At 31.3% G+C, this 57671-nt stretch carries 50 protein-coding genes and 1 pseudogene (1 of these 51 running past the window's edge); 17 read left to right on the top strand and 34 right to left on the bottom strand.

Annotated features, from left to right (window positions below):
• Positions 1 to 515, top strand: a pseudogene (locus BMX09_RS01715) (heavy metal translocating P-type ATPase) (its annotated part extends 1738 nt beyond the left edge of the window); the annotation flags it as partial.
• Between the two features lie 123 nt (positions 516 to 638).
• Entirely contained in the window at positions 639 to 1073 is a 435-nt protein-coding gene (locus BMX09_RS10235) for a heavy-metal-associated domain-containing protein (protein WP_245711103.1), read from the top strand.
• Between the two features lie 48 nt (positions 1074 to 1121).
• On the opposite strand, the gene BMX09_RS01710 is transcribed toward BMX09_RS10235, so the two are convergent.
• The 6 genes from BMX09_RS01710 to BMX09_RS01685 all read right to left on the bottom strand — a co-directional run bounded on the left by BMX09_RS01710 (position 1122) and on the right by BMX09_RS01685 (position 6930).
• The gene (locus tag BMX09_RS01710) at positions 1122 to 1847 is read right to left on the bottom strand and encodes a sugar phosphate nucleotidyltransferase (protein WP_089745975.1); all 726 of its coding nucleotides are present in this window, start codon (positions 1845 to 1847) and stop codon (positions 1122 to 1124) included.
• A 16-nt stretch (positions 1848 to 1863) separates the two neighbouring features.
• On the bottom strand, positions 1864 to 3645 hold the full coding sequence (locus tag BMX09_RS01705; protein ID WP_089745974.1) for an NTP transferase domain-containing protein: 1782 nt from the start codon (positions 3643 to 3645) through the stop codon (positions 1864 to 1866).
• A 195-nt stretch (positions 3646 to 3840) separates the two neighbouring features.
• Positions 3841 to 5190, bottom strand: coding sequence for a glutathione-disulfide reductase (gorA, locus tag BMX09_RS01700; protein WP_089745973.1), 1350 nt, complete (start codon positions 5188 to 5190; stop codon positions 3841 to 3843).
• A gap of 10 nt (positions 5191 to 5200) precedes the next feature.
• Positions 5201 to 5773: a hypothetical protein gene (locus BMX09_RS01695; RefSeq protein ID WP_089745972.1), complete on the bottom strand. Its 573-nt coding sequence runs from the start codon at positions 5771 to 5773 to the stop codon at positions 5201 to 5203.
• 12 nt (positions 5774 to 5785) lie between these two features.
• On the bottom strand, positions 5786 to 6343 hold the full coding sequence (locus tag BMX09_RS01690) for a chromate transporter (protein ID WP_177159492.1): 558 nt from the start codon (positions 6341 to 6343) through the stop codon (positions 5786 to 5788).
• The gene (locus BMX09_RS01685; protein WP_089745971.1) at positions 6340 to 6930 is read right to left on the bottom strand and encodes a chromate transporter; all 591 of its coding nucleotides are present in this window, start codon (positions 6928 to 6930) and stop codon (positions 6340 to 6342) included. Before BMX09_RS01685 ends, BMX09_RS01690 begins: the two co-directional genes overlap by 4 nt.
• 201 nt (positions 6931 to 7131) lie before the next feature.
• On the opposite strand from BMX09_RS01685, the gene BMX09_RS01680 reads away from it, so the two are divergent.
• Complete coding sequence (locus tag BMX09_RS01680; protein ID WP_089745970.1) at positions 7132 to 8340, top strand: O-antigen ligase family protein; 1209 nt, start codon at positions 7132 to 7134, stop codon at positions 8338 to 8340.
• A gap of 46 nt (positions 8341 to 8386) precedes the next feature.
• Here BMX09_RS01680 and BMX09_RS01675 read toward each other — a convergent pair whose 3' ends face one another.
• On the bottom strand, positions 8387 to 8566 hold the full coding sequence (locus tag BMX09_RS01675) for a 2-hydroxymuconate tautomerase (RefSeq protein WP_089745969.1): 180 nt from the start codon (positions 8564 to 8566) through the stop codon (positions 8387 to 8389).
• Between the two features lie 251 nt (positions 8567 to 8817).
• Here BMX09_RS01675 and BMX09_RS01670 point away from each other — a divergent pair, with 251 nt between their 5' ends.
• Positions 8818 to 9402 carry a GNAT family N-acetyltransferase gene (locus BMX09_RS01670; RefSeq protein ID WP_089745968.1) on the top strand — a complete coding sequence of 195 codons (585 nt, stop codon included), beginning with the start codon at positions 8818 to 8820 and terminating at the stop codon, positions 9400 to 9402.
• An 81-nt stretch (positions 9403 to 9483) separates the two neighbouring features.
• On the opposite strand, the gene BMX09_RS01665 is transcribed toward BMX09_RS01670, so the two are convergent.
• The 10 genes from BMX09_RS01665 to BMX09_RS01620 form a co-directional block, all read right to left on the bottom strand.
• The gene (locus tag BMX09_RS01665; RefSeq protein WP_089745967.1) at positions 9484 to 11103 is read right to left on the bottom strand and encodes a peptide ABC transporter substrate-binding protein; all 1620 of its coding nucleotides are present in this window, start codon (positions 11101 to 11103) and stop codon (positions 9484 to 9486) included.
• A gap of 126 nt (positions 11104 to 11229) precedes the next feature.
• Complete coding sequence (hemW, locus tag BMX09_RS01660; RefSeq protein WP_089745966.1) at positions 11230 to 12402, bottom strand: radical SAM family heme chaperone HemW; 1173 nt, start codon at positions 12400 to 12402, stop codon at positions 11230 to 11232.
• Positions 12403 to 12418: 16 nt separating this feature from the next.
• Complete coding sequence (ribF, locus tag BMX09_RS01655) at positions 12419 to 13366, bottom strand: riboflavin biosynthesis protein RibF (RefSeq protein ID WP_089745965.1); 948 nt, start codon at positions 13364 to 13366, stop codon at positions 12419 to 12421.
• A 14-nt stretch (positions 13367 to 13380) separates the two neighbouring features.
• The gene (gene truB, locus BMX09_RS01650; RefSeq protein WP_089745964.1) at positions 13381 to 14289 is read right to left on the bottom strand and encodes a tRNA pseudouridine(55) synthase TruB; all 909 of its coding nucleotides are present in this window, start codon (positions 14287 to 14289) and stop codon (positions 13381 to 13383) included.
• Positions 14290 to 14386: 97 nt separating this feature from the next.
• Positions 14387 to 15118, bottom strand: a complete 732-nt coding sequence (locus BMX09_RS01645; protein WP_089745963.1) for an ion channel — start codon at positions 15116 to 15118, stop codon at positions 14387 to 14389.
• Positions 15119 to 15224: 106 nt separating this feature from the next.
• Positions 15225 to 16070: a YihY/virulence factor BrkB family protein gene (locus BMX09_RS01640; RefSeq protein ID WP_089745962.1), complete on the bottom strand. Its 846-nt coding sequence runs from the start codon at positions 16068 to 16070 to the stop codon at positions 15225 to 15227.
• Between the two features lie 114 nt (positions 16071 to 16184).
• Complete coding sequence (locus tag BMX09_RS01635; protein ID WP_177159491.1) at positions 16185 to 23204, bottom strand: SpaA isopeptide-forming pilin-related protein; 7020 nt, start codon at positions 23202 to 23204, stop codon at positions 16185 to 16187.
• A gap of 382 nt (positions 23205 to 23586) precedes the next feature.
• On the bottom strand, positions 23587 to 27435 hold the full coding sequence (locus BMX09_RS01630; RefSeq protein WP_089745960.1) for a SpaA isopeptide-forming pilin-related protein: 3849 nt from the start codon (positions 27433 to 27435) through the stop codon (positions 23587 to 23589).
• 211 nt (positions 27436 to 27646) lie between these two features.
• Positions 27647 to 29017, bottom strand: coding sequence for an MATE family efflux transporter (locus tag BMX09_RS01625; protein ID WP_089745959.1), 1371 nt, complete (start codon positions 29015 to 29017; stop codon positions 27647 to 27649).
• 333 nt (positions 29018 to 29350) lie between these two features.
• Complete coding sequence (locus tag BMX09_RS01620) at positions 29351 to 30679, bottom strand: ISLre2 family transposase (protein ID WP_089745958.1); 1329 nt, start codon at positions 30677 to 30679, stop codon at positions 29351 to 29353.
• 388 nt (positions 30680 to 31067) lie between these two features.
• On the opposite strand from BMX09_RS01620, the gene BMX09_RS01615 reads away from it, so the two are divergent.
• The 12 genes from BMX09_RS01615 (at position 31068) to BMX09_RS01555 (ending at position 38117) form a co-directional block, all read left to right on the top strand.
• Complete coding sequence (locus BMX09_RS01615) at positions 31068 to 31475, top strand: Cas9 inhibitor AcrIIA9 family protein (RefSeq protein ID WP_089745957.1); 408 nt, start codon at positions 31068 to 31070, stop codon at positions 31473 to 31475.
• A 77-nt stretch (positions 31476 to 31552) separates the two neighbouring features.
• On the top strand, positions 31553 to 32824 hold the full coding sequence (locus tag BMX09_RS01610; protein WP_177159490.1) for a PcfJ domain-containing protein: 1272 nt from the start codon (positions 31553 to 31555) through the stop codon (positions 32822 to 32824).
• Between the two features lie 341 nt (positions 32825 to 33165).
• The gene (locus tag BMX09_RS01605) at positions 33166 to 33972 is read left to right on the top strand and encodes a hypothetical protein (protein ID WP_089745955.1); all 807 of its coding nucleotides are present in this window, start codon (positions 33166 to 33168) and stop codon (positions 33970 to 33972) included.
• 84 nt (positions 33973 to 34056) lie between these two features.
• Positions 34057 to 34482 (top strand): hypothetical protein, encoded by a 426-nt coding sequence (locus tag BMX09_RS01600; RefSeq protein ID WP_089745954.1) that lies wholly within the window; start codon positions 34057 to 34059, stop codon positions 34480 to 34482.
• Positions 34482 to 34814, top strand: coding sequence for an LPD28 domain-containing protein (locus BMX09_RS01595; protein WP_089745953.1), 333 nt, complete (start codon positions 34482 to 34484; stop codon positions 34812 to 34814). Before BMX09_RS01600 ends, BMX09_RS01595 begins: the two co-directional genes overlap by 1 nt.
• A 338-nt stretch (positions 34815 to 35152) precedes the next feature.
• Positions 35153 to 35677, top strand: a complete 525-nt coding sequence (locus BMX09_RS01585; RefSeq protein WP_089745951.1) for a hypothetical protein — start codon at positions 35153 to 35155, stop codon at positions 35675 to 35677.
• Between the two features lie 21 nt (positions 35678 to 35698).
• Positions 35699 to 35902, top strand: a complete 204-nt coding sequence (locus tag BMX09_RS01580) for a hypothetical protein (RefSeq protein WP_089745950.1) — start codon at positions 35699 to 35701, stop codon at positions 35900 to 35902.
• 55 nt (positions 35903 to 35957) lie between these two features.
• The gene (locus tag BMX09_RS01575) at positions 35958 to 36467 is read left to right on the top strand and encodes a hypothetical protein (protein ID WP_089745949.1); all 510 of its coding nucleotides are present in this window, start codon (positions 35958 to 35960) and stop codon (positions 36465 to 36467) included.
• Positions 36468 to 36816: 349 nt separating this feature from the next.
• Complete coding sequence (locus BMX09_RS01570) at positions 36817 to 37065, top strand: hypothetical protein (protein WP_143054362.1); 249 nt, start codon at positions 36817 to 36819, stop codon at positions 37063 to 37065.
• Between the two features lie 38 nt (positions 37066 to 37103).
• The gene (locus BMX09_RS01565) at positions 37104 to 37439 is read left to right on the top strand and encodes a hypothetical protein (RefSeq protein ID WP_089745947.1); all 336 of its coding nucleotides are present in this window, start codon (positions 37104 to 37106) and stop codon (positions 37437 to 37439) included.
• A 23-nt stretch (positions 37440 to 37462) separates the two neighbouring features.
• Positions 37463 to 37717, top strand: coding sequence for a hypothetical protein (locus BMX09_RS01560; protein ID WP_089745946.1), 255 nt, complete (start codon positions 37463 to 37465; stop codon positions 37715 to 37717).
• A gap of 19 nt (positions 37718 to 37736) precedes the next feature.
• Positions 37737 to 38117 (top strand): hypothetical protein, encoded by a 381-nt coding sequence (locus BMX09_RS01555; RefSeq protein ID WP_089745945.1) that lies wholly within the window; start codon positions 37737 to 37739, stop codon positions 38115 to 38117.
• Between the two features lie 121 nt (positions 38118 to 38238).
• Here BMX09_RS01555 and BMX09_RS10420 read toward each other — a convergent pair whose 3' ends face one another.
• Entirely contained in the window at positions 38239 to 38346 is a 108-nt protein-coding gene (locus BMX09_RS10420) for a putative holin-like toxin (RefSeq protein ID WP_407645242.1), read from the bottom strand.
• A 462-nt stretch (positions 38347 to 38808) separates the two neighbouring features.
• On the opposite strand from BMX09_RS10420, the gene BMX09_RS01545 reads away from it, so the two are divergent.
• Entirely contained in the window at positions 38809 to 39030 is a 222-nt protein-coding gene (locus BMX09_RS01545) for a hypothetical protein (protein ID WP_177159489.1), read from the top strand.
• Positions 39031 to 39055: 25 nt separating this feature from the next.
• On the opposite strand, the gene BMX09_RS01540 is transcribed toward BMX09_RS01545, so the two are convergent.
• The 16 genes from BMX09_RS01540 to BMX09_RS10010 all read right to left on the bottom strand — a co-directional run.
• Positions 39056 to 41155 carry a DUF3991 domain-containing protein gene (locus BMX09_RS01540; protein ID WP_089745942.1) on the bottom strand — a complete coding sequence of 700 codons (2100 nt, stop codon included), beginning with the start codon at positions 41153 to 41155 and terminating at the stop codon, positions 39056 to 39058.
• Between the two features lie 45 nt (positions 41156 to 41200).
• On the bottom strand, positions 41201 to 42415 hold the full coding sequence (gene mobP2, locus BMX09_RS01535) for a MobP2 family relaxase (protein ID WP_089745941.1): 1215 nt from the start codon (positions 42413 to 42415) through the stop codon (positions 41201 to 41203).
• A complete protein-coding gene (locus tag BMX09_RS01530; protein ID WP_089745940.1) occupies positions 42412 to 42837 on the bottom strand; it encodes a hypothetical protein in 426 nt (141 codons plus the stop codon). Before BMX09_RS01530 ends, mobP2 begins: the two co-directional genes overlap by 4 nt.
• Positions 42830 to 43087, bottom strand: coding sequence for a hypothetical protein (locus BMX09_RS01525; protein ID WP_089745939.1), 258 nt, complete (start codon positions 43085 to 43087; stop codon positions 42830 to 42832). Before BMX09_RS01525 ends, BMX09_RS01530 begins: the two co-directional genes overlap by 8 nt.
• Before the next feature lie 363 nt (positions 43088 to 43450).
• Entirely contained in the window at positions 43451 to 44302 is an 852-nt protein-coding gene (locus tag BMX09_RS01520; protein WP_089745938.1) for a hypothetical protein, read from the bottom strand.
• Between the two features lie 14 nt (positions 44303 to 44316).
• Entirely contained in the window at positions 44317 to 44832 is a 516-nt protein-coding gene (locus tag BMX09_RS01515; protein WP_089745937.1) for a hypothetical protein, read from the bottom strand.
• Between the two features lie 14 nt (positions 44833 to 44846).
• Positions 44847 to 45869: a bifunctional lytic transglycosylase/C40 family peptidase gene (locus BMX09_RS01510; protein WP_177159488.1), complete on the bottom strand. Its 1023-nt coding sequence runs from the start codon at positions 45867 to 45869 to the stop codon at positions 44847 to 44849.
• Positions 45870 to 45939: 70 nt separating this feature from the next.
• Positions 45940 to 46458 carry a hypothetical protein gene (locus BMX09_RS01505; RefSeq protein ID WP_089745935.1) on the bottom strand — a complete coding sequence of 173 codons (519 nt, stop codon included), beginning with the start codon at positions 46456 to 46458 and terminating at the stop codon, positions 45940 to 45942.
• On the bottom strand, positions 46445 to 49000 hold the full coding sequence (locus BMX09_RS01500) for a VirB4 family type IV secretion system protein (protein WP_089745934.1): 2556 nt from the start codon (positions 48998 to 49000) through the stop codon (positions 46445 to 46447). The genes BMX09_RS01505 and BMX09_RS01500 overlap by 14 nt, the downstream gene beginning before the upstream one ends.
• Positions 49001 to 49009: 9 nt before the next feature.
• Positions 49010 to 49309, bottom strand: a complete 300-nt coding sequence (locus tag BMX09_RS01495) for a DUF5592 family protein (protein WP_089745933.1) — start codon at positions 49307 to 49309, stop codon at positions 49010 to 49012.
• The gene (locus BMX09_RS01490; protein ID WP_089745932.1) at positions 49309 to 51687 is read right to left on the bottom strand and encodes a pLS20_p028 family conjugation system transmembrane protein; all 2379 of its coding nucleotides are present in this window, start codon (positions 51685 to 51687) and stop codon (positions 49309 to 49311) included. The genes BMX09_RS01495 and BMX09_RS01490 overlap by 1 nt, the downstream gene beginning before the upstream one ends.
• Positions 51662 to 53905, bottom strand: a complete 2244-nt coding sequence (locus BMX09_RS01485) for a VirD4-like conjugal transfer protein, CD1115 family (protein ID WP_089745931.1) — start codon at positions 53903 to 53905, stop codon at positions 51662 to 51664. Before BMX09_RS01485 ends, BMX09_RS01490 begins: the two co-directional genes overlap by 26 nt.
• Positions 53902 to 54303: a hypothetical protein gene (locus BMX09_RS01480; protein ID WP_089745930.1), complete on the bottom strand. Its 402-nt coding sequence runs from the start codon at positions 54301 to 54303 to the stop codon at positions 53902 to 53904. The genes BMX09_RS01485 and BMX09_RS01480 overlap by 4 nt, the downstream gene beginning before the upstream one ends.
• Positions 54304 to 54319: 16 nt before the next feature.
• The gene (locus BMX09_RS01475; protein ID WP_177159487.1) at positions 54320 to 56860 is read right to left on the bottom strand and encodes a JAB domain-containing protein; all 2541 of its coding nucleotides are present in this window, start codon (positions 56858 to 56860) and stop codon (positions 54320 to 54322) included.
• Between the two features lie 90 nt (positions 56861 to 56950).
• Positions 56951 to 57445: a hypothetical protein gene (locus BMX09_RS01470; protein ID WP_089745926.1), complete on the bottom strand. Its 495-nt coding sequence runs from the start codon at positions 57443 to 57445 to the stop codon at positions 56951 to 56953.
• 45 nt (positions 57446 to 57490) lie between these two features.
• Positions 57491 to 57671 (bottom strand): hypothetical protein (locus BMX09_RS10010; protein WP_177159486.1); only part of this gene is annotated, 181 nt, incomplete at its 5' end.

Raw genomic sequence — 57671 nt, 5'->3', positions numbered from 1 at the left:
TACAAGCAATGGGCTTAAATGTCGTAATGGTAACTGGTGACCAAGCCTTAACAGCCAAAGCCATCGCCCAACAAGCACATATCACAGAAGTTGTCAGCAATGTCTTACCAAAAGATAAAGCCCGAATTGTGAAACAATACCAAAAAGAAGGTCGCACTGTCGCTATGGTTGGTGATGGAATCAATGACGCTCCAGCTTTAACACAAGCTGACCTTGGAATCGCAATTGGCTCAGGAACTGATGTCGCCATTGAATCAGCCGACTTTGTATTAATGAATGATGATTTACAAAATGTCGTAACCGCTATTCAATTAAGTAGTGCAACCATTAAAAACATCAAACAAAACTTATTCTGGGCCTTCGCCTATAATACAATCGGTATCCCAATCGCAATGGGCTTATTGTACTTATTTGGTGGACCGTTACTAAACCCAATGATCGGTGGCTTAGCAATGAGCTTCAGTTCAGTATCCGTTGTCTTAAATGCTTTACGCTTAAGAAAATTCCAACCAAAAACCGTTGCTTTAACGAATGTCCATACTGAAGATAATGAGATTAAAGTCATCGCCCAACAAGAAAGCGAACTTAAAGATGGCACTGTAACAACTACTGAATCTACAGAACATGCAACACCAATCATGACACAAGTATTAACAATCGAAACTATCCACTGCCAAAACTGTGCTAATACTATTACCGAACACTTCTCTACTTTAACAAGTGTTGAAAACGTCGCAGTTGATATCGAAAATAATGAAGTAACTGTTACAACGTCAAAAGCTCTAACAAAAGACGATTACCAACAAGCACTACAGGATACTAATTTCGTCATAACAAATCTAAAAACATCGGAGGAAACAACCATGACACAAACTTTAACTATCGAAACTATCCACTGCCAAAACTGTGCAAATACCATTACCGAACGCTTCTCTACTTTAGCAAATATTGAAAATATCGCAGTCAATATCGAAAATAATGAAGTAACCATCACTACTTCAAAAGCTCTAACAAAAGACGATTACCAAAACGCCTTAAAAGGTACCAACTTCACCGTCACTGAAATCAACTAAAAACATAAAAAAGGATTGGGGAAATTCCTCAATCCTTTTTTATTACTATTATTTAATTGGTCTTTCTAATCCTTTGTAACTTGAGTCTAGCTCTTGTAACTCAGATAAATTATCAACTTCTACTAAATCTCCCAGTTCCATTTGATAAATACCTAATTGATAGTCTTCTGGATGACAGAACAAAGCTACATCATCCCAGTAAATTTGGCGATTTTTCAAAACGTCAAATTGATATTCTAAATGAACTTTCAACTTCTCACCATCTTCTTTATTCCAACGTGAGACACTATATAATTGCCAACCTTTTTCTCCGCCATCACGACGACATGAAGTAACTACACCCTCTTGATTAACACTTAATAACCACTCATCAGTCTCTTCTTCAGCCCAAGTACAACTATACCCAGAGCGATCAAAATCTTTATGTAAAATCTCTTGATTATAAATAATTTGATCACCATCCATAATAATCGTATCGCCTAAATGTTCTCTTGCGACATATAATGATGAGATATTATTACAAGTATCTGCATATGGATTATCAATTAAGGTCACCATCGGGAAATCTTTCACCAATTCTTGGAATGCTTCTTTTAAATAGCCAACCACTACATAAATCTCTCTAATATCATTAGCTAATAAAGCTTCAATAACCGTATCAATCATTCGTTTACCATTAACTTTTACCATTGGTTTAGGTGTTGTAAATGTGACAGGTTGAAGACGCGAACCTGTTCCAGCTGCCATAATAATCGCTTTTTTTACTGTGTTCATAAAAGACTCCCCTAGTTTATAATTCTTCTAACTTCTTCAATTCTTCTAATTTCTTCAATTCTTCTTTCACAATCGCATAGTACTCTTTAGCATAACGATATTGACGCAATGAATATTCACCAAATTCCACTCCTAATTGTGCTTTATATTCACACCAGTTACTCCATAAAAGACCTGCAATTGCCATATATGCATAAATTTTAATACGTACAAGTGGGTCGCAACCTTCAGTAAAGTATTGATCAATTAACATATCTGTTTGTTGACGATTATATAAAGCATAAATCGCAAACATCGCAATATCAACATGCGGATCTTGCATGCTTGCATATTCCCAGTCAATTAAACGAACTTCTTCATGTCCATCCGCAGTTGGTACAAATAAGAAGTTATCTGGGACTGCATCTAAGTGAACCAAAATCTCTTTTGGACAATTAGCTTCCACAAATTTTTGTAAGCTTAAAACATGTTTTTTCGTTTTTTGATAATCTTTATACATTGATGGTGTACCATTCCATAATGATTCATAAAATTCAATTTGCCCAAATAAATCAAAACGGTGATCAACTATTAATTCCATTTCGTGGAAACTACGCAAACGTTGCATACAAGCTTTCACATCATCAATATGATCAATATTACATACACGTGCACCTTCTAAAAATTCAGTGATTTTATAACCAGTATCAGGATCGATATAATTGATTGTATCACAAATATCTTTATCAGCAATCTTATGATAAACATTGGCTTCTTCACAACGATTAATCATTTGGTCAGTACCTTCACCAGGAATGCGCATAATATATTTGGTACCTTTAGCTGTAAATAAGAACGAACGATTCGTCATCCCTTTTTTCAAGACCGTAATCTCAACAATCTCTTCTTCCTCAACCCCTAAAGCTTCTTTAATAATCGTAATGGCATCTGATTTTAAGTGATTTGATTGGCTATCTAATTCACGCAATTGCTCATAAGTATTAATCTCAAATACTTTTGTACTATCAACTACTTTTGCTTCTAAAACCATACGGCCGCGACGATATAAAGCTGCTTCCCAAAATGCATCATAATACGCAGCTTTTTTATCTAAGGAACTAATTTTTTTACAAATTACTGGGGCATCTTCTTGGGTAATATAACTAATACCAATCATTTTATTGCCATTGTCTTCCACTTTAACTAATTTTTGTTTGCGATTCACCATTACTTCACTTTCAAAATCTAATTGATCGCTAACCATATACCATGAATATAATTCCTGATTCGAAAATGGGTTTTCCTGACACCAAATATCACATGGCATAATATACGTATTAGAAATCTTATCAACAACTAAATTCATTGAATGTAAGTTATTCTTTTCAGCATAATCTGAATTAACGACCAATTCTACTTGATATAAATCAATTAAATATTCATATTGCTCCTTCATAAAACCAACCACAATACTAATATCCTTCACACCAACTTCATGCAATTGTTTAATCAAACGTTCAATTAACGGCTCACCATTAATTTCTAGTAAACCTTTTGGTGTTTGCGTATTAATTGGTACCATACGCATCCCAAATCCAGCCGCTAAAATAATAGCTTTTTCTGGTGCTAAACTAGTTGCTAATTCTTTAGCTTGTTGATTAATACTTAAGTCTTCATTTATATAATTTTCTTCTTGTAAAATTTTCACCGAACGATTCACACTTCCTAATGAATAGCCTGTTTTTTCGACTAATTCTCGTTGTGTGTTGACTGTATGATGTAACAGTGTGTTCAAAACATCTTTAGTAATCTTGTTCATGTACATACGCTCCTTTTGATTTCGTGAACTTATTCTCATTATATCACTAATCCTTAGAAGGTCAATCAACTATATACATTCTTAACAAATTCCTTTACTTCTATACTATAAAATGAGTTATGCACTATTTTCTCACTAAAAAACCTTATAAAATCACTCTACTAGCAATCTTATAAGGTATACTTTCTTATAAATTTATCTCATTGTCACAAATTCTTCTGAACCTGTTGGATGAATTGCCACTGTTGCATCAAAATCAGCTTTTGTCGCACCCATCTTCATTGCAACTGCAAATCCTTGAATCATTTCATCAACGCCATAACCAATTCCATGCAACCCAACTACTAATTCTTCTTCACCCATAGTTACTAGTTTAAAGCGACATACTTGACGATGGTCGGCTAACGCAGTATACATTGAGGTAAATCCTGAAGTATAGCATTTTACTTTTTGGGATCCATATTTTTCAATGGCTTCTTTTTCTGTTAAACCAACAGTTCCAATCGCAGGATGTGAAAAAATAACAGTTGGAATTAATGAATAATCCATCTTAGCATCAACTTTTCCATTAAATAAGCGCTCTGCTAAAGTACGCCCTGCTTTAATAGCAACTGGTGTTAATTCTTTAGCTTCAGTAACATCACCAATTGCATAAATTCCTGGCACGTTTGTATTTTGATACTCATCGACAATAATATGACCTTTTGGAGTGACGGCAACACCTGCTTTTTCTAAATCTAAATAATCTGTATTTGGTGTACGTCCTACCGCCCAAATAACTTCTTCTGCAGTTAAACTAGTACCATCTTTAAAGCGAACAGTCACTGTACCATCACTATTTTTTTGTAATTCTTCTGGAACTTTAAAGGTATGTAATCGTGGGCCATCTTGTTCCATTATTTCTACTAAAGTATCGGTAATATAGTCTTCAAAGGCACGTAATGGTTTATGCTTTCTAACACATAAATCAGTCTTAACACCAAAACTATCTAATACGCCAGCTAATTCAACGGCAATATATCCTGCTCCTAATACAATAACAGACTGCGGTAATTCTTCCAAAGCAAATACATCATTTGAAGTCTTACCCAATTCACAACCTTTAATTTGTGGAATCACTGCACGTCCACCAGGTGCTACTACAATATGCTTAGCTGTGATTAGTTCACCATTCACTTCAACAGTATGACTGTCAACAAATTTGGCATAGCCTTCAATTACATCAATATGATTATTCTGAAATGTACGTGTATAAGACGAGCGAGAACGTTCAATATACGCTTCACGATTTGCTCGAAAAACTTGATAATCCATCTTCGCTTTTGGAATATCAAAACCATAATCACTACTATATTTATTAATAGCTTCTGTTACTTGTGCACCATACCACATAATCTTTTTAGGAACACAACCAACATTAACACATGTTCCGCCTAATAAATTCCCTTCAATAACAGCCGCTTTAGCACCATACATTGCCGCACGATTCATCGTTGCAATACCACCGCTTCCGCCACCAATTGTAATAATATCGTATTCTCTCATCATTATCCCCCTATCCTTTATCCATACTTGACTTCTCGACATAACAACAACGCAATGTTTGAATTGCTGGTATAATCGCTTTATAATGTCCATGATTATCATAAATCTTAAACCATAACTTACCACTTGAGTCCTTGGCATATGCATAAGCCACTACCCAATGATTCTGGTAAGGACTTCCTAAAACAGCCACCGTACCAACAATAACAGGTAAAGGATCTTTTTTACTCAATTGTTCAACCACTACTTTTTCACAAAAAATATGCGACTTAATCTGATAACCAAATCCCTTTACCAATACTTCCTTCAAACCACGCGCAATATCCCATAAATAAGTACCAGGATATAATAAGACATCTTCCATCATTAAGCGATATGTCTGCAATAGCTTTTCCATTGAAACTTCTTCCAAATGCTCAATATTTTTTAAAATATAATGTGTCAAAGCAGCGGCAGAGTAACTACCACAATAGCCTGGAGCTTCTCGATTAATATAAGATTGATAACATTTAAAGTAATCTTCATTAATACCAATCCACTCTAATTCCTCGCTAGGTAATGGATGTCTTTTAATTATCTTCATAATACCACCTCACTACACAAAAACGCCATAATAAAGCACTCCTAAAATACCAGAAAATACCATATATTTAATCGGGTCTATTTTATATTTTCTTAATATATAGACACCTATTGCCATCACTACGACCGCAAACATATCCACTCCCCCTTTTAAATCAGCTGGGAAAGTCGCAGCTAATACTAAAGTAACACCTGCTGAGGCAATAAAAGCTACAATAGATGGATGGAGTGAATTTAATACCGATTGGACTTCCGTTAAATTTTTATACTTATAATATAAATAAGCTAGTGTTAATACAATCATCAAAGATGGCGTAATCGAACCTAATGTCGCAATTACTGCTCCTGGAAAACCCGCCACTTTCGCTCCCACAAAGGTAGCTGCATTAATGGCAATTGGACCAGGTGTCATCTGAGAAATCGTTAATAAATCACTGAATTCTTGAATGGTAATCCAGCCACGATTTTGGACGATTTCCTCTTGAATTAATGGTAGTGCTGCATAGCCACCACCAAATGTAAAGATACCTATCTTAAAATAACTAAAAAATAATTCCCATAATGCAATCATTTATTATCCACCTCTTTCTTAGGCCATACCTTTTCTGATGTTAAACCTAATATACTAGAACAGATTAACACCATCGCAATATTCACTTTAAAGACATATACCGCAACAAACGAGGCAAACATAATAATTATCGCTGGTAGCCATTTTTTCTTAAAAATATCCATCGCCATTCGAATCACAACATCGACAATAATTGCTGCTACTCCCGCCTGCATTCCACGCAAAGCAGCGGCAATAATCACATTTTGACTAAAAGCAATGTAAAAATATGACACCAAAGTCATAATTACTAAAGGCGGCAAGACTGTAGCTACAATTGCAGCCACAGTACCTTTCAACCCTTTCAACCGATATCCAATTAAAATCGCTGCATTCACAGCCATTGCCCCTGGAGCCGTTTGCGCAATTGCAAATAAATCCATCATTTCTTCTTCATCTATCCAATGTAATTGCTCTACAAAACGATTACGCATCAATGGTAACATCACATAGCCACCACCAAATGTAAAGGCGCTTATATAAAAACTTTCCTTAAAAATTCGTACCAAAGATATCTCTTGGTCTTTATGACTCACTTCTAAACTCATTTACAAACCCCTTACTTCACTAACTATTAGAATAGTTGAACTATCCTTATATTATTTTATCATAAATCTATTTACTGTGAACTATCCACCAACTATTACTACTAAGAATATGCTAACTCTTTTCAATTGCGCTTTGATACTGTATAATGAATAAAGATTTCCCAGAATTACTGGGATACTATAATGATTTGAGGAGTTCCTATGAAAAAAATAACAATGTTGGATCGCATACGAAGCTTTTCCAACGAAGAATTGGCTATCTATTTTATATCGATTTCGATATTCTTACCATTTTATCTGTTTTTAATGATATTCTTTCTATATTTTTTAGTTTTATTATTAACGGGTAAACTTACGCCAATTATTTACCATTTATACAAAGCCCCCTTCTTATTAGGGTTTATTATTTATAGCGCAATCATATCTATCATAGCTACTAATTGGATTGGTTTAGTTGTAACCATTTTAATGATGCTATTCTTTATATTTTTCCGCTATTACCAAGAGATAATATCACCTGAATTATTTCATACGATATTACAAACATTTGTGATGCTAAGCTTTTTAGCAGTTGGATTTGCCTTTTTAGAACATTATCAAATTGTTCAAAAATTCGACTATAGCTTTATTTCACCAGCTATGCAAAGACTACATGAAAATCGTGCCGAAGTAACATTCTTTAATCCAAATTATTATGGACTATTTTGTTGCTTTATCATTATGCTGTGTTTTTACTTTATCTATGTTACTCATTCAGTACGTTGGAAAATCATCTCAACTGTAGGAATTATTGCCAATGCTGTTGCATTAAATTTAACGCAAAATCGTTCTGCTTTTCCAGCTATTATCTGTGGGGCAATTATCTATTTATTTACAACCATTAAAAACTCACATGCTTTTTGGATTAGCGTAGCCTTCTTTAGTTTTGCTATATGGCTCTTATTCTCATCCAACTTAGGAATGCGCATGGTTCATGTTGAAGATTCTCTTGATGTACGCGTATCTATTTGGCAATCAGCCGTTGAAATGATTCGCCTAAATGGCTTACTTGGTCAAGGTCCATTAACCTATATGCATGAATATCCGATTGTCAATGCGCCCTATCACGAGCATGCTCATAGCTTATATATTGATACTTTATTAAGTTATGGTTATATTGGCGTATCCATCTTACTAGTCTCATGTTATAGCTTATTCCAACAATTCTTAACCTTAAGCCGCACCATGATTAAACGTCCCATCGTCGGGTTAATCTTGTCTTTCTTTGTGGTAGTAGCTGTTCATGGAGTTGTCGACTTAGCCATTTTTTGGATTCAAACAGGATTCATCTTCTTACTAGTTATTACAACTATGCCAATGTGGGTTCAATATAACGAAGAAATACCTTACCGTAAAAAGAAAACAACATAAAAAAAGCTGAAGTACTAATCTTTATGACTAATGCTTCAGCTTTTTATTATCCTCTTAGCTTACCTTTTTGACCTAAATTTTCAGGCTTTAAATCCGTAATAATCACATGGACTGCATCAGTTGGTGCACCAGTATTTTTAGCGACCACTTCAGTAATATCCTTAACTAAATTCTCTTTTTGTTCTCTAGTACGACCTTCTAACATCTCAACATGTACAAATGGCATTCTTCATTCCTCCTAGATTATATGGTAACTTAAGCATACCTTTTTATAAAGCTTTCCGTCAAATAATTCCCCTCTATCTCTACTACCTTAGACTGATTTTTTCCTCATCCATAGCCGAATACTTGCTAAACCAGTATTAAGCTAGTAAAATTATATATAAGCTCATCGAATAAGATAATTATTTATCCTTTAAAATTCGATATAACAACCAATATTTTACAGTATATATTATTAACAAAAGGAGAATCTGCATGATTAGAAAACCAAAACAAGATGAATTAGATCAACTACTTCCTTTAATTATGATTATCTTAAAAGATATGGAATTACCATTCTTAAATGAAGTTGATGACCATACTTTCCAACGCATGATGTTTGAAGCGATGTTGGATGATTCATTCCGTTACAGTCTAAAAAATTGTTTAGTCTGTGAACAAGATGGTAAAATCGCCGGGGCTGTCTATGGTTATCCAGGAAAAGTCGAACCAAAAATTGATTTACCTTTTACCAATCTTTATCAAAAATACAATTTACACACTACTAAGCCATTCTTTGAAGATAGCGAGACTTTCGCCGGTGAATGGTATTTAGATAGTTTAGTGGTCCATCCAGAATTCCGTGGACGTGGGATTGGTAGTCGCTTAATTCACGCCACACAAGAATTAGCCCAACAATCTGGTGAACATATTATTGGGTTAAACTGTGATATTAATAATTCAAAAGCCAATAAGTTATATCAAGCATTAGGCTTTAGACATCATAGTGAACGTAAACTAGCTACTCACCATTATTCTCATATGCAATGGGAATTCCATCGTAAAGAACTAAAAAAATAAATGACGGCTATAAAGAATTGTTTTTAAACATCATTTAGCATTAAAAATACTCACACCGTATCTCAGTGTGAGTATTTTTTATTATTGTACTGTCACTAAACGCAAATCTACAGAACGACCAAATGGAGTTACTAGTAAGCCTTTAACATTTGGAGCTAATAAATAACTTTGTGCTCCTTGATAAATCGGTGCTACAATCGCATCTTCTGCTAATATATGCTCTGCTTCAATCATTTTTTCAAAACGTTTTTCAGCATCAGTTGCTAAGTTTGTTTGAATATCTGTAATCAAAGTATCATAATTCGCATTACTATAATTTGCAAAGTTAATACCGCCTGTTGTGGTATATTGTTCTAAAAAGTTCATTGGATCTTGATAATCAGGTGTCCAAGTACCATAGAAAATATCAAAATCATCTTGTTTTTCTAATTCTAAACGATTTTTTAGTGGAACAGATTTAATATTTAATGTTACACCTGGTAAATTTTGTTGAATTTGCGCTTGTAAGTATTCACCAACTAATTTAGAAGTACCAGTATCAGAAGTTAATAATGTCACTTCCACACTATCCACGTCTAAATCCTTTTTCGCTAGTTCCCATTCTGCTTGAGCTTTTACAACATCATAAGCTAATACATCCCCACTAGCATCACGAAAATCTTCACCACTATCATCATTAAAACCAAAATTAGCAGGAACAATCCCATTTAAGACTGTTGATCCATCCTTCATCACATTTGTTACCAAAGCTTCTTTATCATACGCCATAGCAATAGCACGGCGGAAATGAACATTACCAGTCACCTCACGCAAAACATTAAAGCTCATATAACCCGTCATCGCTTTAGGTTGCGTATGGAACTCTGGACGACTCTTATATTGATCGACAAAATTATCACTAATAGCCGTATATTGTACTTCACCTGCATCGAATAAAGTTGTTGAGGTTGCTACCTCTTTTGAGACATTAACCGTAATTTCATCCATTGACACATTAGCGCTATCCCAATAATCAGGATTCTTAACTAATTGCCATTCTACTTCTGAACCATTCCACCCTTTTAATAAATAAGGACCGTTACTAACAATATCATTAGCGCTTGTACCATAATTTGCCCCTTCTGCACTAGCAAATTCAACTGATTGTGGTAAAAAACGTGTTCCTGTTAATAATTTAGGTAGATAAGGAGCAGGATATTCTAAAGTAATCTCCAAAGTTTGATTATCAATTGCTTTTACACCTAATTCTTCCACTGGTAATTCGCCTTTAGCAATCTTACTAGCATTTTTAAAGACTTCTGCTGATTGAATACCTTTAGCTTCTGCTGGGTCAACTAGTTTACGATAAGTATAGACAAAATCCGGCGCTGTAACCGGTTGGCCATTTGACCATTTAACATTATCTTTTAAAGTAAATGTATAAACTAAACCATCTTCACTAATCACGGGTTCGCTTGCAGCCATCCCTAATTCAATCTTATTATTAGGAGCCACACGATACAAACCCTCAAATACTTGCCCAATCATATCAGATGTCGGCACATCATTATAATCAACACTATCCAAAGTCGTTAATTCACCAAATGTAGTCATCTTAATACTATTACTCGCAGTATTAGTTGGCGTTGTTGTTGAACATGCTGTTAATCCCAAACTCCCTAATACTAACGTCGCCATTGTAAACTTTTTAAAATTCTTCATTTCCATCCTCCTCATAATCTTAAACCCTCTATTTTTATTTCATTTTAACAAATCCCTTTATATTCACCAAAAAATTTGCTTATTAACTAATAAAAGTGGCGAAAACAACTGCTTCCCCCACTGTCATTAAGATAATAAAAATGACTGAAATACATTATTACCCAAAAATTTTCCTTTTTGCGACAAGCGAATCCCTTCATCATCTTTTATAATTAATCCTTGTTCTTCTAAATCCAATATCACATCTTGATAAATACTCATCATTGAACAATTGAAACGATACTTAAATTCCCGATAGCTAACACCAGACATCTTGCGCAACCCTAAGAACATAAACTCCTCAATCTTAGCCTGACGCGTTAAAGGTTGACTCTGTAAAATCGGCAACTTCCCTTGTCTCAACGGCTCCAAATAATGTTGAATTGGTCCTTTATTCTGGTAGCGTTCACCACGAACATAACCATGAGCCCCCGCACCAAAGCCATAATATTCATCGGCATTCCAATAATGCAAATTATGACGCGACTCAAAACCAGGCTTAGCATAATTACTAATCTCATAATGCTTATGATTTGACTGCTCCATTGTATCCATCGCCATCTGAAACATTTCCGCTTCTTCATCTTGCGTTGGCAAAGGTAACTTCCCTTGACGCATCAAATTATAAAAGACCGTCTTATGTTCCAAAATTAATGAATAAATCGAATAATGAGGCAAATCCAATTCCAAAGCATATCGTAAAGTCTCTTCAAAATCAGCAATCGTCTGTTTTGGCAAACGAAAAATCAAATCAATACTAATATTCTCAAATCCAGCCGCCTTTGCAGCATCCACCGTTTTGTAGACCGTCTCCTTACGATGTTTACGTCCAATCGCTTTTAGTAAATCATCATGAAATGTCTGAACACCCATACTAATCCGATTCACACCATAATCCTTCAATAAAGCTAACTTTTCAATCGAACCATCATCTGGATTCAATTCAATCGAGAACTCATTATCCGGACGCAAAGGAATATACTGATGAATCCCTTCTAATAACCGCTCCATCTGCTTTAAGGATAAAGTCGACGGCGTACCACCACCAATATATAACGTCTCTAATAATGGAATTTCTTGCTGTTGACTAGCAATCTTCATCTCCTCTATCAACAAATCAACATATTCATCAACTGGTTGCCCCTCAATAAACACCTTATTAAAATCACAATAATAACAAATATGCGAACAAAAAGGGATATGAATATAAGCTGACGTCTTCACATCAGAATGCACTTCTTTTTTTAAAAATTGACTCATAAAATCTCCCTTTTAATTATTGTTTTTCAGAAAAATACATTCGCGTATCTTCCTCATCAGTTTTAAGTTGACGAATTAACTGATTAATTGTCTCGAACTTCAATTCCGGACGCAAATACTTACGCCACTCAATTGTAATCTTATCTCCATAAATATCTTGATTAAAATCTAAAATATGAACCTCAATGACCGGTTCTCTAACATCATTAAAAGTTGGATTCAATCCAATCGACGTCATCGCTTTGTACCACTCACCACGCACCTTCACACGCGTCACATAGACTCCTTGCTTAGGCACTAAGACATCTGGTTGAACCGCCGTATTAGCAGTCGGATATCCTAATAAGGCACTCCCACGACCAAAACCATGCTCGACAACCCCACTTATTTGATAGTGATAACCTAATAATTCCTCCGCATAAGATACTTCTCCCTCGACTAAAGCCTTGCGCACTGAAGTCGAACCAATCTTACCATGAAGATTACGCTGTTCTGGTACCATCACAATATCAAAACGATTCTTACCATAATAGTCCAAACAATCCATATTCGCAATATCTGGACGACCATATGTATAATCAAATCCAGCCACCACCACACTCGCATGCAAACAAACGATATACTCATCAACAAATTCTTGCGGATTTAAGCTTGCAAAATCATGATTAAACGTTACCACATAAAAATAATCAATATCCATCATTTCTAATAATTCAATCTTACGCTCTAAAGGTGAAATATACGTATACTCACCTTCCGCCTTATTAGAAAACAACACACTTGGATGACGATCAAATGACATCACCGCTAGCTTTTTACCTTGACTTTTAGCAATCCTTTTCGCTGTTTGAATCACCTTTTGATGAGCCTTATGCAAACCATCAAAAAAACCTAATGCCAACACAACATCATCTGATGGAATCTCATTTTTATCATATGGATGTGTTAAATAAATGATTTCCATTTTTTCATCCCCTCTTAAAACATTTTAATCGGCTTCAACATTCCTTTTTTACTTGGATGCTGATCATAAATTGCCACAACACGTTCCTCTTGATATAACGCAATTGGTAACTGTAATTCTCCTAAAGGCAATTCTTTTGCTTCTAATAACGAACCATTCGCCACTTTCTTTTCAACGGCACTAGGTAACTGCATTTTATCAAAATCTACTAAAGCCGTCTCAACAGGCTGGATAAACTCTTCAATCGTACCCGCTTCAACCGCCTCACGAACTTCATCAATCGTCATACAATCTTCCGGCTTATATAGCCCACTCTTAATACGTGTTAACTGAGACATATGAGCCGCATAACCTAAATTACGTCCCAAATCAACTGCCAATGTACGGATATACGTCCCCTTACTACAAGTCACTTCAAAATGCCAAGATAAAATCTGATTCACCTCATCAAAAACAGGTTCACTCGTACGATCGAATGCATAAATTTGCACCGTACGCACTGGACGCTCAACTTCTTCACCCTTACGCGCATACTCATATAAACGACGACCATTCACCTTAACAGCCGAATACATTGGTGGAATCTGCTTTAACTCCCCAACCATCTCTTTCATCGCCTGATCAATCACCTCAGTAGAGATTAATTCCTTAACCGGCGTCTTCTCAATCACATCACCATGCGCATCCTCAGTCTCCGTCGCAAAACCTAATGTAATCTGACCTTTATATTGCTTGGCTGATGCTAATAAATACTCAACTACCTTAGTTCCTTTTCCTAAACAAATTGGTAATACCCCATCTACTTCTGGATCCAGTGTTCCTGAATGTCCAATCTTCTTCATTTTTAATATTTTTCGTAATTTAAATACACAATCGAAAGAAGTCATACCCTTTTCTTTCCAAATTGGTAAAATTCCATCCATTTTTTCGCCTCCCTATTGTCCTTCTTAGTATACCATAGAAAAAGTCCCATAAACATAAAAAAGCTACTGCTCATCCCATGATAAACAGCAACTTCTACTACTCTATTATTTTTGCTAATTCTTTTTCCTTCATTGATTGCTTATATAATTCTAATTCAATCTCCTCTTCAATCCGACGAGTAATTCGTTCCTTGGCTTCAACGTTCAAATCCTCAAAACCTTTCGACTCAATCGGTAGAGCGAACTCTTTTTTAGACTTTAACATTAATACGTTAGCAATATTACCAATTAAAATACCAACAATTCCAATACCAAAAACCATTAAAAAAATACCAATACTCTTACCAAGTAATGTATGTGGTACAATATCTCCATAACCTACCGTGGTCGTAGTCACAACCGTCCACCATAAAGCGTCAAAATAATTAGCCATAGTCGGTTCAATATACGTCATCGGAATACTCACAATAAATAACATCGCTACTAACCAGACTAACATCAAGCCTACATCATTAGTTTGCAGTAAAGTCGTCACACTCGGGAAATGATTGGCAAACCAACTATTCCACCTCAATAACTTCACCACACGCAACAAACGAATAATACGAAAGACACTATTAATTGGCAATACCACAATCAAATCAATTGGATGACTAATAATATAATGGAACTTATTATCTGCCTTCCATACGCAAACTAGATATTCACCCAAAAACAATCCGTAAATCATACGATCAAACCAAATATAATGATTCTCTTTATCAAAAACAAACAATACCGAAATAATCGCTAATAATAAATAACTAATTTCATAAATTTTTCTCTTCATCTAAACGCCCCTTTTACCCTTTAATCATAACATATAAAGTAGCTTCAAAAAGATATTTAACTAATTTTCTACATAAAAAAGTAGTGGATTTAGGACAAAAATCTCACTACTTTATTTCTAACTTATCTTGTTCTTTTAAATCAACATACACCGATGAGACATATGCTCCTAACACCATCACAATACTCGATAAATATAGCCATAATAATAAAACAATAATCCCCCCAAGAGAACCATATGTCGCATCATAACGGCCAAAATTATTCACATAAAATGAAAAAGCATTCGTAATAACAACCCAACTCACCGACGTAAATAATGCACCCGGCAACATATCAATGATGGTTATTTTACGCTTCACATCAGCACTTGGACTAAAACGATACAGCAAAGCAAAAATAATAACCATCACTAAAAATGGCACAATCCCACGTAATAAATGAAAAACTTCCACTAATAATTCTTTTTCACCTACTAAAGACACAACATAATGATAGATAATATCACCAAAGACATTCGCTGATACTAAGACAACCATCATCGCTGACAAGGCTAATGTGAATAAAAGCCCTAAAGCACGCGTCACTAAAAAACTATGTGGCTTTGTCGAGCCAAATGCCCGGCTAACCTCACCCATTAACTTAATAATTCCTTTAGAACCAGCCCATAAAGCTACTAATAAAGATACCGATAATAAAGTTCCTGAACTCGAATGAATCATCGACGTTAAAATCGGATTAATAATCTCTACTACATTCTTAGGTAAAACTTGCAATAATTCTAAAATATCCTGCTGATACTCTGCTGCAATCAAACCTACAATATTCAAAAGAAAAATTAAAAATGGGAAAATACTAAATAATAAATAATAAGCCAACATTGCCCCAATATTGAAGAGGTCATTTTGCTGAACTTTTTCAATCATTGCTTTCAAAAAAATTTTAATTGTCAAATTGGCACCACCTTTAATTCTCTATTAATTTTAAACAAAAAGAAGTCATTTGTAAAATAAAACTCAAAAAAAGAGGAAGCACAAGGCCTCCTCATAAAAATGAATGATTACATTTTATTGTTTTTTAGTAAACATCCAAGCTGAACCAATCATACCAGTTAGACCAATTACGTAGAAAATAATTGAACCGATAGAACCAGTTTTTGGATATTCGACTTTACGGTTTTTAACTTTGATTTCAAAAATAGGTGTGTCATCTACTTTTGTTGGTTGTGTAATCATATCATAAGCAAAATGCTCTGTATCTACTTCATGCCCAACTACCATATCACCTTGTTTAATTTCTTTTGAAGGGATAATAATTGATCCATCTTCTTCAATATAAAACGGAATAACATCAAGTAATTTTGCGTAACCTTTTGGAGCACGCATTTCCCATAAGTAATATTGACCAGGTTCAAATCCTTGTTTATCACTATTCTCAAAGGTAAATGAACTACCTTTATTACCAATTAGGTTAGCAACTTGGCCATTATAAATATCATCTGAATTTTGCCCATTATTAGTTGATACAGGATTTGGTTTTGTAGTAATTGCGAAACGAGCAGAATCAAAATCTCCAAAGCCAATTAATTTATCAGGATTTTTTTCATCGACTTTTGTAACTTTAATTTTAGCTTTGTTAATTGGAGCATTAGCAATATCTAAGACAGGATAATTATCCTTATAATGACCAATAATCGCTAACTCACTTGAACGTACATAAGTATGGTTATTAGTAATAAGATATGTAGGGTTATCTAAATCTTTTTGTTCCCAATATCCATTTTCCCAATACCCATCGTACCAATATCCATCGTACCAATATCCGTTGTGCCAAATATCTTTTTGAGTATACGTTCCTTTTAACTTAGAAGACAAGGCTAAATAGTCACCTTGCGAATCCATTGTTCCAGTAACTTTAACCACATAACTCTTACCATTATATAAAAAATTTTCGAAATCTACTGTATATGTATGCCCATCATTAGGTTTTGAGATTGGTTCTGTACAGTATTCTTTTCCTAAATCTTTTAATGTACCCTTATCTATTAACGGAGTAACTGCAAAACTTTTTGGCAATTCAACATTTGTTGCATCGTATAAACGAATACTTGTAATATTCGCAACACTATCCTTCCCAGGAACATATGGATCATCATTTCGAAAATCATTAATTTCTAAAGTTGTACCTTTATTTCCTGTGCGTTTTAATGGATTAACATAAATATAATATTCAAATGTTTGATTTTTATTATCTTTTTGAGTGATTGTCGACATTAAACTAATCGTATTTGTATATTCAGTACCAAAATCTGGATACTCCACATTAATTGATCCTTTAATATGCTTTTGATCAATCAAGTTAAAGTCATACTGTTTATTCGACGCATCATCAGTTACTACACTTGTATCGATTGATAATTTAAGATTACCTTTTAAAATAATATGTTTCATACTTGCTGCATATTCAGTAAACGTATATTTCATCACACGATTACCATCCATATCAACCATCTTACCAATTGCAATCGGTTCTTTACGACCATTAATGATAATATGTTCATTGACATTTGCAGGATTAATTCCGTGATCATGCATGTATTCTGGAATATCTAATGTAAAGTAGTCGCCAGCAAGTAGTTTTTTAGTATCAGATTTAAAATCTAATTCGAAATCAACATCCATTAACCCTCCGTTATTAGGGTAGATGGTTGATGCATCACGACTCCCATTGCTATCACCATATGGGTAAACAGTAAACGTAAAGTTATCCTTAACAACTGTTAAATCACTATTTCGATTACTTCCTGTTCTTTCTTCTGGTTGTAGTGACCCGTTGCTAGGATTTTCAAATGCTTCAGTGACACCACTTGAATATATAATGATTGTCCACGTTCTATCTGTTTTTTCATATCCTTCTGGTGCCGATTCTTCTTCTAATGTATATATACCTGGTTTTAACTGATTAAAAATAATTTCTCCGGCATTATTTTCAACTCCATAAATAGGCTCTTTCGTAGTATCGATTTCACCAATTTTACCATATGATAATTTAAATTTGGCTCCGGCTACTGGTTTCCCTAATCCCAATTTATTAATAACGACTTTACCTTCGCCTGGTTTTGGTTCTGGTGTTTCTGGGCGTTTATTGATAATTGTTAAAGGAACTTTAATAATTTCTTCTGATTTTAAGTTAGGAATTTTAACATAATTTGTTGTTGAAACTTCTCTAGTCTCCATCGATTTGTCTTCCCAAGCTGGCAACATATATTGGAAGCTATTATTCGTATTAATTTCATTTCCTTCATATTTTGCAGTCACTTCAATAATAGCTGCATTAGCATCATAATAACTATTTTTTGGAGATAATGCTGTATTAAATGCTACTTCTAAATTTGTGTATCCTTCGTATCTATTAATATTTGATACAATAGCACTGTCTGAAGGGAATTCTTCTTTTGTTTTTGTTCCTTCAAATGATTGTAATTCACTTACATTTCCAAAAGGAACTTTATAAATTTTATAAGAAATTGTTTCAGCATTATTAAATTTCGGTAATTCAATATTGGCTACTGGTTTAAAATGATTTTCTCCAAACCATACTACTTTATTAGACTTATAGTTATTTACATAAATATATTGTGTAAATGTTTTATTTTCAGTATCGATTGACATAACTTTGGAAGCCATATTTAATATTCCATTATAACCAGATGAAAAATCAGCTCCAGTATTTATGATCTTTTCACCAGTTTCAGATAACAATATGGTTTCGCCATTGTTAGTAACTTTAATTTCCCAAGTTTCAGAAGTTTTTTCATAACCTTCTGGAGCTTTCGTTTCTGTTAATATATAAGTTCCAGGTAATAAATTATCAAAAGTAAGTAATCCGCTCTTTGGTGTTGTTTTTTGAATTGGTGTAAATGAAGAGTCATCCTTTTTAATTAATTCAAACTCCGCTCCAGTTAATTTTTCTTTCAATGTACTGATTTTTTCGATATCAAATTTACCTAATTTTTGGTTAACGATAGTAATCGTTGACCCATCAATTTTTGCTTCTTGTTTTTTAGCTTCTTTAATGCTAACTTGTTCTTCTTTAAATTCTTTTATAACAGATTTGGGTTTTTGAGACAGTGTTGGTAACAACCCATTTACTAGTTGAGTTATTTTTTGGATATCAGCATTTTTAATGTTTTTCGCTGGGGTTTTAACACGTTTAACTGCTACTTCACTAATTTCAATACTGCCATTAGTTTCAACTTTAACATTCCATTGTTTCTCTGTACCTTCATAGTCAGTTGGTGCTTTTGTCTCTGATAAAATATACCAAACACCTTTACTTAAGTTCTCAAAACGTAATTGACCATCAGTATCTATCGTTAATGTTCGCGTTTGTTGTTCAGTGTCAGGAATATAGCCCCACTTACCTCCATATTTCTTTTGTAATTCTCTTAAGGTAAACTCTGCTCCTGAATTTACTTCACCTTCAATCGCTGGTAATACATCACCATTTTGATCGACTTTTTTAACAATTATTTCAGGTTCTTTTGGTTTTTCAGGTTTATTACTAAAGAACATAGATTTGTTTTCTAACTCTGGCTTCTCTGCATCTTTACCATTTAAAATCTCGCCATTATTTCTAGTAACAACTCCATTATTAACAGTAAATGTAATTACTTCATCAGACAACTGATATCCAACCGGGGCTTTTATTTCTGTGATGGTATAAGTACCATCCGTTAATCCAGTGATATGAATCTCACCAGTATTAACTCCTGTACCTTGTGTCGTATATTGTTTTGGATAACCTTCTTTTGCTCCATTCTCTTTATCAATCCTAAACACCGCTCCGTTTAATCGGTTTGTGTTATCAGCATGTGTTTTATCTGCATCTTCTTTAATTAATTCAATCTTTACTTCAGGGTTGCTAATTTCATATTTATTGTTCCAAATCCCCTCCGATATATTTTGACCATCAAGCGTTGCGTTACCATCTTCACCAACTACTACTGTATATTCTTTTTCAATCAAGATATATCCAGCTGGGGCTTTGGTTTCTTTTAATGTATAGGTACCACTTGGAAGTTTATCAAACGATACTAGTCCTTCTAAATCAGCAACTGCTGTAAATTTTTCTCCAGTTGATTGATTTGTTAATTCAAATTCTGCACCTACAATTGTATATTGCGTACCTGTTTGATACTTAATAAATTCAAACTTACCTTTAAAACAGTTTACTTTTATGCTAGATTGATCTGTATAGGTACGAGGAAAAATTTTAGTAGTAATAACATCTTGCGTTGCTCCCCCTATTGAATGCAATGCATAAAACTTAACTAAATAGTCGTTATCGGTAAGTTCTAAACGAACATCTACAAAATTATGTTCTTTAGATTCATCAAACCCCGATACTGCAGTTGTAATTATTTTACCTGATTCATATCCTGGTTTATAACCTAATTGGACTTCTTTTGTTCCGTCAGGCGTTGTAATAATTAATTTACCCGTTTCACTTGGGTCAATCTTCTTGGATAATTCAATCGTTACATTCTCTTTTTTATCATCTAATAAAATTTTGTTAATCTTAACTTTTTCTATGTTTTTCTCTGTATAGCCTTGATTCACTTTTAGACCAATTTTTTCCCAAGCACTTCTTACTCGTTGATCAGAATTAATGTCTAATGTATATTGATTATTTTTAAATGGAACAGTCATATTCTCTGAATGATAATTATCCCATCTTCCAATTTTAGCCCCTGTATTTGGAATTGCGTATTCAGAATTATTAATATACAGTAAATCCCATATATATTGTTGTGTTGCTGCAATAATATCACTTAATTTAATATCATCTTCAAATCCATAATAATTACGCATAGCTTCTTCACTAACGAAAGGATACGAATGCGCCATGATATTTTTGATTTTTTTAGCCATTTCCGGTTTTTCATTTTGGCTAATATGATTATATACTTCTTTATAGAAAAATGTTTCAAAATCTTCTTGCATATATCGATAATCACCATTACTTGCAGTAACTTTTGGTCTTAATCCATCACCAATCCATCTATACTTAATATCTTCAATACAGTACGCATTAATATAATTTTCAGGTCCGGCATTAGGCACTGATGAGTCATCTGGTTCAGATGGATGACCTTGAGAAGCAGACCAATGTTTTTTTGTTGGATCAACATTACTAGCTACTTTATCCCATCCAGGAGTCCATCTACTTTGAAGACCATATTTCCCATGCCCTTTTTCGATTTTAACTAAGGTATAGATTGAATAATCATAAAATTTTCCATTCAATGACCCATCAGCTTTTCTAGGTTTTGATAAAAATTGTGAAGTTTGATATTGAGGTTTCAATATATTTGCTTCATTAGTTCTTCCAGCATTATTAAATAAAAATTCAGATGGTGGTGAATACAAATCTCCTGCTGGAACTTCCGGATTACCAAGATTTACAACACATAAAGGTAATACAATACTTTTTGGGTTATCTTGTGCAGTTGTCTTCATTTTTAAACTAAAATCACGAGTATTGTTATAATCTTGAATTTGTAATATCTTTTCAATATTAAACGGCACAAATAATTTATAACCGAATGTTACTGTATTACTAATTGATCGAGGAACTTTTGTAATTGTTGTTCTAAGTACTTTATGTCCATTATCATCATTAAAGATTCTTCCAACTGATTCAAAATTTGGAGTATTGTTAATCATTTTTTTGATTTCGTTAATATCAATATCCATCATATCTGGTAATTCAATATCGATATAATCTCCTGCTTTTAATTGTTGAACTCCTGCATTTTCACCCATATCAACATTAATATTCATCCCGTATACTTTATAAGGATTCACTTCTGCATTTTGTGCAACAGTATTGCCATCTTCATCCGTTAAATCAAATGTTAGATTTTTTACTGAAGCTGTTACGTCACGAGATGCTGAAGCTTGGCTAATTGTAATCTTTTGCGAAGCGCTATTTTTAGCTGTTGTAGCAGTTAGCGTCACTTCTCCACCATTTATTGGGATTTCTAGTAAATCAAATGGTGCTGCTACTGTTGTTCCCATTGCTTCTGCCTGACCAGTTCCTTTTGGTACACGAATAACCGTAAATGTTGCTGTTTTATCATTCCCGTTAATTTTTCCGGCTACTTGCATTTCTGGTCTAGCTATATTTACTACCGCTCCATCAACATATTCTAATTCTTTTGGTAATTCGACTGTAAAAGTATCTCCAGGCATTAAGTCATCTGTATTAAAAGTAAAGCTTAATTGTAGTCCTAAGACTGTTGATGGATCGACTGCTGAAGTAATTTCGCTAAAATTTTCTGCATCAGTCATTTCAACTACTTTTAAGGCTACATCAGTTTGATTTGAAATATCCGATTTTTCTCTAGATTGGATTGTAACGGTTTGTTCATTTGATGTTGCACCTTGTGTACTTGCTGTTAAGGTAACCTCTTGATTTGTTGTATCTGCAAATTTTACTGGTAATGTCATTTCTATTTCAAATGCATTAATTGGTAAATTCATAATATCATTAATTTCAACGCGTAATTGTTTTTTGCCATCCTTTTCAATAACTTTGATTGAGTATTTAAAATCATTTGTATCGACTACCATTTGCTGAACAGCTGTATAATCTAATTCTTCTGGTACATTAATATAGAAGAAATCTCCTACCTCAATTCTTCCTGAGCCAATTGTAATATTTGATTGTGTTTTAAGATATAAATTGTATTGACGATAAGGATTCACTTTACTATCATTAATATCACTACCATCAGAATTCACTAATTTCATTTCTAAGCCAGTGATTTCTTTAGAAACATCATCGCCACTTTCTGCTTGAATGGCTGCTAGTGGATTAAAGTGCCCCTCTTGTATTACTGTAATTGCTGCTGGTGTGGCAAAGGTTAAGACTGCTGCTGCCGTTAATAATTTCGTGCGATATTTATCAAAGACTTTTTGTTGTTTAGCTTTGTGTTTATAACTTACTTCTGGAATCACAGTAGCCGTCTCCTTTCTGGTGTTTTGTGTTATTTGGTCCCGTTTATGTTTATTATTACTCAATTTGTTTTCCTCCTGACGAGCGGTCGTCATCATCTCTTTTTAATGTTTTATTTATTTGTTTGTTCACATTCTCTAATTTTAGACACATTTTTTATTTTTCATGATTGTCTTTTGCTCTTTTATTTCTATTATTTTCGATAAGCAAAACTACTATATTCCCATCTTTTTATAAATGTATCCTATTTTTATACATATTTAATTATACTATTTTTTAGACATATTTCAACCTAATTTTGACTTAATTGTGTCTGAATAGTGATTATTTTTTAAAAAATGTTTTTCGCTAAAAGTTTCAGCTATTTTTTTATTGTTAAAAAAGGTTATTTCCCATAAAAAATAGAGCTAGCTAACTTTTACGTCAACTAACTCTATTTCACTTTTATTATTGATTACTTTTACTAAACAATAGTATTGCACTAAGCATACTGATTAACCCAATCACATAAAATAGCATTGAACCAATACCACCAGTTCTTGGGAATAACATTTTATGGTTCTTCACTTTAATTTCAACAGCGGGAGTATCCCCTTCTTCTATTGATTGTTGAATCATATGATAGGCCGGATGAGCTTCATCAACAACATATTCTCCTTGTTCATTTTGTTTGGAAGGAATAATCACACTGCCATCTGCTTTAATATAGAAGGGAATTGTTTCAGTTAATGTTACATAACCTTGCGGTGCACGCATTTCCCATAAGTAATATTGACCAGTTTCAAAGCCTTTTCCTTTATTAGTAAAAGTATAGGTTCCATTATCCAAATAAGCCACCTGTCCATTAAAAATATCATCTGAAGATAAGTCAGCATTGGCTACAGGATTTGGAGTTGTTGTAATACCAAATCGTGCAGTCGTCTTGTGATTATTATCGACAATCAATTCTCCTGTTTTAGCATCGACTTTTGTAATCTTAATAATTGCGGTAGCGTTCACTTTATTGGTAATCACTAATGGATTATCTGGCGTTATCATTGTCGCATTTTCTAATGAATTACTATTTTCTTCTGTGCCATCATTAGCTAAAAGATAAGTTTCTCCATGGTCATTAACATAAATCATCCATGTTTTATGACTCAATTGATATCCTTCTGGAGGTGTTATTTCTTGTAGGCGATAATATCCCGGACTAATATCAGAAAATGTAACATTCCCTTGGTCATCGGTTGCTTCTGAAGTAATAACTTCTTGTGTTTGAAGATCTGTTAAACCAAATATTGCACCTGGTAAAAATATACTTGCATCTTCGCTATCTTGTTTATTAATTACTAAGTTACCATTCTTTTTATTCATCACCGTAATGGTATTATCGGTAGCAACCTCTTGCGGATTTTCGCTTGAAGTAATTTCGATATCACCATTATGATTGATTTTGATATCCCAGATAGTGTCTGTTTTTTGATATCCAGCTGGGGCTTTCAGTTCTCGTAATTGATACCAGATTCCATGGTGTAACTGACCAAATCGTAAAGTGCCATCTTTTCCAATTATTTCCGTATAAACATTATCCGTGGTAACTGGATTCCACTCATCATCTGTGCTAGCTTGTTTTTTATATTCTTTTAATTCGAACTCTGCACCCGGGCGGAGTTTGGTAGCTAGGATGGGATTGCCTTCTGGGTCAACTTTTTGAATAATAATGTCTACATCTTGGGGATTTTCAATTTGGTAGTGATTATCGATAGTTGGGCTATACCCTTCCCATTGATCGGAATTAGCTTTTTTTACTTCAACTTGATTCGTCCCATCCGCATAAATTGTTACCTTGAAAATCATTCCTGTTAGTAAATATCCTTCAGGTGCTTTTATTTCTTCTAAAAGATATTCACCTGGAGATAATTCATCAAAGATAAATTCACCATCTTGATTTGCAGATTCATAATATACTAAATTAGTTTTATTTCCTTCTTCATCTAATTTTGTTAGAGTAAATTCTGCTCCTGCAATTGCATTTTTAGTAGTAGCGTCTACCTTAGTAAAGGTAAACTTTCCACGATTTAATTGCACTTCTGCTTGATCAACATAAGTTCTTGGGTACAATTCACCAGTAATTAAGTCTTGTGTCCATATTCCCGAACCATCCATCACATAAAATTGTACTTCGGCATCACTATCAACAATCTCTAAAGTAACAGTAATCGTCGTTTGAGCATTTGTTAATAGGCTAGCGATATCTTCACTAATAGTTAGTGGTGTATTCATGGTGATTACTTTTTGAATCACTTTTCCATTTGATGAGCGAATTATTACTTTACCAGTCTCACTGCTATCTAAGTGACGACTAATACTAGTTGTTAGAGTTGAACCCTTGATTGTTACGGTTCCTAACGCAATATCTGAAGGGCTATTCACTTGATAATTTTCTGTGTAGCGAGATTTAATGATGTCTATAGCCCTAAACATATTACTAGCATCAGACTGCAATGAGCGTTGTTCATCAGTTAATCCCCATTGTAAGGTTAATTTACCCTTAATGTGTGGTTCTGTCCAAACATCAGCAGTAAGTTTTCGATTATATTTAACTTCTTCTTGAGTATTTGGGTAAATACGTCTAATATCCCATAATACTTGTTGAGTAGCAGCAATCATATCACTTAAACGAATATCATTTGGTAAATGATAATACTGACGCATCTCTTGTTCACTAACAAATGGATAGCAATGGGCCACAACATTTCTTAACTTCACTTTATCTTGCTCATACATATGCCAATTATAATTTTCTAACGGAACTTTTATATAATGTCTTCCAGCATATAAGCCTAATCCCGGTCTTATATGAGAAAAACCTTTTTCTTCAATACAATAACCTAATAGATAATTACTAGGATCCGCATTTGGTAATGAGGTATAACCATTGTCTAATGTTTGTATAGGACCTGCTGACCAGTGTTTTTTCAGTCCATTGACTCCACTGTCTAAAACATATTTTTGTTTTAATTTAACAAGTGTAAAAATCTCGTAAGGTGCAAAATTATCTTGTGTTCCTCTACAATCATAACCAAATTCTGATACTTGATAAATATCATCTAAATAATCATTCATACTTTTAGGAGTATATCCCCAACTTTCTGTAAATAAGTCTTTGAATGGAGGGATATAATAATCAAATTCATTTTCATGCTCAGTATTCAAGGCTTGTAAGATGAAACGATGACTATATGCTTCTTTCTCATCGTTGCTAGTATTAATTTTTAAGCTCATTTTGCGTTTGCCTTCTGCATCACTTTCTAAGGCTTTCACTTTTTCAAGATCGAATCGCATTGCTACATTGAACTCAAATTGAATCCTATTTCCTTCTGCTCGTGGTGCACGTTCGACTACAATATGTAATATTCCTGTAGATTGATTAATTGTTCCGTGAAATTTTAATTGTGGTGAATCATAATCTAAATCTTGCACAAATTTATAATCTAAAACATTGGGTAATTGAATATCGAAGTAATCGCCTTTTTGAACTTGATTACTAAACATTTCTGTCCCCATATCAATTGTCATATTCAAATAATAATGTTCATAGGGGTTAATAAGCTCATCTTGTTGGACAATTTGATCGACTCCTTTTAATAGATCAAGTGTGAGTGTATTGATTTTATTAGATATATCTCTTTGAGCGACTTGATGAACGGTAATTGTTTGCGCTACTTCTTGTGTTCCTACTATTGTTTTTAGGGTTATATCCCCACTTGATTCCTCTGTTTTAAAAGGTGCATGTAATTGAAAGTTAATCGCTTTTACTTGATGGATACCGGTTGGTAAGGCTAATAAGGTACAAATTAACTTATCATCTCGGATTTCTCCTTTAAACCGTACGCCGTCTTTTGCATATTGCAACATGCTAATATTGCTATAATCTAATGGTGTTGGTAGACTAACTTCAAAATAATCTCCCTCACTAAGATTCGTAGCATTAATATCAAATAATAAGTTCATGCCGATACTATCCACTGATTGAACAGTTGCTCCTTCTTCAAGCGTTTGTTTCGTTTCTGGATTAAAAATAACCATTTGTGGAATAATAACATTTGAAATATCGTTTATATTTTTTGGTGTTGCTTCCTTATCTTGATTAATGACTTGTTCAGCAGCTACATTAAATATATTGCCATTCCCATTCTGATTAATTATTTGAATAGTTGGTGTTGTTAATATAAGTGCCATTGTTGCAACTAATAATTTCATACGATAGTTATCGAATAATTTACGTTTTCCTCGTTTATCTTTTGTTATCACTGTGAATACCTCCTTATCATAGATATCTGGCAACATAGATGATATGATAGATTTTACTTTTCGCTTTATTTTATTTAAACAAATCTTGTATCTACTTACTATTATACCGACTATTGTCTTAAAAGTAAACTTCATTAGTCCTTTATGTGTCGTTTGTGTATTTTTCGTTCACAAAAATAACCCCTGCTGTAGCAGAGGTTTATAAAAATTATTATTTACTTTTTACATTAGCTACTTCTATATCCATATTAGTTCCCATCACAAAATTCTTAAGATATAACCAATAAGCTAATAAAGCGGTTAATGTTTCTGTAATGGCAAACGAACACCAAACACCATTCACACCCATGATTTTTGACATCACATAGGCAACTGGAATCATAATTACTACAAAGCGTGCCATAGCAACAATAAATGATTCCATTCCTTTGCCGACTCCTTCTAAACAACCAGATACCGTTACTGATACTGATGATACGATAAAGCCAAAACTAATCAACTGCATCGCTTTAGCACCTTCCATTACTGTAGCTTGGTTCGTTGTGAATTGTGCCATTAAGAATTCTGGGAATAATAAGCTAATCAACATCCCAGCCCCCATCATAGCCATAATCATTAATAATGAAGTATGATAGATTTTTTGCACACGATCAAAACGTTTAGCTCCATAATTAAATCCTACTAATGGACGGATGCCTTGAATAATTCCATTTGCTGGCATATAGATAAAGGTTTGTAATTTATAATAGACTCCTAAAATTAAGACACCTGTTTCAGACATACTTGCTAAGATACCATTTAGTAAAGTTAACATGACAGATGATAGGGAAATATTTAAAGTAGCTGGAATACCAATTGCATATATGCGTTTTACAATCGAAAAATCAAAGGCATCCTTTGTCAAACGCAAAGTTAAGCCTAGTTTACCACGATAATATAAATAAATATAAATTAAGAACCCAACTGTTTGGCCGATACCTGTTGCGATTGCCGCACCTTTAATGCCTAATGCTGGCACAAATCCAAAACCAAAAATAAATATTGGATCTAAAACAATATTCGTCATACACCCAATCATCATACACATCATCGCATAACGCATTTTTCCAACAGCTTGAAATAACTTTTCAATATTAATCGACATCGATACGATGGTGGTAAATAAAAAGACAATCGTTCCATACTCAATCCCTGCTTCAATCACCATTAGATCATTCGTAAATGATTGTAAAAACGATCGCATGGTCCCTAATAAAAGTACCGTTAACACAATTCCATTAAATACCGACAATATCATCGATAAAGCCGCCGTGTTAGTGGCACCTTTTTCATCTTTTTGACCTAGGTGAATCGCAACGACCGCATTTGAACCTACACCGAAACCTACCCCTACTGCAATAATCATATTTTGTAATGGGAAAATTAATGATAAAGCTGAAATGGCCTGTTCACTAATTTGCGCTACAAAATAACTATCGACAATATTATATAGTGAATTAACTAACATTGAAATCACCATTGGCAACGACATCTTCACTACTAAGGGTAATATTTCTTCTTTTTCCATAAATGAATGTTCCATATATTCCTCCAATTTTTACTTTTTCCAAAAAAATAACGCCACACAACCAAACTTAATTGGTCATGTGGCGAAAACATTTCAGGAAAATCCACTCCCATTTTTACAAATGAGTTTCTATTTATATCTCTATTAATTTATACTCTATCTAACTAAAAATGTCAATCCTTCTTTACTGATAGTATGTGTCTGAAATTTAGTTAGTAAAAAAAATATAGAATTAATAAAGTTTTTTACAAGGTTAGAATAGTGCAGAAAAGGTATTTCTCATACCTCTTCTTTACACTATTATAATACCACAAAAACACTGATATATCAATGTTTTTAGCACTTTTTCTAAAAGTTTTTTTTGAATTTTTTTCTAATATATTTAGGGTTTTTTAATTCTTTTGGTAATTCTATCACCTTGATATTTTTGACATAATTTCTTGCAGAAACATTTATTTTTTCGTATTCTCCATATTCATTAATCCATTTTCCAAAAAATAAATCATCTAATTGATCTTCTTGAATATCAATTATCATTTTAGCAATCGTCTCCGCATTAGTAACCGACCAATACATTCCTCTATTTTTCATTCTATTCGTTATCTTTGTATGTTGTGATTCCATAACACCTATAGCTATAGGCATATCAAGGTGTCTTTTTGCAGCGGATGAAATATATTGAAAATTCCTTAATAACCTTTTAGAAAAAGTACTAAAATTTTCTAATAAGATAGGATTTCTGATATTAGATTCTATAGTATGCAATATTAATTTTGTTTCTCTTTTTTTATGTGCATTGATAGCACCATATAGTTTATTAAATAATTGTTCGTCAATACATTCTTTTTTTACTAAAAGTTTTTTAAATGAAAATAAAATAGTTTCTAAATGATATTTATCCCAAAAATGTTCATGTTTGCAATTATAAACTTTAGCAACTTCACGAAAAACATAAGGAGTATATCCGATTCCCATATCTGAATTTGAAACAATAATCGTATTTTTTGTCAATTTATAATTATTTTCTAAATATAATAATATATCTTCTCTAGCTTTTCTATTATTATGAGATATTATTTCATGTTTATTTTTTAATTTTTTACGATTACTATATTCAAAATTAAAACCTTCATGGATAATAAAATGTGAGAAGTCCGTACTATTATTATTATTTGTTTTGACACGTACTCCATCACCTTCTAGAAATAAGATTTTTGGTTCTTTTTTATTAATATTATTTGATTCCATATAGTATTCATAATCCTTTTTCTTTTTATATAATTCCCCTGCTAATTTCACCGCTTTTAAAACTGTATCTTTTGTAATAGTTATATTTTTTAAAATTTTAAAAGTATCCACTACTTGACGATAGGACATCTTGGTAGCTAATTGTGCAACTTCATACAGTAGTTCTTTTGAAAACCTTGTATATTTTTCTAATCCTAATTCTTCATCAAGTGGGTAAATATAAATCCCATTTTTTAAATAACATTTACGACTGATTGTAACTTCTCCAAAAGTAAAAAGTACCGTTCTTGTAGCAGTCTTTACATATTTCCAACCTTGTCCTATTAATTGGATATGTAAATGGTTGGATAACATCTTTATTTTTTGCTCAAACGATCTGATATTTTCTTGTTGTAATTCTTGTTGTAGGCTCTTTTCATTTAATATCATTGTATAGTTTACTCCTTTTATTTTTTCCTATTTTAGTATATTATTTTTCAACTTATTTTCTCAATTTTATTTTTGTTCTATATTTAATTGATAATAAAGCAAAATCTACTAATAAAAAGGTGCAAGTTTTTTTAGTTTTTGGGGTTCCTCCACCTCCACCACCCAAAAACATTAAAAGGATAGCGTTTCTTCATGCTTCAGAAACGCATTGACTTCTCGCCAAATTGGCGAGAAGTTATAACTCACTCCTCCCTCCAGCAAGTATCGTCACGGCATAAATTCCCTCACTTCGTTCGGTCAAACATTTATACGTTCCTCCACTTGCTTCCACTCGTTCGCTTCGTATTCGTAGAAAGTGTAAGGTAAAACAATTAAGGAGGAAATAAAAATGAGTACAGAAGATACAAAAAGACTAGCACTCGATAAATTGTTACTTGAAATCAAAGACAACAAAAATAAATCAATTAATGTCATTCATAATTGGTTATGTGAACAGTCTGATAATGACTTATTCCAAAACATTCTAAAAAAGGATAAAACTATCATTGACGCATTTAAGTATTGCACAGAAAAAGCTAGAAAATTAGCCGTTTCAAATTGTGCAATGGTAGAAGATACAACTGTTTATCAATGGATTGTTGACTACTATGCAGATGATACGATTGTTATAAAACAAAACAAAAAAACTTCCGTTCATTCACATTCACAAATCACACCAACAAAACCTATTACCTTTTCATCTAATAATGAAGAATCGAAAGGAAAAGAGCAATTAAGTTTGCTTGATTTTCTATGATACCGTTAGAAAAAATAATAGACAATCGTTTGAAAGCTCCAAAATCTTTTTTTGAATGGTGTGAATCGTTAATTCCGATGTATGAATGGAGTAACAAAGAACAAACTATTACAAGCAATCGCAAAAATTGTAACATTATTAAAAAGCGTTTGATGAAAACTAGTCGTCTAACATTTAAAGAAAGTCCAAAATTATGTGTTATTTATCTTGTAACAAAAAAACGAATCGAAATTCAAAGCTATTATGTGTACTCTGAATATATTGATGGAATCCAATATATTGATATTCAATTATTGAATTTAGAAAGATTACAGGATAATCAACATATTGCAATTGGTAGAACATGGAGCGGTTGGCAATTAGGTTGTACTCGTCTTCATGATGGTATTAGTGTTTATGCTAATGCTCATATCTATCAAAATGATTATTTTACCAAAATTCAAACTATATCAGAATTAAAATATTTGACATTGCAAAAAAATATTTATATCACTGATTGGAAACGGCTTTACAAATTTAGAGATAAAATTGAATTTTTACAAAAAATCAATTGTTCCCTAGCTAACGATATTATTTATCCTCCAGTTTATGGTGGGATTGATATGAGAATCGTTACAAAAAAATGGTTAAAAGAAAATAAATCGAAATTAAAAAACCAAAAAATAGATTTTAATGCTTTTGAATTACAACACAAATTACAAAAACAAGGAGTAAAAGTTGTTTCTGGAATTGAAAAATTAATGAGTTATACAGATTTAAAAGACGTTCCACCAGAATTAAAATTAGTCCGTTTTCAAAATTGGCTCATTAAAAATAATAAACCTTTTACCTACTATAAAGATTATTTAAAAATGTTAGAGGAATTAGATATCATTAGTAGATATGAAAGAGTATTAATGCCTAAAAATCTTGAATTAGCACATGATGAATTAGTGGAGCAAATCAATAGACGGAATGCAGAACGTAGAAGATTGCATGAGGAATGGTTAGCTAAAGATAAAGCTGAAAAAGAAAAAATCATCTCAAATGGGTTTAAGAAACGGTTGACTAACGATAAAAAATTAGAAAAACAAATTGAAAATTATTTATTCAAACTACCGCAGACCGCAGATGAATTACAAAAAGAAGGTGAAACATTACATCATTGTGTCGCAAACTATGTAGAAAAACACGCTACTGGTAAAACAACCATTATTTTAGTCCGTGATATTAATGAACCAAACAAACCATTATACACATTAGAAATCAATACAAAACGAAAACAAAAAATTCAATTCTATGGAAAATATAATCAAACACCAAGCGACCACGCTAACCAAATACTTGAATCGTATTTACAAGCTATCTAATAAATAATTAAAATAAGTCCTCTTAATCGAGGGCTTTTTTTAGTTTTGGCGGCTCCTCCACCTCCACCGCCCCAAAACATTTTTGAGTTTTTTGGGTTCCTCCACCTCCACCACCCAAAAACATTAAAAGGATAGCGTTTCTTCATACTTCAGAAACGCATTGACTTCTCGCCAAATTGGCGAGAAGTTATAACTCACTCCTCCCTCCAGCAAGTATCGTCACGGCATAAATTCCCTCACTTCGTTCGGTCAGACATTTATACGTTCCTCCACTTGCTTCCACTCGTTCGCTTCGTTTTTGTAGGAAGTGTAAGGTTAATTTATTCAAGGAGGAAATGAAAATGAGTAAAACAGTTAAAACAATTATTATCAAACAAGTAGACGTATGTAAACAAACACGACCTATCGAACTAGAAAAGATTAATACAATTTATCCTTATGTATTAATTGACGATGGCATTAATGGTATCCCTAGTGAATTATCAAATATTGAAATACAATTAGATATGTTATTTGCTGAAATGGAAATATTATTTGTTTCTAATACAAATCATTATGGCGAATTTATCAATTTACTAGCTGATTATTCAGATACTATTGGAAATCTAACCATTGAAAAAATTTCATATCTTTTAGAACTATATGAAAGCTATATCAATCATAAAACATTAGAATGGGAATCTTACTTACCTTTTTTAAATTGGAAATACAACCAAGAGTTTGAATTAATTAAATTATGTGGGTCGCTTAGTGTCGAATATACTTATGCTTGTGTTCCATCAAACATGAGTGATGAGGAAATCAAAAAACTTGAAACAATTATATGGAATACTGGTACACAGTGGCTAGTGATTGATAGCGATACAAATGAAGTATTAGATACTGTTTATTGCTATACCAATAATGAAACAGATGAACTAACACACTATGCGAAAGAAAATAATTATCATAGTTTTTATATTATCAAAGATTCTGAATCTGATATAAAAGAATTTAAAATAAAAGTTACAGAAACACGTACACAATATATAACTGTTTATGCAACAAATAAAGAAGAAGCCAAAGAAATAGCACATACAGAATATGAAGAGTACAGAATTGATTTTGAAGATAATGACGACACCACTTACGACATATTTTTAATATAGAATGAAAATCACCCCTTAGTGCTAATAATAAGCACTAAGGGAATGATTAAATAGCAATTATTATACTTACAAGGAGGAATAAATATGAAAAAATTTAAAGACAATTTTACTTATGATAAAAATCAATTTATACAACTATTAGAAGATTTTAACTGTAATAGTCGATTGTATATAAACTATGAACCGTGGCATGGATATGGTACTCGTCATCTGATTAGTTATCAAAAAGCCGTAAAGGTATATAAAAAATTTACGGAAGGAATAGATAATCGAAACACTACATTTTGTGTTGGAAATAAATATAATAATAGCGTTATTTGTTTTAATAACATATGGCTATTAGAGATTGGTTTATATAGTGATGATAGTGGGATAGTTAGAACTCCTCTATTAAAAATCGAATTTCCTCAATGTACAAACTCAGGAACTCTGAACGGAGAATACAGTTTATTTCTTGAAAAAGCTATACCATTGAATATTGATAACGGTATATATAAGGAGGTTATATAATGAATCAGTATCAAATAGCAACACTATTCAATGAACCTATTCTAGTTTTAGATGGACGTATTTCTAAAAATGAATTAGAACTAGTCAATAAATTAACATTAAATCAGTTTGGTATTAGACATGATGATGAAGGTTGGGGCGAATGGTGTCAAATAAAAAAATCAATATGGGTCAATCATTTAGTAGATATTATTTCTGTAACTAATTTTAATCTTGAATCTGATAATGATTATAAAATTATTGATGATGAAAATGATATTTCATTTCTTGATGAGTGGTTAACAATAGAAAATTTTAAAAATAAGTATACGGATGAAACTCCTTTACTATAACCTTACAAAAAATAAGTCCTCTTAATTGGGGGCTTATTTTTAGTTTTGGCGGCTCCTCCACCTCCACCGCCCCAAAACATTTTTTGAGTTTTTGGGGTTCCTCCACCTCCACCACCCAAAAACCCCTGTGAACTAAAGTGTACTCCTCTCTATATATCTGGACTTGATCCATTTTGTTTCAAATAAATAACTCACTCCTCCTTGCAGCAAGTATCGCCATGGCATAAATTCCCTCACTTCGTTCGGTCAGACATTTATACATGGCTCCACTTGCTTCCACTCGTTCGCTTCGTATTCGTAGAAAGTGTAAGGTAAAACAATTTAAGGAGGAAATAAAAATGAGTGGATATTATAACTATTCAATGAGTAACAATGCTGTTAGTGCTTATGAAAGCGGTGAAAAACCATTAAGCAAGTGGTTAAAAAAAGATTTATTGGATGAAATTATTGATTATTATGTGGAAACAGATAACCAACAAAATCTATTGTTATTACCATATTTAGCCAAAGTAAAAGTAAGTACATTAAAATCTAAATTATTATTCAATAGTAGTTGGCACCACACTAGTAATTATTATAATAAAACTGAATTTTATTCTTTAGATACGGATAAATTAGATGAATTAACTGATACTATCGTATTAAATTGGATTGAACAGGATAAAGCAAACAGAAAAAACAAGAAAAAAGATACTGGTTACCCTGCCAAATGTAAATTTTTGGAATGGAGTGGTACACGTAAACACCCTAAAGCAACCGAACATATCGAGATTGGCATTATTCGAGGAGAATCATTTTATCGTAATAATGGCAAGCGTAAAAGTATTTATGCTAATGGATTTAAAATTTTAGAACGACTATAACATAAAAAGGAAGTTTATAAAATGAATCAGATAATTATTGAATACTTAGCAGATAACTTTCACTTTAATGGAATATATTTACGATTAATTGACAATATTCTAAAAATAAAAGCATTAGAATCAGATGAATTACAAGCCATTATCTTTTTGGAAACGGTTCTTGAGGATGTATATCCTCAAGAATTGCAAACCGTTTTAAAAAATAATCATTATACTTATAAATAATAAAAATAAACCTTTCGCCAAATTGGCGAGAAGTCAAAAAAAGGAGTAAATAAAAATGAAAAAAGAATATAAAAAAGATGGAAATTATTACAATGTATACAATGACGGTATTTTAGTAGGTTCAACTAAAAATATCAAACAACTAAAAAAAGATGGTTATATTGAAAATGATGAAATAGTGGATAATTGGGAACTAATTTATAAAGCTTTACCGCAATTTATTTTCAATAAACAAGGTTCTTTACGTCACTTAATTGAAACCCCAACACGTGGCGACGGTACAACATTTATAATTGAAGTAAGTCCTAGTCTATTAACCCCAAGAGATAAAAAATCATTTGGCGAGTACCTTTTTAAAAATGAATATCTTAAAAACAGAGATATTACAAGCACTATATTTATTAATACTTATTATCATGATAATGAAGGAAATTGTTTCGGTTGTTATAATCCTACTATAAAAAATGGATTAATTAATCCGGAAACTATAACAGTAGCAACACCCCAAAATATCATACAAATCATTCAAAAAACATATGAAATGTATAAAAAAGAAGTAGCATAAGATATTACTAACTTACAAAAAATAAGTCCTCTTAATTGGGGGCTTATTTTTAGTTTTGGCGGCTCCTCCACCTCCACCGCTCCAAAACATTTTTGAGTTTTTGGGGTTCCTCCACCTCCACCACCCAAAAACATCCGTGAACTAAAGTTTACTCCTCTCTATATATTAAAACTTGATCCATTTTGTTTCAAAAAAATATAACTCACTCCTCCTTGCAGCAAGTATCGAAACGGCATAAATTCCCTCACGTTGTTCGGTCAGACATTTATACGTTTCTCCACTTGCTTTCACTCGTTCGCTTCGTTTTTGTAGGAAGTGTAAGGTAAAACAATTTAAGGAGGAATTGATGATGATTAAAATGTTAGATTTTACTAATATAGAATGGGTTGAAGAAAGAGAAATAGCAATTGATGATGAGTGGTTGGACGACATTTTAAATGGACACACAGAAGAAGAAATTATTGGATTATGCTTACAACATAATTGTTTATCAAGCAGAAGAGGTAATTTAACTTTATCAGTTGTGTGGTCAGATGGAACTAGCACCCTATATTCGGATTATGGCGGTCATTGGTGCGATGGAGTCCATTTTGTTTAAAGGTAGTAAATAAATATATTATATAAGGAGATATTGATATGAATACAAATGATATTTGTACAATTGCTGAAGGTTTAGAGTGGATGGTAACAATTGATAATCAGTTTATTAGCTTTGAAAACTTTACTAGTTATGGCAAAAATATAGTGATTGAATTTTCACTAACTGATAGTAAGGAATTGATTAAGGAATTTTATGATTATATTGCTTCATATGATGTCAGTTATAATGCTTATATATGGTTAGGAAATGATGGACACGGTAAAAATGGAGCGCCTTATGATATGAAAGACGTATACGATAGCTCACGTGAAGAATTAGAACTGTTAGAAAAATTATATAACCAACTGTTTGATTACTATTATTATCAATAAACAACAAGAAAAGGAGAATGAATATGGATTTCAAGGAAATGAAACAAACTATTTTATCATTACAAAGAGAAGATTACGAAAATTTTATTAAGGCGATTATTAGCATTGAAAAAGATACAGAAGATGAAGAACTTTTAGATGCTTTATATGATTATTATATAGACGTATCTGATTTATGTTTGATTAATGATGAATTTGACGATGCAATTTATGTTTATGAAGAAGATGACAGCGAAGAGCCATTATGTCGTAAAATGTTAAATAGAAGTTATTTCTAATTAAAAAGGAGAGATAAAAATGGGATTAGACCAAAATATTTATATTATCAAACAAAATAAAGAATATGGAAAAGATGAACGTTATGGAGAAGAATTTTATTATTTTAGAAAGGTAAATTCCTTACAAGGATTTTTTGAAGAAAAATTTAATATTGATAATTGCGAATATATCGAAATTGACGAAGATACAATTGATGATATTATTACACGTTGTAAGGTTGTTTTAGAATATCCTAAATTAGCAGATGATGTTTTTCCAACTACTGAAGGATTTTTTTATGGAAGATATGATTATAATCAATCTTATTTTGAAGATGTAAAAGACGTGTATAACTGTTTTTCTGAATTGAAAAAACTTTTAAATCAATTAGAAAAAATATACTATACTTGTTGGTATTAAATAGATATGGTATAATAATAAATGAAAAGGGACGTGTTGACGCACGTCCCAAATAGAAACCTAAGCGGTGGCTATTTATTAATATTTGTTTTAAATAACCGTTCCCACTAGAAAAGGACGGTTATTTTTTTTGTTCTGTTTTAATTATTGCAAAGACGAGTGTTAGTATTGCAATAATCAAACTGCAAAAACTAATCATCAAGTCTAATGCTTCATAAACAGTCAACACGCTACTCCTTTCCAGTTGTAATACTTAATTTTCATAAGCACCACCCCCTTAAATTTGTAGCCACCGTCTTTTTATAGATTTCTATACTATTATTATATCACAAAAACATCTTGAAAACACTATTATATCAACGTTTCTAGCCTTTTTTATAAGGGCTTATTTTTAGTTTTGGCGGCTCCTCCACCTCCACCGCCCCAAAACATTTTTTAAGTTTTTGGGGTTCCTCCACCTCCACCACCCAAAAACCCCCGTGAACGAAAGTGTACTCCTCTTTATATATCAGAGCTTGAGACATTTTGTTTTAAAAAAAATAACTCACTCCTCGTTCCAGCAAGTATCGCCATGGCATAAATTCCCTCACTTCGTTCGGTCAGACATTTATACATGGCTCCACTTGCTTCTACTCGTTCGCTTCGTATTCGTAGAAAGTGTAAGGTAAAACAATTTAAGGAGGTAAAGATGATGATTAAAAGAATTGATTTAACTGGTAGTTATTGGGAAGAAGATTGGATTGCAATTGACGATGAATGGTTTAATAATATTTTAGATGATTATTGTATTAAAAAAAGGACAATGGGATATTTCCCATCGCCCTTTATCATTGATTTCCTCTTCTATTTCTTCTTTTACTTCTTCTACTTCATTATCTTTGGTATCAATATTAGTTACTTGATTAATTACTAGGTAATTTTTTTGTATTAAGGTACTATCATAAACTTAATTCCATGTCATTTTTATTCGCTAGTGATTGTGTATTTTTACGGCTTCTTGAATTTCTAGTTTTTTGATTGCGGTTAAATTTATTTTTATTAATAATTTGTTTTTTAGTAATTTCTAATTCTTCTTTCCATGTGGACGCATAAAATGGTTGAATGGTTGCCATTGTTTTATCCGGATAATCAATACGCAACTCTTTTAAGTCTCTTAAAATTTTACGTCCTTCATCACTTCTTTCTGAAACTAAAACAACTGAATCAACATTTTTAAAAATAGAAATTCTTTCTTTCATAACCGCCAACTTTTGTTGCTTTGTTAATCCAGCTAATGATACTAAGTGCATATCATTTATATTTTTTTCATTTAATGTCCAATATTCTAATAATTGTTTAGGATTATTGAATACTAACATATTTTTTGGTTTTCCTAAAGATATGCTAAATGTATCAAATTTACTTGCTCCATCTGTTCTTTCAAATTGATTACCGTCTTGTATCACTCCTCCTACAATTCGCTTGTTTCTCATAAAATTAAAAACAATTTTTTTATTATCAGTTACATCTAACATATCATGTTCTGTTAACAAATTCATGATACTATTACTAATCAAATTAGTAACCCCATAATTTTTTATAAACTCTTCTTTATCAAATTTTGGATGAGTATCTATAACCTTAGGAGGTGTTTGTTCTACTGGTGCTTCTGTTTCAATTTCTGATTCAGAATTTTCTAATTCTTTTGTTTCTGGTGTTTCAATTATTTTTTCTTGCACTTGCGAATTATTTTTTTTGTTAACTAAAATATCATTCCAATCTTTTTCAGTAAAATTTTTAATATCATAATCATTATTTTTATAATATAAATAATAATCTTTTAATTGTTTTTCGATAGTAAAATCACTTTTACTAATTTTGATAAGCATTTCCTCTGAACTGCTTTGCTTTGGCAATCCATCTAATGTAACAGGTGCATCCTCGATTAAATTAGAAAGACGTTTTTCAAATTCTTCCATTGTATAACTAACATTCGGTGAAGTATAATCTGTAAAATAATGCGGACCTTCTTTATGGAATGCTTTTTTAGACAATGTTCCGCCGTTTTCAACTTTATGAATTGCCATAATTAATGCTTTATCAACATTATACTTTTTGGAATATTTGTCATAAATATCAACAAAATCTTTTTGGATAGTATAAAAATTAGGAATAATACTATGTAAATCAATTGCTTGCGTTTCTAATGCTTGTTTTCCTTTTAGATAAAAGCTTACTCCAGCTCTATCCAAGTCAGTACCAATATATACCCCTTTTGTTGGATATACATCAAATTGTTTTTTATTATTGATATAAAAATTAGATATAGATCTAGTTTTTACTCCATCCATTGCAATCAACCGACAATTCTTTAATTCTGGATGCAAGGTATAATAACTTAATAAGTCGATTGGCGCTTCAAATACATAAAATTTATCTGGAGTTCCTAAAGAAATATTGAACCCTAAAAATTCAGAATTTTTTGCAATAAATTTTTTTGGTAATTTATTCCCATCTTTATCAAAATTATCTTTTATTCTTTGTTGTGTTGCTCCTACTACTTTTCCATTGGGTTTTCCATTTTCTGTCCACACAAAAATAGCATTACCAAATTCATCTTCTCGAATTAAGTTAGCTTCATGCAATTTATCTATTAAATATGGAGATAATTTTCTTTCATTTATTAGGTAATTTCTAGCTCTATAAAAATTAGGTGAATCATTATAATAGTATTCAAATGGTTCTTTTGTTTCTTCATCTGCTGTAAAGTCAACAATTTTTTCTTCACGTTTTAGAGTCAATGCTTTTTTAACTGCTTCTGGAAAAGTAGCATTTTCAAATTTTTGAATAAAGTTTATAATATTTCCATTTTCCGCTTGACTATTATGATAATAAATATTTTTCCGCAAATCTATTACAATACTATCACTACCATTGATTTCTACATTCCAAAAATTACCTTTTTTTCGTGTAAAATTTCCAATACCTGTCAATTCAATGTATTCTTCGATTGGTAATAAAGTCGCCTCTTTAATTTCTTCTCGTGTATAAAAAGCCATTTTTTTTATCCTCCTCAAAATTTTTTTACAATAAAAAAACGACAATTATAAATTCATGTCGAATGAATCTAATTGTCGTTCGTTTGTTTTTTCTGCTTCGTTTTCTTCTAAACGTGCTAAGTATTCTTTATATTCTTTTTCTCGTTCGTATTTTAATTTTGTCAAAAAATCTTGTTTGTTTTGTCTCATCATTTTTTTTAAACCATTTATGACAGCTATTTTTGAAAATTTATTTTTATATGAATTAGAATGTGAATCTGTTGGTAGCGCATGTTTCTTCATGTTTTTTAAAATACCATTACCTACCATTGCATATAATTCATTCATTTTATTTTTTGCATACGTATTACCGATTGCTTTACGTCCATATAATTTTTCTCTAAATCTACTTTCTTCATTAATTCTTTGTTTTACTTCTTTGTACGCATCTGGAGAAATTTTTTCAATTAATTGTTTTGATAGATTATCAATTTCCAAACGATATGGCTTTATATCGTGATGTCCATAAGACCATTTCCGTGTATCGTCTGGTAATTTTTTTAACAAACTATTGTATTGTTTCATGAAATTTTGATTATCTATTTGTTTACTCGAACGAATTTTTTGATTAATATCAATTCGCATTAAGTCAGAAATTTTTGTCAGTTGCAATGTTCTATCTACTAATGAATTAGCAAAAACACTTTTGCTTTTTGATAATGTGTTCTTTTTAAATTTTGCTTTCCGTTCTAAATAACATTCGTTTGTTTTAAAGTTTTGAAATTTTTCATATCTCCTTGATGATTGCTTTTCTGCCAATGCTACATGAATATGAATATTATCTGTATTGTAATGAATTGCACCAGACCAAACTAAACTATCATTTAATCCTTCTTCTTCCTTAATTGTTTCTACTGATTTTCTAATTGCTTCTTTAATTTTTGTTTCATCTAAGACACCATATTTATTTAATAATCCTTGTTCTTTTAAAAAATTATTATCGAAGGAATAAACTAATTGCCATAATGGACTATTATCTTTTTGGGCAATCTTAAATTCACCTTTTAATTTTTTTATTTCCTCTAGTGATAGCTGATCGTTTGCACTAGTAAATAAACCAGAACTTTTATCTGGATTACCCATATAGTCATTAAATTTTGCAAAGTCCGTATTATTGATATAAGCTTTTGTTTCATCTCTATCCATATAATCCAAATACTTTTGAAAATTTTTACCACGACCAGTAGAAAATTTCATCGCTACAATAATAGCAGGTGTCATACCTCATTCCCCTCTCTATAATTTTTTTTGACTTGTTTATTTTTAATATCCTCGTTCATCTGTTCAACCATCATTTTATAAACTTTAGTTGGATTATTTTTTATTGAGTGTGCATACAGTGCATCTAAATTCTCACCAACAATTAAATGGTTTAACATGTCTGTATTTATTTGAACATTCTTGTCTATGTATCCAGTTTTACGATTTATATTTTCAATCATTGGTTTTAAATTTTCTAACAAAATTTCTGAAACTAATTTAGAAATTGTTTTTTCCGATAAACGAATTTGTTCTTGTAAAAAATATTGATTCATTAAAAATTCAACTACATCTCCATATGTTTTTAATTTATATTCATCTTTTAACATATCTACTTGTGTTTTTGTTTTACTAGAAATTCTAAGTCTAATTGATTCACTCATCATCCTCTCCTCCCACCATCGTTACTATGTCAGTTATTATTTCTGTATTTCTTTCTAAAGCGTCTACTAAAATTTGTTCATGTTTAATGTGGATACGTTGATATTCTTTCACTTCTTTTTCTTCTGCAAGTTCAGACAAAACATATTTTAGATACTGATTTAGTGACTTAAAACCATTTAATCGTGCTAATTCTTTTAATTTTTCTTTCTTACTTTTTGCTATTCCTCTAATATAAATAACATTACTCATAAAAAAATCATCTCCTTAATTTTAAAAAATATCTTGCAAAGTGTGACCGTCAGGCTTATACTTCTAAAAATAAAATAGCAGTGATGAGCATAAGGGAAAGTGCTAGCACTATCGTGCTAGGGTTGGCAGTGCCAACCTTTTCCGTGCTATCGGATTTTTTCCACATACCTCACTTTTGTCTCACATCATGCCACAAAAGTGAGGTATCCCAAAACGTTGATTTGATAGGATTTGCCTCACTTTTGCCTCACATTAAAATTTGATTAAAATAATAGTTTTTTAAAAAAACTATCAAAAAATTTTTAGAAAACAAAAAGAAGTTACAATAAAAATTAATTTATTCTAACTTCTTTTTTTATTTTTTTATAAATTATATTTAGTTTTTATGTCTTCAATTTTTTTAGAAATATTTTGTTCTCGTTCTAAAAATTCTGATTCATCTGATTCTAATGTTCCTATTTCTCTCTTCAATCTTTCAATCTCAATTTGATAATTTTGAATATTTTGTTCTCGTTCTTTTAATTGTTTGTCCGTTTTATATTCTGTATCCTGTTCAATTGTTTCAAGTTCTTTTTGTTTTTGGCTAATTTGATTTTCTAATTTTTCTATTTGATTAGTAATTTTTTCTTTACGTTGTCTTTCTAATAATGTTAATTCATATTTTGCAGATTCTAATTCTGCATATTCTTTTGTAGCTAAAAATGTTTGTTTACTGATTGTTGTATATAGATAATCAGAATGATTATCGTTACGATTCATCACAAAACTTACAAAATTATTACTGTTACTATCTTTAATATTTAATTGAACGGCATCCCACTTTTCTGGTAAATCTTTTATATCTACTACAAATAAAAAGTCAGAACCTTTAATATATTCTACCGTTGCATTTTGAATTGTTGCATTTTTTAACTTAGGCACAATAGTAATTTCTCCAATTTCTCGATTCGTTGTTTTCATTGGATTAATTGCAACTAAGAAAGCAACTTCTGTTTCATTTTCATTTTTATATTTATTCAGCACTTCATATGCAATAGAATTTTCTACTTTGATTGTTTCTCTTGCTGCTTCTACAACTGGTTTATCTTTAGCAAAAAATAAATTGCTAGTCACAAAAAATAAAAAAATGATGAGATAAAAAGAAATTGAAAAGATATATTTTAACGAGGGATTGTCTTTTAAAAAAAAAGATAATTGATTATATTTTTCTTTCACTCATTTTCACCTCTCTAATATGGTTGTGTTAGATGTGTAATTTTTTCATCTTCAATTGTTACAACATAAACTTTATTGGTATGTTTCCAACCAAGTTCATTGTAATAAAATCCTTGTACAAAACTAACCAAATATTCTTCTTCATCATTAATATTTTGATAAATTTTAAAACTATCCATTTCTTTTTTAAATTGAAAATCTGGATCCACTAGATTAATTTCTGCTTCTATTTTTTTAAAAACTTCTTCGTTTGTTACTGATTCTAATTCATGATAATTTTCTGTATCTATAATAAAGGTATAAAAAAAATTTTTTAAAAATTCTTCATTATCAATATTTCTAGTATCATTATCAAAGTCTTCTACTTCTTCATCTATTTCAATTTCTGGAGATTGACTTTGTTCTGATACAAAATTAGTTTTTATTGTTCCGGGAGTTACGTTAATAGTATGATTGTTTGTATTATAAATAATAAAACTACTAATACCGACTATTAATAATCCTATTCCAATAATTAATTTATTCTTCATAAATATTCCTCCTCTTATTCTGTTGAAATAATTCTACGTACTTCTGGTGAATATTGTTTCCAATAAGCGTTATTCCATGTATGATATCCAACACCAGAACTATTACTATCATACATTGTGTTCGCATCTATGTAAAATCCTACATGAGATACAAAATTTGGAGTGCCATATGTTCCTTTAAAAAATATAATATCACCTGGTCTTTCATCTCCATAAGCTACAGGAACTGTAGCATTATATTGACTAACAGTATAAGCTGTCACATTAATTCCTATTTGTTTTAGTCCCCATGATACCAGTCCACTACAATCAAAACCTTGGCTTGGATTTTTTCCACCCCATACATAAGGTTGTCCTTGATACTTCTCTATTTCAGTTAAAATCGTTTTAAAATCTCCAGAAACATCTGCACTTGTTGTTCCATTTCCTCCACTAATATATTGTTTAACTAATTCTACATAATAAAAATTTCCACCATTCAAATACAAATATTCTTTACCGAATTTTTTTGAGATAGCATTTTTATATTCATAGGTTAATCCAGTTGTATTTCCTAAACTTGGTGCAACTACGTTACGTGAATATTCTTCTGATTTTTCAATAGTGTATTGTCCACCATTTTTATAAATCCAATCTACAAAAGCATTCCCATAGTTATATCCTGCGACTGCACACCACATATCTAATTGATACGTCTTAGTTTTTTGATATGCTCTGTTAAAAGCCTGAACACCTAGTCGAATGGATTCTTCGGGGTCTGTGATTGTATTGGGTGGTAAACCTTGACTTTCAGAGCTTTGCATGACATCTGGTAAATTCCCACCACTTTCAACTTGTATAATTGCTAAAATAATATTAGCAACTTCTGGAATTCCTTCCTCTTGCGTCACTTCTTGAACTAGCCCTTGATATTGCAAAACTGATTGAGAAAGTGAACTTGTTAATGAAAATCCAGTATAATTATAAGGAGTATTAGTTTGATTTTCTTTTAATAATAAGCCATTTGTGATGACATTAATACTAACAATAGTTATCATACCTCCAACTATTAAAAAAGAAAGTGCTAATAGTTTCTTTTTTATAAAAAATTTTTTTATTCTCATAAACTCACCGTTCCTTAATATCAATCACTTGATTTTGAAACATTGTAACTTCAAATTGTTTATTTTTTATTCCTTCATTATCCGTTTTATGATTATCTGCTATATAAAAAGATACAGTTACTAAAAATATTTTTTCAGTATCTGTATCTTCTATTTGTTCAATTGCATCAATTTTTATAGTTGTTGCTTGATTATTAGCAGTGTGTTGATTCTCTAAAAACGTTGAAATGATTTTTTCTCTGTATCCTTCTGGTACATTTCCTAGACTTTTTAAATCTTCAATTTTTTTATCTGGATGATATTCATATAGATCTTGTAAAACATTCGTAATAATTTCTTCATTACTAATGTTATCATTTTGATTTATATCACTTGGATTATTAGGTGGTAAATTCACTGAAATACTTTGATTCGTTTCACTTGTTGGTGGTAATAAAAATTTACTAAATACTAAAAAACCGGATACTACAATGACAACTACTATCATCATCCATTTAAATAGGAGCGTATTATTCTCGTTCAAAACGTCTACCTCCCCCTTTGAAGATATCTAATTCTTCTGGTGTTACATGAACATTGAATTCATAGTTTTGTCCACCATTCATATTTAACAAACAATACCCAACTCGATAATTTCCAATACGATTAATTTGTCCGTCTGAAATGGTATGATGACTTAATGTTTTTAGACGTGAAATACTTGATACTGGAAGATTGAAGAAAAAGCGATACTGTGAAAAATTATAAATTTCTTTTAGCGCTTCTGCGGACATATCCGTCATATTTTCTGGTGCTAAACTATTAACGGCTTGAGTTGACAAAGCAACTCCACAAAATATTTTACGCCCTTCACGTTGCATTTTATTTACGGCAGTTACTTGTCGTAAATTCTGATGATTAATCTGGTTATGACACTCATCAATCACCAACATTGCACGCTTAACGTTTGCAAATGTGATTTTACCTTCGTCGTATAATCTTGCCTGCTCTTTACCGTGAATAACCATGTCAGACCAACATAAACTTTGCGCATTGAAAATTTGTGCATTTCTAATATTATCTTGATATCCTACTAATCCTACTGCGTTAAAATAAACAATTTGTTCCGATTGTAATTTTGGAATTGTTGTATGTCCATCGAATAAAACACCAAAATTTTGTTTTAATTTTGTTAATGTAATATGAATTTTTGAATATAAATCTTTCTTAAAAATGGTTTGTTCATTCATTAATTCTGTTTCAATTACATCTATTAAGTCACTTAATATTGGATATTCATACGGTTCTAATCCTAAAAATTTTTCATCAGGACTTTCTAAATCAAAACCAAAGGTTTCATATAGTTTACTAATTAATAATTCAAATACATCTATTTCTTCTGTAGGTGCTTCTGGTTTTAAAATAGAATACCAAGTCGCTAATTTTGAGGTATGTTGTGTATAGTTTGCTCGTTCATTAAACGTTCCATCTTCATTTACCAATGATGGAAATATCTCAAAGATATTTACCCGCCCAGCTGATCCATCTAAAGCAATAATTGACCCACCTAACCGATTAATAAGGGCTGTAAATTCTCCAGAATAATCAAATCCTCTAATTAACGTTCCTTTAGAATGCCAATCAACAAATAATTTTTTTAATAATGTCGATTTACCGCTTCCCATATCCCCTAAAATAATCATATTATAGTGTTTTCTATGTTCTGTATCAATTTCAAATCCATCAAAAATGATATGTCCTCCAGTAAAACTGTAGCCTAAAAATTTTCCTCTATCATCATGTAAGAAGACATGGTTAGCCGGAAAAGTATAGCCAATATTTGCAGTTGGGACATCTCTTCCAACACGTTTATTCGGTAATAATTCTTGTGCTTTTGCACTTAAAAACATGGATTGCCATTCTTCTTTTTGTTCCATTAGTAAATTAGTAGCACCAAATTGATTTCTTGATAGTATTTTTTTCGTTTCTAAAACCTTTTTATCTAATTCTTCTTTTGTTTGTGCATATAGATAAATTCTAACTGTAAAATATTTAATTCCTTCTTGAGATTTTCTAATAGCTTTACCTAATTCTTTCAATTCTGAATATTCTTCTGCTGCAATTTCTTGATCATAAGCATCCTTTTCTTCTAAAAATCGTGAATACTGTTCTCTCATCGCTTTACTCAATTGTTTTAATACATCATCTGTGTCACGATTAACAATATCTTCTGTCACGATAGTATCTGGTATATTCGTAATTTCATTCATCCATAATCCATCCGGTTCTGAAGGCAATTTATAAACATACAATGAAGTAGAATAGCCTTCTCCAGTTTGAACGTAAGTATCTTTAAATGTGATTCCGCCAATTGGTTGAACATCACAATAGAAATCAAAATCATATTGTTCATCTGTTAGTTCTACTTTACTGTTTTCTTTATCATTCAGTAATAATACAGGGGATAACGGATTAGACATCCTAAACAATAAAATTCTTTTCTTTTTCATTGGAATTTTATAAATATTTAATCGTCCGCAATAGGTTAAAAAGTCATTACAATTTTCTCTTAATTCTTCAATTGTTTGTCCATAAATCATGACAAAAAATTCTTTATTATGTGTTTCTTCATTAAAAACTTCCATTTCTGCTAAACTAACATTCAATGTACCTTTTTTTATTAAATCATCTGTATTCTCTAGTTGTTCTCTATAGTATTGTTGTTGTTTAGTTGTATCAACAGGGATATTCATCGTAATGATTTTATAAGGTAACACGTACATGACAGCTAGCGCTTCATACTCATAAATGATACTTCTAATCTCACTTGGATCCATCCCTTGAAGATTATATCCACCAATCTGAAAAACCTCAGCAAAGCCATTTTTTAGCCTTATAAACTTATCATTACCAAAAGAGGTTATTCCACTAACTGGAACAACCTCACTTGATTTTTTCGCTAATTTCATTGCTTGTTTTTCTTCTTTTTCTTTCTTTTTCTTTTCTTGTTTGCTCATAGTTCTATCATCAACAATAATTTTTTTCTTAATTAATTCTTTCTTTCGTTTTGTCACATTAAATTCCATTTTATTCACCTACACTTTATGTTCTTCATTTTTAGTTGTCATATGATAATAATGACTATCTTTTGTGAAAGCTAATCGTAAAACTTGATAATATCTTTTGCCTGGATTCGTTTTTGGTTTACTTACCATTTTATAAGCAAATAAACTAATAAAAATGATATAAGGAATTTGAAATGGTGGATAAACTAATAAATATAGTGGAGCTAATAAGATAATTATTAAAACAAATAATGCTAAATCTTTTAAAAATAATGTTTTTGTCAATTTTGTTTCTGGAGATAACGTTTCAATATTTCTTTTAGTTCCCATTATTTTTCCTCCCTATTATCTGGTTTAAATGTATTTTTTAATAATACACCTAAGTTTTCACCTTTTTGCCCTGCTTCTATTCTGTCATGGAAGTTTCTATCATTAAGTGTAGATACTTTATTAGATATTTTATCTGCTACAGTATCTGTATTTAATGCTTTTGGTTTTTGAGATTGTTTATACGCTTTATATTGTGGATCTTCTTTTATTGTTTGTGGTAAATCTTTTTCTGAAATACTTACTTGTGATTGCTTGTCAAAAGAATTACCATAATTAATACCAGTTGAATTTTTCATATGGGTATTAGATTGTTTATATGCTTTATTTAATGAATCGTTTTGATGAATATTGCTTGCTTCCGAATGATGTTCCCTATCGTTTGATTTTCCAACTAAAGAATTTTTAATTTCTTGAGAATACCCTGCTTTTGTACTCTTCATGACATGTGCTAATGCTGATGATTTTGTATTATCTTGGTTCATTATTCCTTTAGTAGCTAATTTATCTTGTGTTTGTTGATTTAATTGTACTCCATCTTTTCTATTAATATTATTTTGTGATTTTAGTGATGGAGATGGATGTAAGGTTTCTTTATTATGTTCACTACCTTTATTATTAGTAGCACCAATATTAGCTTGGCTTAATCTTCCTTTAGTGGCTAATTTATCTTGTACTTGGTGATTTAATTGGTCTTTGTCTTTTCTATTAATATTATTTTGTGATTTTAGTGATGGAGATTCATTTAAATTTGATACATTATCATTATTTGCATTGTCTTTATTGTTGCCAAAATCATTATTATCTGTTGATTGCTTCTTATTATTTAATTTTGAAGCTGTTTCAGTATTTAATGAATTCGTTAAATCATTAGATTTCTGATTATTCATAGATGATTGTTCTACACCATTCATCATGTTATTATCATTATTTTGCATATCCATATTTTGTTTGTCTGATTGTTGCGGTTTTTGTTTATTATTAAGCGCTTCAGCAAATTGATTATTTTTACTATCTACACTTTGTTTTGATGGTATAACTGATTTATCTTTTAAAGGCATATCATTTGATTGGTTCATTTTTTCTTTTACTGCTTTATTTAGTTTATCTCCAGTAAAACCATTCGCTAAACCATTCGCAAATCCCATACCTTTATGCGCAAATGAAATTCCACTATCAATTCCAGATTGAACTTTTTTAGCCCCATTTTTAATAGCTTTAGGTGTTCCAACTACAGTTTTTCCAAAGCCTTTAGCTGTTGCTGCCATAGCTTTACCAGCACTAATAGAACTTAATACCGTCATTCCAATAGATTTTAGACCTCCATCAATTCCGGTAATTTCTTGAATAATGGTTGGCCCATCTATCACTGCCATGCCTAATCCAATTTGAATTAATAATTTTGTTAAATTTCCAATAGCTAAGGTACTGATTAACGTATAGACAATACCATATACATATAATAAAAACGTAATTAGTATCAACGTTAATAAAACATTCCATATATTTTTAATAATTTTTTTAACAATTTGTGCATTTTCAAAGTCTGTAAACGCTGTTACTTTCAACATCGTTAAACTATAAATCATTTCAAAAATTAATTTCACCGTTTTTATAGAGGTAAAGAAATAAACTGCTATCAATATTCCTAATCCTGCCATTATCTGAAATGGATGCCAATTATAACGATAATACCTTTCTTTTACTAAAAACATCCAATGTTTATCTAAACTACTTATATACACTTTTCCGTTTCTATCAACTATTAATTTTTTACCAAATATATTTTCGCCTGTTAGCGGACGTTTTAATTTCATTTCATCAACAGTTTCATTGATATCTATAAAATTGATATTATCATTATTAATATTTGTATGAAAATCAGAATCAATATCATAATTATTTTCTTCTAATTTGTATAAATCATACATATTTGAATTAAGAATAGAATAGCTTACTAGGTCAGAAGTTTCTGCATTAATAGTTGTTGCTAAATTTTTTGTTACATTCACTATCTGTGTTAGAAAAACGCTAGATAATGATATAACTGCCACCCCTAATACCATATTCTTAATACCTTTTTTTAATTTCATATTGGGGTTTCCCATATACTTAATCCCATATATGCCTAAAGCAACGGAACCAATTGCCCAAGCAACTGGAACTAAGCCATTCATAATTTTTAATATTTCTGGAGAGTCAATAATATCAAAAATTTTATAAATTTCTGTTAAACTTTTTGATAATTGTTGGGAAATAAACATAAATAGCTTAATAATCTGCCATCCTATAAATCGCCATGAGTCAGACCATATTGAAGATAGTTTTAAATACTCAGCTATCTCTTTTAATATTTCACTTGCTGTTGTGGCTATAAGCATCAAATTCACCCCACAATTCATTATCATTTTCAGATAATAATTTCTTTAAGTCTTCAATAGTAACTTCTTTTTTAAATTTTTTTAATTTACTTAAATGGTCTTTAGACAAGAAAGTTACTATATCCTCTTTATCATCTTCCGTTAACTCATTAATTTTTGATGATGTATCTAATCCATCAACGATTGTGACCTTTCCTTTTCCCATTTTGTCTTCATATATATTGTCTAGCTCGTTTGTACTCTCTTCATTTATCATAGGATTTCTTATTTGTTTTTCACGATGTTCTTTTTTCGCTAATTGTTTTTTGATTTTATTTAATTGGTTAGCAAATTGTTCTGTATCTTTATGCAATGACGTATCACTGATAACTGGTAAATCTAATTCACTGATTGGACGTTTCCTTATTAAATCACCTAAATATTCATAAGCATATAAGAATCTACTTTCTTCTGTATTTAAAATTGGATACGGTTGAATCAAATTGCCTTTTAAGTCTTTACGCTTGGTTGATCGCTCGATAACCACTTCCCCTTCTTTTAATCGTCCTAATTCATCTGCCGTTAGTAATGGTCTTGATTGAGGAGTCTCTGTAACTTGTTTTGAGGTACTGAAAAATCCTCCATTTCTAGTCCGTTGAACTACTTCTTTATTTCCTAATACTTTAGAAAATTCTTCACGTGTGGTTGGGTCACCACTTAATAAGAAGAAGCGGTTCATGGCTTGAGATTTAATTAATCTTGCCGTATCTTTTCCATAATTTTTTTCTAACTGCGAATCATCTTGAATATAAAAATCAAATAGAAATCCACGTCCCGCACCAACGGATAACATAGAACCAATTTCTGAAAATGATGGTAAGTTACCAAATTCATCTAGTACTAATCGTATTCTTTTTGGCAATCTATCCTCATTTTTACTTGCATATTGGGATAACGAATAATACATCTGTTGAATCCACGTTGTCGCAATAATATAGTTTGTTTCTACATAATCTGGTAATACTAAATACACCGCAATAGGTTTCACATCGCCTGTGTCTTTATCTACTTCTACAAATTTATTAAAATTAAAAGTAGTGGTAGCCATTAATTTACCAACACGTTGTGCGGTAAATTGACGGATTTTAGCTTGTGCAGAGGTAAAAATAGAAGCCCTTGTTTGCCCTGCCGACATACGGATAGTTGAATATTCCATCCTAGCAGGGGAGTTAATAGATAGGCTATCAAAATATTTATCTAATAAATAGGTGTTTGAATCATCTACTTCTGATAAAATGTTTAGCATATTTGCTACATTATACATGTTTACGTATTTAATACCTTCTTCTTTAGTATTATCTCCTTCGCCAATAAATTCATGACATAACGCTAAAATTAAAGCATTGACTAAAGCCATTGCGGTTTCTTCCCATACAGGGTCTTTACTATTTTCATTGTGATATAGTGGATAAGAAAAAGTTTTACACAACTCAATTGCTTCATCGTAATCTCCTTTTAGATATGCTTCACCAATTAATGTTAACGGATTATAGCCAAATGACTTCATCATGTCAATCAAATTCAATACATGACATTCATATCCTCTATCTTGCAACATTTTTTGAGTTTGTTGCAACACTTCATATTTCCCACTAGATAAAATTAAATGTGGTTTTTCCTCTGAACGTGAGTAATTTTCAATATCTGTTAATACTTTTGTTTGTGTTTTACCAGATCTTGTTCTACCAATAATTAGGTTATGAGAATCTGTTGTATCAATATATAGCATATCGTTTATCCTGCTTACTAATGTACCACTTTGCCCTCTATAATAATTTAATCCATTTTCATATAAAGGGATGGCTTTATATTGTTCTTTAATTTCTTCTTTTGTTGTCCATCTTGCCGTACCATTATGACCTTCTCTAATTTCACCAAAATTATATTCTAAATTTTCATAATATTGATAATATAAAAATAAGAATAATGCAGTAAATAAAATCATAAAGATAACAAATAATCCAAAGGTATATAATGAATATTGAAAATAGTTTGTAATAGTTGGTGCACCAGTTACTTGTTTATGACTTATAGACATCATTTTAATTAATAATCCGATGAATTTTGCCATAATATATGAAAAAAAGAGTGCTGAAAGAATGGATGTCGTTATCCAAATTTTCTTTAACACTCTTTCATCAAATTCTTTCAATTTTTGATAGATATAATAATTAATCATGATTCATCAACTCGCAATTCGTCTAACGTAAAAATAACTTCAAAGCCTTCATTATCCACTTCCTCTTCTATTTCTTCTATTTCTTCTTTTACTTCTTCTACTTCATTATCTTTGGTATCAATATTAGTTACTTGATTAATTACTAGGTAATTTTTTTGTATTAAGGTACTATCATATGACCCTTTCTTTTTACTGATAATTCCATCTACTACAATCATTATAGGAGTAGGTTTAAAAAGACTATTCATTTCTTTTGCTTGTTCAATAGGTACTTCTATAATAAGTACCTCATTACTATCTAAAACCTTTAATTGATATGAAAAGTGTTCATTATCAGACTGGATAATTGAGTTTTTGCTAATTTCACCGATTAATTGAAAATAGTTATTTAATAACATTCTTTACCCTCCTTATTTATAATGTACGTTCTAATGTATTTTCTTTCATTGTTTGTTTTATTTGATTGCGTTGTTTTGTTAATGTACGATTGCGTTCCATATTTTTATCTGCTAACTTCTTATACTCCATAGCATTTTCAGAAACAGGAATTGCCCCTTTTTGGTGTAAAATTTTAATAGCGTCATCCAACCCAGCCACCTCTTGAGAGGTAATTTCTCCAGTAACAGAGTAATAATTAAATTCTACTTCATTCTTACGTTGACTAGTAGCAATCATTAATTCAGTCACGTCATCAATATGGTAAAATACATGCTCGTTATCAATGACTTTCTTACGTAAGAACAACATATTATCTTCATTGAATTTTAATTCTTCATCTGCCGTTAATTTTGCACGTTTATTAATAATTTTATCTCGTGTGTAGCTTGCCGTTAATTTTTCGCTAGCTGGATAATGGGTAATTTCTTTAATATCATTTATAGAAAATGCCGGATTATCTATAATTTCTAATTGTTTCGCAATTTCTTTTTCTTTCATAGTTAGTTTATTAGTATTAAATGCTTCTAATGTATTATCATAACTATCCAACATTAAATCCGCTGTATCAATAACTCCTCTCATTAATGCTTTTTTATTTTCTGGTGCTAAAGATTCACTCCAACTTTTTACATAGCTAATATCATATTCTTTTATAGGAACTCCCAATACTTCTGATACTACATTACTTACCATCTGTGCTTGAAATTCTTTTTCTTTAGATGATAATGTTGAATTTTTATGTAATAAGCCGTGTGCTAATTCATGTGTTAGCGTTTTGAAACGTGCAACATTCGATAAATTACTTTGTAAGAAAATTTTATTTTCTGTTGGAATACAATAACCTAATGTTTGATAACTATTATTGAGATTATCGTCAGTAAAAGTGATATGGTGTTCTTCCATTACAGTATGTAGCGCATGATTATATTTAGAAAAATCTATGTCACTTTCTTTTTCATATCCTCTTTTCACAATTTCTGGATACATATCTAATGTTGCGGTAGTTTGTGCAATATCAAATACACTTGTCGTAGTATAACTAGCAACTCTATCTTTTTCTGTCAAAACCCCCATTTTTAGTAATTCTTTTTGTTGTTTAGAGGCTTTTCCTAATGTTGTCACTACTTGTTTTTCTTTATCTAATAATTCTTTTACAATGATTGGAGCAAAAATTTTCATCCCTTTTTCGCCACGTTTAACGGCTACCCCTTTTTGTTTCCACATTGAATAAGAACCGACTGCGGTAGCGTTACGATTTTGCGAATAAATTAATAAAGTATTATTAAATGAATAGGATGGGAATTGTTTTTTCCATTTTATATAGTCAATTACTAGTTTTGGGTCAACAATAAAGTCATCTACTTGTTTTAAGACACGCTCACTTGCTTCTTGAACACGGGCATTTTTTTCTTGTTCGCTAGTACGTTTATAGTCTTTCTTGGTTTTATAGGTTGCTTTCTGCTCATTAACCATTAAATGATTTACATAATATTCTGTTGCGTTTAAGTTGGTTTCATTATTAAGCGGTTCATTACTATAACTAGACGAAAAGATAGTTTCTCCTTTTTCTCGTAAACTATAACTAGTATGACCATTTACTTCTATGCAATCTAATACTGATATATTTGCTAATCCGGCATTATAACAAGTATGGTGTAAAAATTTTGAGTCTATTTCCTGTGAACCATTATGTACTAAAATCATTTTAGCAGCAGAATTTTCAATTCCGTGTAAAACAATTTTTTGTTGTAAAGTTTGAAAATCATGTATATTCATATCAGAATAATCTGCTTGCATAATATTTATTGGTTGATTATGTCCATTCATATAAATAGTGTATAACATATCATTTTTAGAGGAGTTCACTTTCACAATATCTTTAGCTAATTCATTCATAACATCTGCACTAATAATTTTTTGATTCATTAAAAGGTTTTGGTCTGTTAGACGTGTTGATACTCGTTTTAATTCATGACTATTACTTTTTGTTTTAAATTGGTCTTCTAAAACAATATCATTAATGTTTTTTCTAATATTGTCTGTAAATTGTTCTGGATAATGTTCTCGAATAGAATAATGGTCTTTATCCGTTAAAATAATATGGTCTAGTACTTCAATACCTAAACTAGCACCTAAAACAGATAATTGTTTTGTTGTATATAAATCTGATTGTGAAGCACTTAAATATCCATTAGGATGATTATGGAAAAACATGACTTTAGAAGCATTGCTTAATACAGACGCTTTAAAAGCTTCTCGTTTATTAGTCAAACTTGAATCTTGGGTTCCTATAGAAATAATTGAAGCATTTAATGGTTGATTCTGTTCATCAAGGTTTAGTGCGTATAAGTATTCTCTATCCGCTAAACCAATATCTTCTCGAATAACATTTATAGCATCTTTAATAGAACTAATAGGCTTGTCACTGTATAAAGGTAATTCTGATTTTAATCTTACTCTACGGGTTTTAATTTCTTCACCTTCATCAAATTGATAAGTAATTGGTGTTTTACTCATTTTCATTTCCTCCTTTTTATATAAAAAGAGTAGTTAACAAATCTGTCATACTGCTACAAAACTTGTTAACTACTCTTTATTTTTTTATATTTATATCTCTGTATTCAATCCTACAATAATTGTTTCATTACTATTATTACTATCGTTGATATCTAATAAATGTTTTAATTCTTCTTTTGTGATGGTTTCAAAAATCTCCTCTGGATCTTCTTTTTTCAACGAATATTTTTTTGCTAATTCTAAATCAATTTCTCTTCGTTTTTTCTCTTCACGTTCTTTTTCCCACTTATCAGCTAATGCAATGGCTTCATCATCAATGACATCAAATTGATTTTCTGGATAATCCTCGTAAATCACATCATGTAGTTCTTCTAAAAATAATTCATTTCCATCATCATACATGATGATTTCATGTGCTTGCGTATCGAATAACACATAATTATGGTCATTGTATGTATCGTACATACTTAGCCAAAATGCTGTTTTTTTTGATAAATGCGGATATGATAAACTAATTAATTTCCCATCAATTTCAATAACGATATCTGGATAGTTTATTTCTTTAATCATTCCAAAAACGTTCATATTTTATTCCTCCTCTATAATAATACCTATAGTATAATATGTTTTTTATTTTGTTTCATCTACTGTTTTTTCTGGTGTTACATTTCCACCAGTATCTGGTGTAACTGATTCTGGTGTTGATTCTTTTGCTTTGTTAACCCAGTTATTAATACCAGTAATAATATTTACTGTATCTGGAAAATCAATTTTTCCTTCTTCTGTTGGTTGTTCTGGTTCTGGAGTAATA

Source organism: Granulicatella balaenopterae (genome assembly GCF_900111135.1).
GTDB classification, from domain to species: domain Bacteria; phylum Bacillota; class Bacilli; order Lactobacillales; family Aerococcaceae; genus Granulicatella; species Granulicatella balaenopterae.
Note: the sequence above shows the minus strand (reverse complement) of the source record. Positions and strands in the feature narration are given on the sequence as shown.

Bases quoted from the DNA above. Each gene is read 5' to 3' on its own strand.
- BMX09_RS01685 (WP_089745971.1), bottom strand. From the start codon at position 6,930: ATGAGTTTAGAAGTGAGTCATAAAGACCAAGAGATATCTTTGGTACGA.
- BMX09_RS01580 (WP_089745950.1), top strand. From the start codon at position 35,699: ATGAATCAGATAATTATTGAATACTTAGCAGATAACTTTCACTTTAAT.
- truB (WP_089745964.1), bottom strand. From the start codon at position 14,289: ATGGATGGAATTTTACCAATTTGGAAAGAAAAGGGTATGACTTCTTTC.
- BMX09_RS01665 (WP_089745967.1), bottom strand. From the start codon at position 11,103: ATGAAGAATTTTAAAAAGTTTACAATGGCGACGTTAGTATTAGGGAGT.
- BMX09_RS01645 (WP_089745963.1), bottom strand. From the start codon at position 15,118: ATGAAGAGAAAAATTTATGAAATTAGTTATTTATTATTAGCGATTATT.
- BMX09_RS01485 (WP_089745931.1), bottom strand. From the start codon at position 53,905: ATGATTAATTATTATATCTATCAAAAATTGAAAGAATTTGATGAAAGA.
- BMX09_RS01555 (WP_089745945.1), top strand. From the start codon at position 37,737: ATGGGATTAGACCAAAATATTTATATTATCAAACAAAATAAAGAATAT.
- ribF (WP_089745965.1), bottom strand. From the start codon at position 13,366: ATGGAAATCATTTATTTAACACATCCATATGATAAAAATGAGATTCCA.
- BMX09_RS01565 (WP_089745947.1), top strand. From the start codon at position 37,104: ATGAATACAAATGATATTTGTACAATTGCTGAAGGTTTAGAGTGGATG.
- BMX09_RS01625 (WP_089745959.1), bottom strand. From the start codon at position 29,017: ATGGAACATTCATTTATGGAAAAAGAAGAAATATTACCCTTAGTAGTG.
- BMX09_RS01605 (WP_089745955.1), top strand. From the start codon at position 33,166: ATGAGTAAAACAGTTAAAACAATTATTATCAAACAAGTAGACGTATGT.
- BMX09_RS01705 (WP_089745974.1), bottom strand. From the start codon at position 3,645: ATGAACAAGATTACTAAAGATGTTTTGAACACACTGTTACATCATACA.
- BMX09_RS01570 (WP_143054362.1), top strand. From the start codon at position 36,817: ATGATTAAAATGTTAGATTTTACTAATATAGAATGGGTTGAAGAAAGA.
- BMX09_RS01585 (WP_089745951.1), top strand. From the start codon at position 35,153: ATGAGTGGATATTATAACTATTCAATGAGTAACAATGCTGTTAGTGCT.
- BMX09_RS01480 (WP_089745930.1), bottom strand. From the start codon at position 54,303: ATGTTATTAAATAACTATTTTCAATTAATCGGTGAAATTAGCAAAAAC.
- BMX09_RS01500 (WP_089745934.1), bottom strand. From the start codon at position 49,000: ATGGAATTTAATGTGACAAAACGAAAGAAAGAATTAATTAAGAAAAAA.
- BMX09_RS01470 (WP_089745926.1), bottom strand. From the start codon at position 57,445: ATGAACGTTTTTGGAATGATTAAAGAAATAAACTATCCAGATATCGTT.
- mobP2 (WP_089745941.1), bottom strand. From the start codon at position 42,415: ATGACACCTGCTATTATTGTAGCGATGAAATTTTCTACTGGTCGTGGT.
- BMX09_RS01710 (WP_089745975.1), bottom strand. From the start codon at position 1,847: ATGAACACAGTAAAAAAAGCGATTATTATGGCAGCTGGAACAGGTTCG.
- BMX09_RS01525 (WP_089745939.1), bottom strand. From the start codon at position 43,087: ATGAGTAATGTTATTTATATTAGAGGAATAGCAAAAAGTAAGAAAGAA.
- BMX09_RS01475 (WP_177159487.1), bottom strand. From the start codon at position 56,860: ATGAGTAAAACACCAATTACTTATCAATTTGATGAAGGTGAAGAAATT.
- BMX09_RS01600 (WP_089745954.1), top strand. From the start codon at position 34,057: ATGAAAAAATTTAAAGACAATTTTACTTATGATAAAAATCAATTTATA.
- BMX09_RS01530 (WP_089745940.1), bottom strand. From the start codon at position 42,837: ATGAGTGAATCAATTAGACTTAGAATTTCTAGTAAAACAAAAACACAA.
- BMX09_RS01545 (WP_177159489.1), top strand. From the start codon at position 38,809: ATGATTAAAAGAATTGATTTAACTGGTAGTTATTGGGAAGAAGATTGG.
- BMX09_RS01695 (WP_089745972.1), bottom strand. From the start codon at position 5,773: ATGAAGATAATTAAAAGACATCCATTACCTAGCGAGGAATTAGAGTGG.
- BMX09_RS01595 (WP_089745953.1), top strand. From the start codon at position 34,482: ATGAATCAGTATCAAATAGCAACACTATTCAATGAACCTATTCTAGTT.
- BMX09_RS01510 (WP_177159488.1), bottom strand. From the start codon at position 45,869: ATGATAACTATTGTTAGTATTAATGTCATCACAAATGGCTTATTATTA.
- BMX09_RS01495 (WP_089745933.1), bottom strand. From the start codon at position 49,309: ATGGGAACTAAAAGAAATATTGAAACGTTATCTCCAGAAACAAAATTG.
- BMX09_RS01690 (WP_177159492.1), bottom strand. From the start codon at position 6,343: ATGATTGCATTATGGGAATTATTTTTTAGTTATTTTAAGATAGGTATC.
- BMX09_RS01680 (WP_089745970.1), top strand. From the start codon at position 7,132: ATGAAAAAAATAACAATGTTGGATCGCATACGAAGCTTTTCCAACGAA.
- BMX09_RS01575 (WP_089745949.1), top strand. From the start codon at position 35,958: ATGAAAAAAGAATATAAAAAAGATGGAAATTATTACAATGTATACAAT.
- BMX09_RS01515 (WP_089745937.1), bottom strand. From the start codon at position 44,832: ATGAAGAATAAATTAATTATTGGAATAGGATTATTAATAGTCGGTATT.
- gorA (WP_089745973.1), bottom strand. From the start codon at position 5,190: ATGAGAGAATACGATATTATTACAATTGGTGGCGGAAGCGGTGGTATT.
- BMX09_RS10235 (WP_245711103.1), top strand. From the start codon at position 639: ATGACACAAGTATTAACAATCGAAACTATCCACTGCCAAAACTGTGCT.
- BMX09_RS01675 (WP_089745969.1), bottom strand. From the start codon at position 8,566: ATGCCATTTGTACATGTTGAGATGTTAGAAGGTCGTACTAGAGAACAA.
- BMX09_RS01490 (WP_089745932.1), bottom strand. From the start codon at position 51,687: ATGCTTATAGCCACAACAGCAAGTGAAATATTAAAAGAGATAGCTGAG.
- BMX09_RS01560 (WP_089745946.1), top strand. From the start codon at position 37,463: ATGGATTTCAAGGAAATGAAACAAACTATTTTATCATTACAAAGAGAA.
- BMX09_RS01620 (WP_089745958.1), bottom strand. From the start codon at position 30,679: ATGATATTAAATGAAAAGAGCCTACAACAAGAATTACAACAAGAAAAT.
- BMX09_RS01610 (WP_177159490.1), top strand. From the start codon at position 31,553: ATGTATGAATGGAGTAACAAAGAACAAACTATTACAAGCAATCGCAAA.
- hemW (WP_089745966.1), bottom strand. From the start codon at position 12,402: ATGAGTCAATTTTTAAAAAAAGAAGTGCATTCTGATGTGAAGACGTCA.
- BMX09_RS01540 (WP_089745942.1), bottom strand. From the start codon at position 41,155: ATGGCTTTTTATACACGAGAAGAAATTAAAGAGGCGACTTTATTACCA.
- BMX09_RS01615 (WP_089745957.1), top strand. From the start codon at position 31,068: ATGAGTACAGAAGATACAAAAAGACTAGCACTCGATAAATTGTTACTT.
- BMX09_RS01670 (WP_089745968.1), top strand. From the start codon at position 8,818: ATGATTAGAAAACCAAAACAAGATGAATTAGATCAACTACTTCCTTTA.